This is a genomic window from Cryobacterium sp. TMT3-29-2 (assembly GCF_004564305.1).
GTDB classification, from domain to species: domain Bacteria; phylum Actinomycetota; class Actinomycetes; order Actinomycetales; family Microbacteriaceae; genus Cryobacterium; species Cryobacterium sinapicolor.
This window is the reverse complement of sequence record NZ_SOGK01000127.1, coordinates 1-56,546: the sequence shown is the minus strand read 5'-3', so window position 1 is coordinate 56,546 and position 56,546 is coordinate 1. Positions and strand designations below refer to the sequence as shown.

57 protein-coding genes, 2 tRNA genes, 1 other RNA gene and 2 pseudogenes (1 of these 62 running past the window's edge) are annotated in these 56,546 nt (G+C 66.8%); 38 read left to right on the top strand and 24 right to left on the bottom strand.

Annotated features, from left to right (window positions below; translation table 11 throughout):
- From nadA to E3O67_RS14725, 4 genes are all read right to left on the bottom strand, one after another.
- Positions 1–1,016, bottom strand: partial view of a quinolinate synthase NadA gene (nadA, locus tag E3O67_RS14740; RefSeq protein ID WP_135103025.1) — the 5' portion only. The gene continues 295 nt to the left of window position 1, outside the view; the window shows 1,016 of its 1,311 coding nt (coding positions 1–1,016); it begins with the start codon at positions 1,014–1,016; its stop codon lies off the left edge, out of view.
- Positions 1,017–1,098: 82 nt separating this feature from the next.
- Complete coding sequence (locus E3O67_RS14735; protein WP_134432787.1) at positions 1,099–1,791, bottom strand: NUDIX domain-containing protein; 693 nt, start codon at positions 1,789–1,791, stop codon at positions 1,099–1,101.
- A gap of 125 nt (positions 1,792–1,916) precedes the next feature.
- Positions 1,917–2,672 (bottom strand): polyprenol monophosphomannose synthase, encoded by a 756-nt coding sequence (locus E3O67_RS14730; RefSeq protein WP_134432785.1) that lies wholly within the window; start codon positions 2,670–2,672, stop codon positions 1,917–1,919.
- 4 nt (positions 2,673–2,676) lie between these two features.
- Entirely contained in the window at positions 2,677–4,215 is a 1,539-nt protein-coding gene (locus E3O67_RS14725; RefSeq protein WP_135103024.1) for a glycosyltransferase family 39 protein, read from the bottom strand.
- A gap of 292 nt (positions 4,216–4,507) precedes the next feature.
- Here E3O67_RS14725 and E3O67_RS14720 point away from each other — a divergent pair, with 292 nt between their 5' ends.
- Positions 4,508–5,359, top strand: coding sequence for a carbon-nitrogen hydrolase family protein (locus tag E3O67_RS14720; RefSeq protein WP_135103023.1), 852 nt, complete (start codon positions 4,508–4,510; stop codon positions 5,357–5,359).
- Positions 5,360–5,487: 128 nt separating this feature from the next.
- On the opposite strand, the gene E3O67_RS14715 is transcribed toward E3O67_RS14720, so the two are convergent.
- Complete coding sequence (locus E3O67_RS14715) at positions 5,488–5,892, bottom strand: ATP-dependent DNA ligase (protein WP_241979381.1); 405 nt, start codon at positions 5,890–5,892, stop codon at positions 5,488–5,490.
- A 149-nt stretch (positions 5,893–6,041) separates the two neighbouring features.
- Positions 6,042–7,073: an alpha/beta fold hydrolase gene (locus tag E3O67_RS14710; protein WP_167726674.1), complete on the bottom strand. Its 1,032-nt coding sequence runs from the start codon at positions 7,071–7,073 to the stop codon at positions 6,042–6,044.
- A gap of 163 nt (positions 7,074–7,236) precedes the next feature.
- Between E3O67_RS14710 and E3O67_RS14705 the strand changes: the two genes are divergently transcribed.
- A complete protein-coding gene (locus tag E3O67_RS14705) occupies positions 7,237–8,310 on the top strand; it encodes an alkene reductase (protein WP_135103021.1) in 1,074 nt (357 codons plus the stop codon).
- 213 nt (positions 8,311–8,523) lie between these two features.
- On the opposite strand, the gene E3O67_RS14700 is transcribed toward E3O67_RS14705, so the two are convergent.
- Positions 8,524–9,723 (bottom strand): aminotransferase class I/II-fold pyridoxal phosphate-dependent enzyme, encoded by a 1,200-nt coding sequence (locus E3O67_RS14700; protein ID WP_134432775.1) that lies wholly within the window; start codon positions 9,721–9,723, stop codon positions 8,524–8,526.
- A gap of 87 nt (positions 9,724–9,810) precedes the next feature.
- Between E3O67_RS14700 and E3O67_RS14695 the strand changes: the two genes are divergently transcribed.
- From E3O67_RS14695 to E3O67_RS14665, 7 genes are all read left to right on the top strand, one after another.
- Positions 9,811–10,374 carry a hypothetical protein gene (locus E3O67_RS14695; RefSeq protein ID WP_135103020.1) on the top strand — a complete coding sequence of 188 codons (564 nt, stop codon included), beginning with the start codon at positions 9,811–9,813 and terminating at the stop codon, positions 10,372–10,374.
- A 137-nt stretch (positions 10,375–10,511) separates the two neighbouring features.
- Positions 10,512–11,222 (top strand): hypothetical protein, encoded by a 711-nt coding sequence (locus E3O67_RS14690; RefSeq protein WP_135103019.1) that lies wholly within the window; start codon positions 10,512–10,514, stop codon positions 11,220–11,222.
- Between the two features lie 119 nt (positions 11,223–11,341).
- Positions 11,342–12,904 (top strand): S1C family serine protease, encoded by a 1,563-nt coding sequence (locus E3O67_RS14685; protein WP_135103018.1) that lies wholly within the window; start codon positions 11,342–11,344, stop codon positions 12,902–12,904.
- 134 nt (positions 12,905–13,038) lie between these two features.
- Positions 13,039–14,100, top strand: coding sequence for a glycosyltransferase family 2 protein (locus tag E3O67_RS14680; RefSeq protein WP_241982214.1), 1,062 nt, complete (start codon positions 13,039–13,041; stop codon positions 14,098–14,100).
- On the top strand, positions 14,097–14,909 hold the full coding sequence (locus E3O67_RS14675; protein WP_135103017.1) for a CDP-alcohol phosphatidyltransferase family protein: 813 nt from the start codon (positions 14,097–14,099) through the stop codon (positions 14,907–14,909). The genes E3O67_RS14680 and E3O67_RS14675 overlap by 4 nt, the downstream gene beginning before the upstream one ends.
- Complete coding sequence (locus E3O67_RS14670; protein WP_241982213.1) at positions 14,896–15,795, top strand: glycosyltransferase family 2 protein; 900 nt, start codon at positions 14,896–14,898, stop codon at positions 15,793–15,795. Before E3O67_RS14675 ends, E3O67_RS14670 begins: the two co-directional genes overlap by 14 nt.
- A 73-nt stretch (positions 15,796–15,868) precedes the next feature.
- A complete protein-coding gene (locus E3O67_RS14665) occupies positions 15,869–17,170 on the top strand; it encodes a hypothetical protein (RefSeq protein WP_135103016.1) in 1,302 nt (433 codons plus the stop codon).
- Here the strand turns inward: E3O67_RS14665 and E3O67_RS14660 are convergent.
- Complete coding sequence (locus tag E3O67_RS14660; protein ID WP_241979378.1) at positions 17,167–18,054, bottom strand: hypothetical protein; 888 nt, start codon at positions 18,052–18,054, stop codon at positions 17,167–17,169. The two genes, E3O67_RS14665 and E3O67_RS14660, sit on opposite strands and share 4 nt — an antisense overlap.
- 90 nt (positions 18,055–18,144) lie before the next feature.
- Between E3O67_RS14660 and E3O67_RS17065 the strand changes: the two genes are divergently transcribed.
- Positions 18,145–18,420 (top strand): helix-turn-helix domain-containing protein, encoded by a 276-nt coding sequence (locus tag E3O67_RS17065; RefSeq protein WP_166787053.1) that lies wholly within the window; start codon positions 18,145–18,147, stop codon positions 18,418–18,420.
- A 13-nt stretch (positions 18,421–18,433) separates the two neighbouring features.
- On the opposite strand, the gene E3O67_RS14650 is transcribed toward E3O67_RS17065, so the two are convergent.
- From E3O67_RS14650 to E3O67_RS14640, 3 genes are read right to left on the bottom strand one after another with little or no spacing between them, the layout of a single operon-like run.
- Complete coding sequence (locus E3O67_RS14650) at positions 18,434–19,180, bottom strand: ABC transporter ATP-binding protein (protein ID WP_134432761.1); 747 nt, start codon at positions 19,178–19,180, stop codon at positions 18,434–18,436.
- Positions 19,180–19,980 carry an ABC transporter permease gene (locus tag E3O67_RS14645; RefSeq protein ID WP_241979377.1) on the bottom strand — a complete coding sequence of 267 codons (801 nt, stop codon included), beginning with the start codon at positions 19,978–19,980 and terminating at the stop codon, positions 19,180–19,182. The genes E3O67_RS14650 and E3O67_RS14645 overlap by 1 nt, the downstream gene beginning before the upstream one ends.
- 47 nt (positions 19,981–20,027) lie before the next feature.
- A complete protein-coding gene (locus E3O67_RS14640) occupies positions 20,028–20,720 on the bottom strand; it encodes an NTP transferase domain-containing protein (RefSeq protein WP_134369621.1) in 693 nt (230 codons plus the stop codon).
- 545 nt (positions 20,721–21,265) lie between these two features.
- Here E3O67_RS14640 and E3O67_RS17135 point away from each other — a divergent pair.
- From E3O67_RS17135 to E3O67_RS14625, 3 genes are all read left to right on the top strand, one after another.
- Positions 21,266–22,846 (top strand): ABC transporter ATP-binding protein, encoded by a 1,581-nt coding sequence (locus E3O67_RS17135; RefSeq protein ID WP_241982212.1) that lies wholly within the window; start codon positions 21,266–21,268, stop codon positions 22,844–22,846.
- Positions 22,822–24,396, top strand: a complete 1,575-nt coding sequence (locus tag E3O67_RS14630) for a PAM68 family protein (protein ID WP_241982211.1) — start codon at positions 22,822–22,824, stop codon at positions 24,394–24,396. The genes E3O67_RS17135 and E3O67_RS14630 overlap by 25 nt, the downstream gene beginning before the upstream one ends.
- Positions 24,397–24,584: 188 nt before the next feature.
- Complete coding sequence (locus tag E3O67_RS14625) at positions 24,585–24,875, top strand: DUF3039 domain-containing protein (RefSeq protein WP_134432759.1); 291 nt, start codon at positions 24,585–24,587, stop codon at positions 24,873–24,875.
- 56 nt (positions 24,876–24,931) lie between these two features.
- Here the strand turns inward: E3O67_RS14625 and E3O67_RS14620 are convergent, their stop codons facing one another.
- Positions 24,932–26,254, bottom strand: a complete 1,323-nt coding sequence (locus E3O67_RS14620; protein WP_135103015.1) for a nicotinate phosphoribosyltransferase — start codon at positions 26,252–26,254, stop codon at positions 24,932–24,934.
- Between the two features lie 52 nt (positions 26,255–26,306).
- A complete protein-coding gene (locus E3O67_RS14615; RefSeq protein ID WP_198418989.1) occupies positions 26,307–27,539 on the bottom strand; it encodes a beta-ketoacyl synthase in 1,233 nt (410 codons plus the stop codon).
- 244 nt (positions 27,540–27,783) lie between these two features.
- On the opposite strand from E3O67_RS14615, the gene murI reads away from it, so the two are divergent.
- The 4 genes from murI (at position 27,784) to E3O67_RS14595 (ending at position 30,977) form a co-directional block, all read left to right on the top strand.
- The gene (gene murI, locus E3O67_RS14610; protein WP_134432753.1) at positions 27,784–28,647 is read left to right on the top strand and encodes a glutamate racemase; all 864 of its coding nucleotides are present in this window, start codon (positions 27,784–27,786) and stop codon (positions 28,645–28,647) included.
- Positions 28,644–29,378 carry a ribonuclease PH gene (rph, locus tag E3O67_RS14605; RefSeq protein WP_135103013.1) on the top strand — a complete coding sequence of 245 codons (735 nt, stop codon included), beginning with the start codon at positions 28,644–28,646 and terminating at the stop codon, positions 29,376–29,378. The genes murI and rph overlap by 4 nt, the downstream gene beginning before the upstream one ends.
- A gap of 4 nt (positions 29,379–29,382) precedes the next feature.
- Positions 29,383–29,973: an RdgB/HAM1 family non-canonical purine NTP pyrophosphatase gene (gene rdgB / locus E3O67_RS14600; protein WP_134432749.1), complete on the top strand. Its 591-nt coding sequence runs from the start codon at positions 29,383–29,385 to the stop codon at positions 29,971–29,973.
- Positions 29,974–30,065: 92 nt separating this feature from the next.
- On the top strand, positions 30,066–30,977 hold the full coding sequence (locus E3O67_RS14595) for a cation diffusion facilitator family transporter (protein ID WP_134432747.1): 912 nt from the start codon (positions 30,066–30,068) through the stop codon (positions 30,975–30,977).
- A 66-nt stretch (positions 30,978–31,043) separates the two neighbouring features.
- Here E3O67_RS14595 and E3O67_RS14590 read toward each other — a convergent pair whose 3' ends face one another.
- From E3O67_RS14590 to E3O67_RS14575, 4 genes and pseudogenes are all read right to left on the bottom strand, one after another.
- Positions 31,044–31,754 carry a DedA family protein gene (locus E3O67_RS14590; RefSeq protein ID WP_174776845.1) on the bottom strand — a complete coding sequence of 237 codons (711 nt, stop codon included), beginning with the start codon at positions 31,752–31,754 and terminating at the stop codon, positions 31,044–31,046.
- 187 nt (positions 31,755–31,941) lie between these two features.
- A complete protein-coding gene (locus E3O67_RS14585) occupies positions 31,942–32,616 on the bottom strand; it encodes a DedA family protein (RefSeq protein WP_134432745.1) in 675 nt (224 codons plus the stop codon).
- Position 32,617: 1 nt separating this feature from the next.
- A tRNA-Leu gene (locus E3O67_RS14580) sits at positions 32,618–32,699 on the bottom strand.
- 53 nt (positions 32,700–32,752) lie between these two features.
- Positions 32,753–33,094 (bottom strand): annotated as a pseudogene (locus tag E3O67_RS14575) (LysR substrate-binding domain-containing protein); the annotation flags it as partial.
- 4 nt (positions 33,095–33,098) lie between these two features.
- Here E3O67_RS14575 and E3O67_RS14570 point away from each other — a divergent pair.
- The 9 genes and pseudogenes from E3O67_RS14570 to E3O67_RS14530 form a co-directional block, all read left to right on the top strand.
- Positions 33,099–33,527: pseudogene (locus tag E3O67_RS14570) on the top strand (SDR family oxidoreductase); the annotation flags it as partial.
- Between the two features lie 252 nt (positions 33,528–33,779).
- The gene (locus tag E3O67_RS14565; protein ID WP_135103011.1) at positions 33,780–35,012 is read left to right on the top strand and encodes a CpaF family protein; all 1,233 of its coding nucleotides are present in this window, start codon (positions 33,780–33,782) and stop codon (positions 35,010–35,012) included.
- Positions 35,009–35,866 (top strand): type II secretion system F family protein, encoded by an 858-nt coding sequence (locus E3O67_RS14560; protein ID WP_134432707.1) that lies wholly within the window; start codon positions 35,009–35,011, stop codon positions 35,864–35,866. Before E3O67_RS14565 ends, E3O67_RS14560 begins: the two co-directional genes overlap by 4 nt.
- Positions 35,854–36,801 (top strand): type II secretion system F family protein, encoded by a 948-nt coding sequence (locus E3O67_RS14555; protein ID WP_241982210.1) that lies wholly within the window; start codon positions 35,854–35,856, stop codon positions 36,799–36,801. Before E3O67_RS14560 ends, E3O67_RS14555 begins: the two co-directional genes overlap by 13 nt.
- Before the next feature lie 61 nt (positions 36,802–36,862).
- On the top strand, positions 36,863–37,051 hold the full coding sequence (locus tag E3O67_RS14550; RefSeq protein ID WP_134432705.1) for a hypothetical protein: 189 nt from the start codon (positions 36,863–36,865) through the stop codon (positions 37,049–37,051).
- Positions 37,052–37,087: 36 nt separating this feature from the next.
- Positions 37,088–37,468, top strand: coding sequence for a TadE/TadG family type IV pilus assembly protein (locus E3O67_RS14545; RefSeq protein WP_241979373.1), 381 nt, complete (start codon positions 37,088–37,090; stop codon positions 37,466–37,468).
- Between the two features lie 61 nt (positions 37,469–37,529).
- Positions 37,530–37,937: a hypothetical protein gene (locus E3O67_RS14540; RefSeq protein ID WP_241982209.1), complete on the top strand. Its 408-nt coding sequence runs from the start codon at positions 37,530–37,532 to the stop codon at positions 37,935–37,937.
- A gap of 50 nt (positions 37,938–37,987) precedes the next feature.
- A complete protein-coding gene (locus tag E3O67_RS14535; RefSeq protein WP_241982207.1) occupies positions 37,988–38,458 on the top strand; it encodes a pilus assembly protein TadG-related protein in 471 nt (156 codons plus the stop codon).
- A 43-nt stretch (positions 38,459–38,501) separates the two neighbouring features.
- A complete protein-coding gene (locus E3O67_RS14530) occupies positions 38,502–39,386 on the top strand; it encodes a DMT family transporter (protein WP_241979370.1) in 885 nt (294 codons plus the stop codon).
- Positions 39,387–39,423: 37 nt separating this feature from the next.
- On the opposite strand, the gene E3O67_RS14525 is transcribed toward E3O67_RS14530, so the two are convergent.
- The 3 genes from E3O67_RS14525 to E3O67_RS14515 all read right to left on the bottom strand — a co-directional run bounded on the left by E3O67_RS14525 (position 39,424) and on the right by E3O67_RS14515 (position 41,409).
- Positions 39,424–39,612 carry a hypothetical protein gene (locus E3O67_RS14525; protein WP_135103008.1) on the bottom strand — a complete coding sequence of 63 codons (189 nt, stop codon included), beginning with the start codon at positions 39,610–39,612 and terminating at the stop codon, positions 39,424–39,426.
- Between the two features lie 2 nt (positions 39,613–39,614).
- Positions 39,615–40,070, bottom strand: coding sequence for a nitroreductase family deazaflavin-dependent oxidoreductase (locus E3O67_RS14520; protein WP_135103007.1), 456 nt, complete (start codon positions 40,068–40,070; stop codon positions 39,615–39,617).
- Between the two features lie 73 nt (positions 40,071–40,143).
- Complete coding sequence (locus E3O67_RS14515) at positions 40,144–41,409, bottom strand: MFS transporter (protein WP_135103006.1); 1,266 nt, start codon at positions 41,407–41,409, stop codon at positions 40,144–40,146.
- Between the two features lie 104 nt (positions 41,410–41,513).
- Between E3O67_RS14515 and prfB the strand changes: the two genes are divergently transcribed.
- The 6 genes from prfB to E3O67_RS14485 all read left to right on the top strand — a co-directional run bounded on the left by prfB (position 41,514) and on the right by E3O67_RS14485 (position 47,791).
- Entirely contained in the window at positions 41,514–42,623 is a 1,110-nt protein-coding gene (prfB, locus tag E3O67_RS14510) for a peptide chain release factor 2 (protein ID WP_134424968.1), read from the top strand.
- An 81-nt stretch (positions 42,624–42,704) separates the two neighbouring features.
- Positions 42,705–43,952, top strand: coding sequence for a cell division ATP-binding protein FtsE (gene ftsE / locus E3O67_RS14505; protein WP_135103005.1), 1,248 nt, complete (start codon positions 42,705–42,707; stop codon positions 43,950–43,952).
- Positions 43,949–44,863, top strand: a complete 915-nt coding sequence (gene ftsX, locus E3O67_RS14500) for a permease-like cell division protein FtsX (protein WP_134432689.1) — start codon at positions 43,949–43,951, stop codon at positions 44,861–44,863. The genes ftsE and ftsX overlap by 4 nt, the downstream gene beginning before the upstream one ends.
- A gap of 97 nt (positions 44,864–44,960) precedes the next feature.
- The gene (gene smpB / locus E3O67_RS14495; protein ID WP_134362550.1) at positions 44,961–45,437 is read left to right on the top strand and encodes an SsrA-binding protein SmpB; all 477 of its coding nucleotides are present in this window, start codon (positions 44,961–44,963) and stop codon (positions 45,435–45,437) included.
- Positions 45,438–45,587: 150 nt separating this feature from the next.
- Positions 45,588–45,962, top strand: a transfer-messenger RNA (tmRNA) gene (gene ssrA, locus E3O67_RS14490).
- Positions 45,963–46,066: 104 nt separating this feature from the next.
- A complete protein-coding gene (locus E3O67_RS14485; RefSeq protein ID WP_135103004.1) occupies positions 46,067–47,791 on the top strand; it encodes a SulP family inorganic anion transporter in 1,725 nt (574 codons plus the stop codon).
- 42 nt (positions 47,792–47,833) lie between these two features.
- On the opposite strand, the gene E3O67_RS14480 is transcribed toward E3O67_RS14485, so the two are convergent.
- From E3O67_RS14480 to hisN, 3 genes are all read right to left on the bottom strand, one after another.
- Positions 47,834–48,997 carry a globin domain-containing protein gene (locus tag E3O67_RS14480; RefSeq protein WP_134432683.1) on the bottom strand — a complete coding sequence of 388 codons (1,164 nt, stop codon included), beginning with the start codon at positions 48,995–48,997 and terminating at the stop codon, positions 47,834–47,836.
- Between the two features lie 180 nt (positions 48,998–49,177).
- Positions 49,178–49,738: a hypothetical protein gene (locus E3O67_RS14475; protein ID WP_134432681.1), complete on the bottom strand. Its 561-nt coding sequence runs from the start codon at positions 49,736–49,738 to the stop codon at positions 49,178–49,180.
- A 3-nt stretch (positions 49,739–49,741) separates the two neighbouring features.
- Positions 49,742–50,590, bottom strand: a complete 849-nt coding sequence (gene hisN / locus E3O67_RS14470) for a histidinol-phosphatase (protein WP_135103031.1) — start codon at positions 50,588–50,590, stop codon at positions 49,742–49,744.
- 129 nt (positions 50,591–50,719) lie between these two features.
- Between hisN and E3O67_RS14465 the strand changes: the two genes are divergently transcribed.
- Positions 50,720–50,792 (top strand) — tRNA-Lys (locus E3O67_RS14465).
- 80 nt (positions 50,793–50,872) lie between these two features.
- Here E3O67_RS14465 and E3O67_RS14460 read toward each other — a convergent pair.
- Positions 50,873–52,081: a site-specific integrase gene (locus E3O67_RS14460; protein ID WP_135103003.1), complete on the bottom strand. Its 1,209-nt coding sequence runs from the start codon at positions 52,079–52,081 to the stop codon at positions 50,873–50,875.
- A gap of 208 nt (positions 52,082–52,289) precedes the next feature.
- Here E3O67_RS14460 and E3O67_RS14455 point away from each other — a divergent pair, with 208 nt between their 5' ends.
- From E3O67_RS14455 to E3O67_RS14440, 5 genes are all read left to right on the top strand, one after another.
- On the top strand, positions 52,290–52,493 hold the full coding sequence (locus tag E3O67_RS14455; RefSeq protein ID WP_135103002.1) for an AlpA family transcriptional regulator: 204 nt from the start codon (positions 52,290–52,292) through the stop codon (positions 52,491–52,493).
- 80 nt (positions 52,494–52,573) lie between these two features.
- On the top strand, positions 52,574–53,188 hold the full coding sequence (locus E3O67_RS14450) for a hypothetical protein (protein WP_135103001.1): 615 nt from the start codon (positions 52,574–52,576) through the stop codon (positions 53,186–53,188).
- A gap of 300 nt (positions 53,189–53,488) precedes the next feature.
- Positions 53,489–53,887 carry a hypothetical protein gene (locus E3O67_RS17060; RefSeq protein WP_167726672.1) on the top strand — a complete coding sequence of 133 codons (399 nt, stop codon included), beginning with the start codon at positions 53,489–53,491 and terminating at the stop codon, positions 53,885–53,887.
- A complete protein-coding gene (locus E3O67_RS14445) occupies positions 53,884–55,326 on the top strand; it encodes a relaxase/mobilization nuclease domain-containing protein (RefSeq protein ID WP_167726670.1) in 1,443 nt (480 codons plus the stop codon). The genes E3O67_RS17060 and E3O67_RS14445 overlap by 4 nt, the downstream gene beginning before the upstream one ends.
- 54 nt (positions 55,327–55,380) lie before the next feature.
- Entirely contained in the window at positions 55,381–56,397 is a 1,017-nt protein-coding gene (locus E3O67_RS14440; RefSeq protein ID WP_135102999.1) for a hypothetical protein, read from the top strand.
- Positions 56,398–56,546 lie beyond the last annotated feature (149 nt).

Below are 56,546 nucleotides of genomic sequence, written 5' to 3'. Positions count from 1 at the left end.
GCTGCCTCGATGGCCTTCTTGATGAAGTCGGTCGAGCCGGAGGAATCGGCTGCGTCGACGACGGCCATCGGGCACTCCGGGTGCACGATCACGCGCACGCCCGGGTGCGACTGGCGGGCCGCGGCGATCTGCTCCACCGTGAATCGCCTGTGAACGCTGCAGAACCCGTGCCAGAGCACGACCTGGGCGGTGTCGAGTTCCTCGGCCGTGTTGCCGCCGAGGGGCTTGCGCGGGTCCCACATCGGCATCCGCTCGAGGGGTACCCCCATCGCCTTCGCGGTGTTGCGGCCGAGGTGCTGGTCGGGGAAGAAGAGCACGCGGCGGCCGCGGGCGAAGGCCCACTCCAGCACGGTCTCGGCGTTGGAGGATGTGCAGACGATGCCGCCGTGCTCCCCGCAGAATGCTTTCAGCGCGGCCGAGGAATTCATGTACGTGACCGGGATCACGGGGACGCGGCCGTCGGAGTCGGGCTCGGTGCCGTAGATGTCCTCGAGCTGCTCCCAGCAGTCGGTGACGGAGTCGATGTCGGCCATGTCGGCCATCGAGCAGCCCGCTGCGAGGTTGGGCAGGATGACCGCCTGCTCCGGGGTCGAGAGCAGGTCGGCGGTCTCGGCCATGAAGTGCACGCCGCAGAAGATGATCGCCTCGGCATCCGGGCGGCTTGTGGTGGCCTGCGCCAGCTGGAACGAGTCGCCCACGAAGTCAGCGTGCTGCAAGACCTCGTCGCGCTGGTAGAAGTGCCCGAGAATCACGACCCGGTCACCGAGCGTGGCCTTGGCGGTACGGATGCGGTCGCCGAGTTCCGCCGCCGACGCACGTCGATAGACCTCGGGCAGTTCGCCCTGCCGCGGTGACCCGGTGGGGATGACGTCGCCCATCGACGAGCCTGGGCCGTAACCCGGCGTGCCGGAATCGAACTCCCACGGGGCGGTGAGCAGGTCGGGGCTGCAGGTGCTGCCGGCGGCCGCTCCCGTGCTGATGAGCCGAATGGTCTGGTCGACCGATGCGTTGGTCATGCGGTTACTCCTTGATATTCACACAAAGCGATAGTCAGACAAGCGGTGGTCAGCGCGGACGTGCTGGGAGGGAGGGTCATGCTCAGCCGATGGCCGGCTCGAGCGCCCCCGGAGCGGTGGCGTGGACGGAATCGTTGTAGCGGTAGAGGCGGGGTGGCCGATGCGGCACACCGGCCACGCGCTGGCCCGTGTCGACCACGGTGCCCGACGATTCGATCGTGCGGCGGAAGTTCGCCGGGTCGAGGGCTTTCTGCAGCACGGCCTCGTGCACCGCGCGCAGCTGCGCCAGCGTGAAGATCTCGCCCAGGAACGCGTGCGCGATGCGGGAGTACTCCACCTTGGTGCGCAGGCGCCAGAGGGCGTATTCGACGATGCGGTTGTGGTCGAAGGCGAGCGGCGGCAGGTGGTCGGCCGGGAACCACCGCACGTTCTCATCCTCGACCGCCAGCGCCGCCTCACCGGATTCGACCAGTGCCCAGTAGACGACCGAGACGACCCGGCCGCCAGGGGAGCGCGCCGGATCCCCGAACGTGTAGAGCTGCTCGAGGTACTTGGGGGTCAGGCCCGTGGTCTCGCGCAGCGCGCGCGCGGCCGCTCCGGCCAGCTCCTCGTCGGCCGGCAGTCCGCCGCCAGGCAGCGCCCACTGGCCGAGGTAGGGCTCCCGGGTGCGGCGCACGAGCGGCAGCCACAGGGTGGAAAGCCCGGCTTCAGGATCCGGCCGCAGGGCGAAGATGACCGTCGACACGGCGAGGGCCGCCTCGAGCTGGGTGTTCATTCGCGCTTCCACCGTCATCCACCGCCATCCACTAGGTAAAAGTCATTGTGACTTTAACTGAATGGACCCATCTTATAGTCAGTGTGACCAGAAGTCACGCCCCGTGTGCGGGCGCTGAGAAACGGTCAGTGAACTCGCGGCACGGATGTCGGTGCCGGCGTAGCAGTGCGGCGAGCGTTTTTGCCGGTGAGCCCCCAGATCGTGACCCGGGCCATCGCCTCGGCCACGATCGCACCACTCATTTTCGAGGAGCCGAGGGTGCGCTCCACGAACGTGATCGGCTTCTCGACCACGCTGAGCCCGGCCCGGACGGCGTGCAGCAGCATGTCGATCTGAAAGCAGTAGCCCAGGCTCTCGACGCTGGAGAGGTCCATCCGTTCGAGGGCGTGCGCCGTGTAGACGCGGTAACCGCCGGTCACGTCTCGCTGAGGCAGCCGCAGCAGCACACGCGAGTAGACCGATCCGCCGCGCGACAGCAGACGCCGGTGCCACGGCCAGTTGCGCACACTACCCTCAGGGACCCAGCGGGAGCCCAGTACCACATCCGCGCCCTCGGCTGCCTCGAGCAGGCTCGGCAGTTGCTCCGGCAGATGCGATCCGTCCGCGTCGAGCTGCACCAAACGGTCGTAGCCGCGGGAGAGCCCCCAGGCGAAGGCCTCGAGGTAGGCGGCGCCGAGGCCGCTCTTCCGGGAGCGGTGCAGGGCGTGGACCTGAGAATCGGTGGTGGCCAGCGTGTCGGCCAGCAACCCCGTGCCGTCTGGGGAGGAATCGTCCACGACCAGGATGTCGGCCGCAGGCACGCTCGCTCGCACCCGGGCAACGATCGCCGCGATGTTATCGCGTTCGTTGTAGGTCGGGATGATGATCAGTGTCCGGTCCATGGAACTACCTTGTCATTTCGATGATCTGAGTGCGGTTCAGCATTGTCGATTCGGTGACCGTGAACCCGAGTTGCTGCAAGGTGCGGATGTTGTCGCCCCGGCTATTCTCACCGCTGCCCTGGTTCTGCAGAACCCACACCCGGTCAGTCTCGGTGAGCCGGTCGGTCACCTGTTCCAGCGGCAGGACCACATCCCATAAATCGTTGGTGGTGTCGAACGGCACCGCGAGGGTGACATCCTGAAGGCCCGCGAACGCGTCCGGGTACAGCCGCAGGGCCAGGCGGGGCTTGCGGGAGGGCCGCACGCTCTCGTCGAAGACAACGGCGTCCCCCGACTGCGCGCCGTTCCGCACCACCTCGGCCGCTTGGCGCAGGTCACTGCCGTAGTTCTTGCCGAACTCGCTGCGCTGTTCGAGGTAGGTGGGCAGCATCAGAGCCGTGATGAGGCCCAGGGCCGCAACCTGTGGCCATCGCGGCCGGAGGCAGGCGATTCCCACGGCGATGGCGATCGCGACGGCCGGCGTGCAGATCGACAGGTACCGCAGTGAGTACATCGGCGTGACCAGGTGCGTGCCGATCAGTAAGGCTGCGCTCGGCACGATCATCCAGGCCAGCATGACCCCCAGTGCGGCCTTGGTGTTCGCCGGCGTGGCCCGCCGTCCGCCGACGAAGAAGACCATCACGACCGCGAGCAGGATCAGTCCCCACGCCAGAACGGCCAGGGGAGCATTGCTGAACCACTGGTGCACAGCGGCCGTGAGCACGGGGATCGGCGGGCGCCGACCGATGAAGGCGATCTGATCGCGCTGGTCCAGGCTGGCCGTTATCACGGGGGCAGCCAGGGCGAGCGCGGCGCCGGTGGCGATGGCCCAGGCGCGCATACTCACCCTCACGTCACCCTCCCGCGGGGTCAGCAGCAGCGCCGCGAGCGCCAGCACGGGGACCAGCAGCAGCACATACAGGAAGAAATAGATTCCAAGGGCCAGGAGGCCGGCGTAGCCCGCCCAGAGCGCGAACCGGGTGCCGGCATCCACGGGGCGGCTCCGCACCAGGTGCACCAGCAGAACCGTCAGCCAGACCACGACGGCCGTGGCGACGGCGGCCGAACGGGCTTCAGAGCCCATATAGGTGACCCGGGGGAGCAGCGCGAAAACCAGGGCTGCGAGCACGTCGACCCGGGCGGTGAACAGGGTGCGGGCCAGTACGAAGGTTCCGGCCGTCGCGGCGCCGACGAACAGGGCGCTCAGCCCGCGGGTCGCCAGCTCCGACGAGCCGAAGAGATCGATCCAGACGTGCAGCAGCAGGTAGTAAGCGCCGTGCACCGCGTCGACGTTGTCCAGCAACCGGAACAGCCCCGGCAGGGAACGTTCCGCCGACATGACGCTGGCCGCCTCGTCGCCCCAATACGAGGGCCGCCACGATCCGGCGATCGAGACGAGGAACCCGAGCAGCCCGAGCAGCGCAGCCAGCCCTCCGGTTCGGAGCAGGGGAAGGGTCAGCGTGTCGGGACGGACCAGGCGGGAGAGCAGCGGCGGGGAAGGCACGCATATACGTTAGGCCACCTCGCTGAACCATAGAACCCGGGATCGGTGCCGTTCGCCGTGAACGGATGGCGAGGCCCCGCCCGTTCCACCTTCGGACGAGCACCGTGCCCACTGTTGAACCAATTCGACGGAGATTTTGGGCTTGGGGCCGGTTTTCGGCTGGTTCCGGTCCGTTTTGGCCAAAATCTCCGTCGAATTCGTTCGAGCGCGAGTTGCTCCAGTGCCGCGGATTCCCATTCCACGATCCAGCTGCGACCACGTCCATACGGACTCACTGATCTAGGCTGACGCCATGATCGATCCCCTCGAGACTCGCGGCCCCGGCCCTGCTGCCGGCCCCGCGGCAGCCCTGGGTGTTGCGGTGGCCCAGTTCGCGCCCGGCCGCGAGCCTGCCGTAAACCTTGCCGCCATGCATGCCCTCGCCGAGACGGCCGTCGCCCGCGGGGCCCGGCTGATCGTCTTCCCCGAGTACTCGGCCTTCTTCGAACCGGTGATGGGACCGTCGTTCGTCGCCGCGGCCGAACCTCTGGACGGCCCCTTCGTGCGGGCCCTGGCCGCGCTCGCCGCAGACCTCGGCGTGTACGTCGTGGCCGGCATGCTGGAGTCCACGGACGACCCGAACCGGTTCTCCAATACTCTCGTCGCGGTGGATCCGGCCGGATCACTCGTCGCGAAGTACCGCAAGCTTCACCTCTACGACGCCTTTGGTGAGCGCGAGTCGGACTGGGTGCGGGCCGGGGCCGTGGAGGAACCCGAGACCTTCGATGTGGAGGGGCTGCGGGTGGGATTGCAGACCTGCTACGACATCCGTTTCCCGGAGATGACCCGCCGCCTGGTCGACGCCGGGGCCGAACTGGTCCTGGTGCCGGCCGAGTGGGTGCGGGGACCGCTCAAGGAACAGCACTGGCGCACGCTGTTGACCGCTCGGGCCCTGGAAAACACGGTCTACCTAGCGGCGGCCGACCACGCCCCGCCGGTGGGTGTCGGCAACAGCATGGTGGTCGACCCGATGGGGGTGGAGCTGGTCACGATCGGCGAGACAACGGATGTCGCGGTCGCCTGGGTTCTGCCGGAGCGCCTCAGTGCCGTGCGCGCCCGCAACCCCGCGCTGGTCCTGCGCCGTTTCGCGGTCGTTCCGCGCTGATCCGGGCCCGCCCACGGGCAGAGGCCTGCGGGCTGCGGCCTGCGGGCAGAGGCCTGCGGCCTGCGGCCTGCGGCCTGCGGCCTACAGGCAGAGGCCTGCGGCCTGCGGGTTGCCGGAGTAGGGGCGGCTCAGAGTTCGGTGGCGATGGTGTCCTGCGAGGCGGGCGCCGCGCGCACCGTGAACTTCTGATCGGGGCGGTGACTGCGGTCGGTGCGTTCCGGATGTTCGGGCTCGGACATCGCCCGCTCCTCGCCGGTGGCAACCAAACCCTGGGAGCTGTTCGCGGAACGGGTGAGCTGGGCGAGCCAGAGGGGGTTGATGCTCGGCGGCTGGCCGCCGGAGAACTTGAAATACAACGGGATGGCCGGGTGCAGCCAGGCGGAACTGCGTCCGTTTCCGGCTTCGGCGGCATTGCGCCACGACAGCAGGAAGCTCTCGCCCCGGCGGAGCTTCTGGACGATCACGATCTGAAGGTGCGCCAATATCCGGTCGTCGAACTCGACCGTGACCCTGTCATACGTCAACGAACCCATGGGGAGCCGCTCTCAATCAGTGGAGGCCGTGCCAGACCGGCCACACGGGGGTGACCATTTCTCAGGACTGATCCTCAGTTTGGTCGTAATGAACCCGCTTGACAAGGGAATCGGCCACGCAGCGCGAGCGGCCCGGACTCCCGGACCGCTCACTGCGGGAACACTCCTGGGTCGGACCGGCATCCGTTCGGCAACACGAGCCGGAGAGTCTCATACGGCTTCTCCACGTGCGCGAAGTGCCCGGTGTCCGGCACTGTCACCAGGGCGAAGTCGCGGATGACCGCGCGGAGCCTGGCCGCATCCGTCGCTGCCACGAAAATGTCGGCGTCGCCCTGGGTGGCCCGCACGGGGCACTCGATCCGGGACCAGTATTCGGCGGCGTAGGCGCCGGCCAGGTCGGATGCCACGGCGAACGCCTGCGGGCGCAGTTCGGCCCGGAGGTAGTCGGTGACGCTCGCGTGCAGCAGTTCCGGGCGCCGGAACAGCGGCGCTGCCAGCGCGCGCAGCAGCGTGGTGCGATGGAGCAGGCCGATCAGGCCGTCGCCGGCGCGCCCGGCCCAGGCGAGAGCCCGCAACACCGGCAGTATGGCGCCATATCCCGGCAGCGTGGCGAACCGGGCGACCGGGTGCCGCACGGTGTCGATCACCGAGAAGGTCGTGGCCGAGACGAGTCCGACGAACGCGGTCGACCGTGCCTCGCTCGCGGCGAGTTCGAGGGCCACGAAGCCGCCGAGGGAGTGGCCGATCACTATCCAGGAGCGGTAGCCGAGAGCACGGGCGATCTCGGCCACTATCGCCGCGGTCGCCTCGATCGAGCGGGAGGGACCCTCCTTCGGAAGCGCCGAGTCGCCCCAGCCGGGCAGGTCGGGGATGATCAGGTCGGTGAGTTCCAGGCCGGAGGCGTCGGCCGCGGCCAGCAGCGGCGTCCAGGTCGTCCAGGAGCCCGCGGCCCCGTGGAGAAGGATGGTCGCGGTGTCGCTCCCGGTGCGGCGGCCGTGCCGCACCGAGACCGTCGCCCGGCTCAGGCGCATGGAACTCGTGGTCAGACCGAAGGCGCGGTGATCGGACGAGAGGGGAAACGGGCAGTATCCCGTGCGGTCCGGAGCCTCCCGAATCGGTGCAGCCGGGGCGCTGACACCCCGTGGCGACGTCGTCGACCTGGTCTCGGCGGTGATGCTCATGACACTGGTTCGTTGCCTGGGCCGCTGTGGATTGCCGCACCGTCTCTGCGGAGCGGAATATGCGGGAGTGCAGGGCCGTTGCCGAAAGGGGGAACCTGCTTCCCATGTCCCAGGCAACGCACGCGCCGCCTGACGACAACCAGACCCACAGAAAGAGCTATTCGTGAATCTTTTCTCCCCGTTGTCCCTCGGTGATCTGGAACTGCCCAACCGGCTCGTCATGGCACCGCTGACCCGTGTGCGGTCCGGAGTCGAGGGTGTTCCCGGTCCGCTTGTCGTCGAGCACTACAAGCAGCGAGCATCCCTCGGCCTGATCGTGACCGAGGGCACCTACCCGAGCCACGCCGGCCAGGGCTTTCCCGGCCAGCCGGGTCTGATCACACCCGAGCAGATCGCGGGCTGGACCAATGTCGCCGATGCAGTGCACTCCGCCGGAGGGCGCCTGGTCGCCCAGATCATGCATGCCGGCCGCGTCACCCATGAGGGCACCAACGGCGGCCGCGAAGTCGTCGCCCCGAGTGCCATCGCCATTGCGGGCGAGACCCGCACCTACGAGGGAAAGGCCGCCTACCCGGTGCCGCACGCCCTCACGCCGGATGAGCTCCCCGGCGTGATCGCGGACTTCGTGCAGGCCTCCCGCAACGCCATCGCCGCCGGGCTCGACGGCGTCGAGATCCACTCCGCCAACGGCTACCTCCTGCACGAGTTCCTCTCGACGGCCTCCAACCAGCGCGACGACATCTACGGCGGCTCCCCGCAGAACCGGGCGCGTTTCGTCGTGGAGGTCGTCACCGCGGTGGCCGACGCGATCGGAGCCGGTCGCGTCGGCATCCGGGTCTCCCCGGAGCACAACATCCAGGATGCCCTCGAAACTGATGCCGCCGACCTCCTGGCCACGTACGGCGCACTGGCCGACGCGCTCGCCCCGCTGGGCCTGGCCTACCTGAGCATCCTGCATCGCGAGCCGGCCGGTGAACTGGTGCAGCAGCTGCGCACCCGCTTCGGTGGACCGCTCCTGGTCAACAGTGGTTTCGGTGAAATCACCAGCCGGGACGAAGCGATGGCCATCATCGCCGACGACCTGGCAGACGCGGTCGTCGTCGGCCGTGCCGTGATCGCCAACCCCGACCTGGTGGCTCGCTGGCTCAAGGACCTGCCGTTGAACGCTCCCGACCCGCTCACCTTCTACGGTGCCGGCGCCGAGGGCTACACGGACTACCCGGCCCTGGCACACTAGGCCGGGTAGGCCCCCTTCCCGGCGCGGATGTGTGGCTAACTCCTGAAATTTGCGACGCGTTCGCACCCGACCCGCGCAATCTCGCGGTGACGGAAGCCCAGGTCGGCAGATGACAGGAGTTAGCCACAACAGTTGCCGGCACGTGACCCCGGAGGGCATTGCTGGCCGGCACGGATTCCCCGGGGGCAGGGTGCGGGGGTTGCCGTGCGGCGGCTACCGGGCGGTGATTCCGGCCAGCTGTGCGGCGGCGCGCTCGAGCACGTCCACCCTCTTGCAGTAGGCGAACCGCACCAGTGAGGCGTACTCGGGTCGGTTCGCGGCGGAGCAGAACGCACCGATCGGAACCGCCACCACCCCGGCGAGATCGGGCAGCACCCGGCAGAATTCGGCGCCGTCCGGGTGGCCGAGCGGAGCGGCATCCGCCACGATGAAATACGACCCCTGGGGCCGGCTGACCGTGAATCCAGCCGAGGTCAGCCCGCTCTCGAGCACGTCGCGCTTGGCCAGGAGGTCGGCGGCGATGCCGGTGTAGAAGCTGTCGGGCAGGTCGAGGCCCCGCGCGATCGCCGGCTGGAACGGCGCACCGTTCACATAGGTGAGGAACTGCTTCACGGCGAGGATGGCGGTAACCAGGCTGGCCGGGGCGGTGAGCCAGCCGATCTTCCAGCCGGTGGTGTTGAACGTCTTGCCGCCGGAGGAGATCGTGATCGTGCGATCGCTTGCCCCGAGAATCGTCGCGACCGGCACATGGGGAACACCGAAGGTGAGGTGCTCGTAGACCTCATCGGTCACGATGAGCGCATCGTGGCGGTGCGCGAGGGACACGATGAGGTCCAGGGTCTCACGCGGAAGCACGGTCCCCGTGGGGTTGTGCGGATTGTTCACGATGATCAGCCGGGTGCGGTCGGTGATCGCCGCGCGCAGGTCGTCGGGGTCCGGCTGGAAATCGGGTGCCCGTAGGCGCACCGTGCGATGGATGCCCCCACCCAACGCGATCAGGCCGCCGTACGCATCGTAGAACGGCTCGAGTGTGACGACCTCGTCGCCTGGTTCGAGCAGCGCGAGAATGGTCGCCGCCAGCGCCTCGGTGGCGCCGGCCGTCACCAGGACCTCCGTGTCGGGATCGACGGTCAGGCCGTAGAAGCGGAACTGGTGACGGGCGATGGCCTCCCGCAGTACGGGCAATCCGCGCCCCGGCGGGTACTGGTTCACGCCGTCGGAGATTGCCTGTCGGGCAGCTTCGAGCACCTCGGCGGGGCCGTCCTCGTCGGGGAATCCCTGACCCAGGTTGATGGCGCCGGTGCGCAGGGCAAGGGCACTCATCTCGGCGAAAATGCTCGCCGCGACGGTGCCGTCGGCAGCGAGCAGACCGGCCCCGCGAGCCGTGCGTCGCCAGGCCCCCGCGATCGTCATGGTGTCACCTGCATTCCTCCAAACTACGACATGTGGAAAGTTCGAGCGCGGCCGGGCCGGATGCCCTAGGTTGGCCGGATGCGGACCGTGAAGCGCGACCTCCTCGTACTGGGCTCGCTGCTGCTGCTCGGCATGCTCGCGCTGACCGGTTGCACACCCGAACCGACGCCCCGGGCATCCGAGACGTCGGTGCCGACGGATGCCCCCGTCTTCGCCTCCGACGAGGAGGCTCTCGCTGCGGCCACAGAGGCCTATGCGGCCTATCTCGCCGCTGGCGATGCAGCAGAAAAATCCGGAACATTATCACGTGAACATTTTCTATCCCTGAGCTCCGGAGAAGCTCACGAGAGTGACCTGTCTGCTGCCGCATCATTTGATGAGAAGGGCTGGAAGCAAGTCGGTTCCACCACTTTTGACTCGATGACTATCCAGTCCGCGGAGATCAACGAAGAAGAAAAATGGGAGATAAGGGTCTATGTCTGTCTCGATGTGACGAATAGCGACATCGTTGATTCCTCAGGAGTGCCGGTCTCTCAGCCGGACCGCCCACTACGGATGCCTTTGGAAGTGGCCTTCGTCGGAACTGACAAAAGTAGTGATAACTTCCAGATGACGGAGTCGCGGGTATGGTCCGGTTCAAATTTCTGCTAGTAGCGCTGATGCCTATAATTCTTTCTCTTGCTTCGCCAGTGTACGCAGCCGCGGAGGATCGAGATTGCCCATATCAACTGGCAGTCGCAGGGCTTTGTTCGCCACCAGCAGCGACGGGAAACATCAACAACGGCGGAGTGGATCTTTCTGCGGGGTACGAGACCGGCGGGGGACAGGGTTCCGGTAACGGGGCCGGTAACGGGGCCGGTAACGGGGCCGGTGGCGGAGCGGGATCCGGCGCGCAAGATTCAGGCGGCGACGAAGGAAGCGGGCCGGGTGCGGCACCCGTCGTCGATCCGCTGGCGTTCGTGCGCGACGACTTCACCGTGAACTGCATACCGGGCTCGCCGTGCGATCCGAACCTCGTGGTCCGGGTCAGTGACCTGGTCAACTTCCAGCCTGCGGCGCCGTCCCAGACGATGGAACCGGGCGGCTGGAGCGTCGCCGGATTGCCTTCCAACTTCATCGCGTCGGCATCCGTGCACAGCCGCACCGGTGCGCTGCTCGGATATCCGGCTGAGGTTCGTTTCACCCCGGTCGGCTACCGCTGGACCTACGGCGACGGGGCCCAGGCGAGCACCGATTCTGGCGGCGCCACCTGGGCGGCGCTGGGTCTGCCGGAATTTTCACGCACCGCCACCAGCCACACGTTCGCCAGGCCGGGGAGCTACGCCGTAGTCGTCGCGGTGGTGTACTCAGCCGTGTACCGCTTCGCGGGCCTTGCCTGGCGCCCGGTCGAGGGTACGTTGGCAATTTCGGCCAGCCCGCTCGGCGTGATCGTGGGAGACGCCCAGACGGTGCTCGTCAACCGGGAGTGTACAGCGCATCCGGCTGGGCCGGGCTGCTGACCGAGAGGATCGACCCCGGCCCGAACAAGTCACGGCGTCGTCATTGAATGCTCCCAGCCTGCACATATCATTCGTTCAGGTTCAGGAGTCAAGGTGGGATTGCTTGGAAGGAGCACATCATGACCGACAACCCGCAGGTATCCGGCACCACTCCCGATCCCGACGACGCAGTACCATTCCAGGTGAATGCGGCCGGCGAGGCGTCGGCCCCGGCGCAGCCCGCGGCGGCCGGTTCCTCTCCGACCACCTCCGGTGACGAGCAGTCGACCGAGGTCATCCCCGACACCGTCAACGCCTCCGAGCAGCAGGCGCCGACCCAGCCCAGCGCGGCCCAGCCCACTCTCGCCTCCGCGACGGATGCTTTCGGCCGCCCGGTCGAGGGCGGCGCCACCCCCAATCCTTACGCTCCGAACACCCAGTCGCCGTCCTACGCCCAGCAGAACGGGTACGCCTCCGGCCGGCCCGGCGGCCCGACCAAGCAGCCCCGGCGCTCGGGAAATATCGCCCTGATCGCGGCGCTCGCCATCGGCGCCCTCGTCGGCGGAGCATCCGGTGCCGGTGTCACGGCGTTCGTGCTCACCAACCAGACCAGCGGCGTGCCGGCCAGCCAGGCCGAAGGCCCCAGCACGGTCGTGGTCAACAACACCGACAGCGTCAGCCAGATCACGGCGGTCGCCGCCAAGGCCACCCCCAGCGTGGTCACCATTGACGCGTCCGACGGCAGCTCCGGTGGAACCGGTTCCGGCGTCATCCTCAGCGAAGACGGCTACGTCCTCACGAACACGCACGTCGTCACCCTCGACGGCGCCGCCGCCGACGCCCGCATTCAGGTCACCGCCAGCGACGGCAAGCTCTACTCCGCCACCATCGTCGGTACCGACCCGATCTCCGACCTTGCCGTGATCAAGCTCGAGGGCGTGAGTGGCCTGACGCCGATCAAGTGGGCCGATTCCGGCAAGCTCAACGTCGGCGACAGTGCCATCGCGATCGGCGCACCTCTCGGTTTGTCGAGCAGCGTCACCGACGGCATTGTCAGCGCACTCAACCGCAGCATCTCCATCGCCTCCTCGGCCGCCCCGTCGACACCCGACAACGCCGCGCCCGACGAGGATCAGAGCCCGTTCTTCTTCGACCTTCCCGACCAGAACGGCGACCCCGCGCAGGCTCCGTCCACCGGCAGCATCTCGCTCTCGGTCATCCAGACGGATGCCGCGATCAACCCCGGCAACTCAGGCGGAGCCCTGCTCAACGCCAAGGGTGAGCTGATCGGTATCAACGTCGCCATCGCCAGCGCCGGTGGCGACTCGGCGGCGGCCGGCAGCATCGGTGTTGGCTTCTCCATCCCGTCGAACCTGGCCAAGCGCGTCTCCGACGAACTGATCGCCACCGGCACGGCCAGCCACGGTCTGCTCGGTGCCAGCGTCACCAGTGCGGCCGGCAGCCCCGAGAGCACCACCGTCGGCGCCCTGATCAGCGAGGTATCACCGGGCGGCGCGGCCGAAAAGGCCGGACTCCGAAAAGGAGACATCGTCACCAACCTCAACGACCTGCCCATCACCGACGCCAACGACCTGACCGCCCAGGTTCGTGCTCTCGCCGCCGGCGACACGGCCGACCTCACCTATGTGCGCGACGGCAAGTCCGTCACGGTGTCCGTCACGGTCGGCGAGCTCTCGAGCTGACAACCCGCTCCTTCCAGGGCATGACAGCTGCGCCGCCGGTGATCCACCGGCGGCGCAGCTGTCGTTCGCCTCGCCGGTGCGGGCCCGAAAGACGCGGCTGATAGGCTCTAGCTCCCGTCCAGAAGAATGGAACTATGACCAGCCAGGATCCCTCTTCCGGAGAGAAGTCCCTGCTCGGGGTTTCCTACGTGATGCCGGTGCTGAATGACGTGACACATGTGCGTGCCGCCGTGACCAGCCTGCTCCGCCAGGACTATATGGGGCCCTTCGAAGTCACCCTGGCGCTCGGCCCGAGCATCGACGGCACGACCGAACTGGTCGAGGAGATGGCCGCGGTCGATCCGCGCATCCGCATCGTCGCGAACGAGATCGGTTCCACTCCGGCAGGCCTCAACGCCGCTATCCGAGCGTCGAAGTACCCGTTCGTCATCCGCGTCGACGCCCACTCGGTGCTGCCCCCGGACTATGCCCGCATCGCCGTGGAGACCCTCGAGCGCACCGGCGCCGACAATGTCGGCGGCGTCATGGACGCCCAGGGGGCAAGCCCGTTTCAGAAGGCCGTGGCCCGCGCCTACGGCACGAAGATCGGCCTCGGCGGAACGCCCCTGCACATCGGCGGCCCGGAAGGCCCCGCGGAAACCGTCTACCTGGGCTGCTTCCGTCTGGACAGCATCGTGCGCGTGGGCCTCTTCGACGAGGGCATCAAGCGAGGCCAGGACTGGGAACTCAACCGCCGCCTGCGCGACCAGGGCGGCACCGTCTGGTTCACTCCCCGGCTCCGGGTCGTCTACCGGCCCCGCCCGAGCCTGGCCCGGCTGGCCCGGCAGATGGTGTCCACCGGACTCTGGCGCGGGGAACTCGCCCGCCGGTATCCCGAGGACAACGGCATCCGTTACTTCGCCCCGCCCGTCATGGTCCTGGGTGTCCTGGGCGGAACCCTGGCCGGACTGGCCGGTCTGGTGCAGCTGTTCACCGCAGCGACCCCGTGGATGCTGCTCGGATTCTTGATTCCCGCCGCTTACCTACTCCTCGTCGCCCTGGCCACGGCCCTGGTGACGCGTCCGGACGGTTTTCGTGCCGGGCTGTGGTTTCTCGTAGTCTTGCCCTGCATCCACTTCTGCTGGGGGATCGGCTTCCTGCTCGGCTATCTGAAGTTCACCACCAACATCACGGCCCATACCGGAAGGCACCAATGACGTCAGCGAATCCCGCGGCGACTCGACCCTCCTCAATCGCCGAGTTGCGCCGGGTGGCGCAGCCGCCGGAAGTGCGGCTGCGGGCGAACGCCGAGCACTGGACGGCGTCCCTCTACCTGCGCGACATCTCCCCGTACCTGACCTGGATGCTGCTGAAGACCCGCATCTCGGCGAACGGCGTCACCGGGCTGATGATCCTGGTCGGTTGGTCCACGGCGGCCGCGCTGCTCATTCCCGGCGTCTGGGGCGCCCTGCTCGCGCTCCTGCTCGGGCAGCTGCAGATGCTGGTCGACTGCTCCGACGGTGAGGTCGCCCGCTGGCGCCGGCAGTCCTCCCCGGCCGGGGTGTTCCTCGACAAGGTCGGGCACTACACGACCGAGGCTCTCATCCCGATCGCGTTCGGCATACGATGCGCCTACTACCCGTTCGAGGCCCCGGCCGACTTCCTCTGGACCACACTCGCACTCCTGCTCGCCCTGATCATCGTGCTCAACAAGGCACTCAATGACATGGTGCACGTGGCCCGTGCGAACGCGGGCATGACCAAGCTCGCCGATCGCAAGCACGAGCAGACACCGACGTCGAGCCTGATCGCCCGGGCCCGCAGACTGGCCCGGTTCCTGCCGTTCCACCGGCTGTACCACTCGGTCGAGCTGACGATGCTGATCTTCGTCGCGGCGGTCGTCGGCAGTTTTCTCGGCGAGACGACGGTCGACCGCTTCGTGCTGGCCCTGCTCGTGCCACTGGCATTCCTCTCACTGGTGGGCCACTTCGTGGCTATCATGGCGTCCAAACGTGTCCGGTCCTGACGCGGCACCGCACGGCCTCGCCCTGCCGACCGTGGGGGTCGTGCTGCTCACCCAGGGCACCCGTCCCGACGACCTGGCTCGCGGCATCCGGAGCCTGATGGCCCAGAAGGACGTGCGCCTGGACATCGTCTGCGTGGGCAACGGCTGGCAGCCATCCGACCTTCCCGCGGCGGTGAAGACCCTCGGACTGCCCGAGAACCTGGGCATTCCGGCCGGCCGCAACCGCGGGGTCTCCCGCGTCGCGGGCGAGTTCCTCTTCTTCCTCGACGACGACGCCAGCATCCCGGACCCGCATTTTCTGCGGGATGCCGTCGGCGTGCTGCGGGCTGACCCGACCATCGGCCTCCTGCAGCCCCGCGTGGTCGACCCGGCCGGGATCGCGTCTCCCCGGCGGTGGATTCCGCGCATCCGTAAAGGCGAGGCCACTCACTCCAGCAACGTCTTCTCGGTCTGGGAGGGCGCCGTGCTGCTGCCCCGGGCCGCCTTCGACGCCACCGGAGGCTGGGCCGAGCCGTTCTTCTATGCCCATGAGGGCATCGAGCTGGCCTGGCGGGTTTGGGACCTGGGCCTGCGCGCCTGGTATGCGGGTGACCTGCAAGCCAATCACCCCGTGATCGCGCCGACCCGGCACGCCGACTACTACCGCCTGAATGCGCGCAACAGGGTCTGGCTGGCCCGCCGCAACCTCCCGGTGCCGCTGGTGCCCGTCTACGCCGGGTCCTGGCTCCTGATCCAGATACTGCGCTGGGCCCGCAATCCGAGCGCCCTCCGCGCTTGGCTCGCGGGTTTCCGCGAGGGCTGGACCACTGACCCGGGGGAGCGGCGCCCGCTCAAGGCACGCACGGTGTGGCGGATGACGCTGGCTGGCCGACCACCCATCGTCTAACGATTCCGTCGTCAAGTTCCCCTTCGGGGGTCAGGGGCGCTCGGGTAAGTTGCATGGTCGGTACTCTTGACGGGTGGGTATTCAACGAGACGTGAGGCTTGGGCTCAAGCTGGTCAGGGACGTCACGGCGTCGCGCAAGGCACAGCGGCTGCTGAACGGGCGGCTGTCCAAGCGGGAGCCGCTGCCCCGGAACCACTTCAAGATCGCGGTCTACTTCGCTGACGGCGACGTCAACCTGTACCAGATGCGGCAGTGGTACAAGCCGCTGGCGAAGCTCGCCGAGACCTGGCCCGTCCTGGTGCTGAGCCGCAGCGGGGCAGGTGCCCTGCCGCTGATCGACGAGTCCCCGATCCCGGTGGTCTACGTCCGTCGGGTCGTCGACCTCGAACGGGTGCTGGCGGAGCAGGACATCCGAATCGTGTTCTATGTGAACCAGAACACCCGCAACTTCCAGATGATGCGCTACGGGCGCCGCTGGCACGTTTTCATCAACCACGGTGAGAGCGACAAGATGTACATGGTCACGAACCAGATCAAGGCCTACGACTACGCCTTCGTCGCCGGAGACGCCGCGATCGCCCGCCTCGACAAGGTGCTCTGGGACTACGACTTCGACAAGCGCGCCATCGCGATCGGGCGCCCCCAGGCCGACTATTATTCGGGCGCGACGCCGTTCGCCCGGGACGGGCGCCAGGTCGTCCTCTATGCTCCGACCTGGGAAGGTGACCGGCCGGCTGCCGCATACGGCTCGATCGCGTCCCACGGCGTCGCCCTCGTGACGGCGTTGCTCGCCTCGGGCCGGCACCGGGTGATCTACCGTCCCCACCCGCGCAGCGGAGTGGTGAGCAGCGAATACGGCGCCGCGAACAAGGCCATCATCGCGGCCATCGCGACGGCGAATGCGCGGGATGCGTCGGCCCGCCACATCTACGATGCGAGCCCCGGCCTGGGCTGGCAGCTGTCGGCGGCGGATGTCGCGATCGTCGACATCTCGGCAATGGTCTACGACCGACTGGCCTCGGGTAAGGCACTGATGGTGACCCGTCCTGTCGACCCGGAAGCCCAGATCGACTCGAGCGGTTACCTCTCCGACTGCGAGTGGCTGCACGTCGACCGGGCCGGGAGCATCCTCACGGTGCTCGACGACCTCAGCCATGACAGCGAGGCTCAGGACCGGCTCAACGTCTGGGTCGAGCGCTACTTCGGCGACACCGGCCCCGGGGTCGCCACGAACCGATTCCATGCGGCCGTGGCGCACCTGATGCACGAGTGGGAACGTTTCGACGCCTCCCACCCGCAGGCCGTGAGTCTCGAGGTGGTCGAGCCGGCCATCGACGCTCCGGCGGACGAGATCACCGACGTCGAGAAGCCCTAGCCGGCACGGGGCGGTGTCGGCGGCGCCGGCTCAGGTGCGTCGGGCATCCGTCGCCGAGGTGACAGCCGACCGGGCAGTCCGGTCAGGGACAGGCGGGTGATCCCGGGGATGCGGCGGGCGCGCGTTTGCTGATTGACGATTCGTACCTGCGGGTTCAGCTCCTCGCGGAAACCGATCGGGGGCGGGCCGAACGCGAGCCGGGAGGACCGCACGACCCGCGTGCCCAGGATGTGGTTGCCGGCACCGCCGATGATGGCGCCGACGCCGAACGGCAGGGCCTTTCCGATGAAGCTGGCGCCGCCCTTGGCGACGAACTGCCGGATGAAGCTGCTCTTCAACCGATCGGTCAGCGGTCCCATGATCGCCCGGGGAATGCTGGTGGTGACGAGTTCGCCCCAGTAGGCGGTGCGCGGCACGCCGGAGCCGGAGACCTGGCCGGCCAGCTGGCGCACCAGGTCCGAGCCTTCACGACCGAGCATCATCGTCATCACGAGCGCGCGCGCCCGCTCCGGATCCTCGACCGCGATGCCGTGCACCTCGCTGACCGACTGCGTGAACAGTGCGGTGGCTTCGAGGAACCCGGCCGTCTCCACACCGGAGAGGGCCAGCGTGATACCGGTGCCGACCCCGGGAATGACCGCCGTCGCGCCGACCGCGGCACCGCCGGTGGTGACGGCGGCGAGATAGCGGCGTTCCAAGATCTGGATGACCTCCACGGGCGAGGCCTGCGGAGAACGGTGCCGCACGGAGCGGATGTGAGCGAGCACCGCAGGCCGATGGATCGCCATCACGCGGTCGAAGCCCGTGACGATCCCGGTGGGGAGTTGACCGCCCCGCGGCAGGCCGCCCGTCTCGGAGATGATCGGCTTTGCTTTTCTGGCCATCAGAGTGCCCTCCCTCAGTGTCCCGTTGAGTTTACGTGTCCCGGCTGGGTGCCACTGGCGGAATGGACGGTGCGCGCCTATACACAGAGCATGCCTGAGCCGAAGTCAGAAGCATCCCGAATCCTCGGTGTCCGCTTGCGTCGCCGGCGGCGCCAGCTGGCCCTCAATCAGGAAGCCGTCGCCCACCTGGCCGGCCTGAACGTGTCCAACTACGCGCGCATCGACCGGGGCCTCGGCAACCCCACCTTCCACACCCTGATCCGGCTCGCGACGGTGCTCGGCCTGGAGCCAGGTGACCTGATAACCGGTTTCAATTCCGCTCACCTGCCGCCCTCCCGGGACGGCCGGCCCGACCGGATGCCGTGATCGCTTCGGCCCGTCAGGCCGGCTTGATCCCGTACTGCGAGTTGTAGAGCGCCAGCACTTCGGCGATGGGGGCATCCAGAACCAGCGCACCCTTGTCAAGGTAGAGGCCCCTGGTGCAGAACCGCTTCAGGTCCCGCTCATTGTGGGACACGAAGAACAGTGTGCGCCCGCCGGCCAGGAGCTCCTCGATCCGCCGGTAGCACTTCTCCCGAAACGCCTTGTCGCCGACCGCGAGCACCTCGTCCACGAGGAGGATGGGCTCCTCGAGCCGGGAAATCACGGCGAACGCGATCCGCACCTTCATGCCACTGGACAGGTGCTTGTAGGGAGTGTCGACGAAGTCGGCGATCTCGGCGAAGGCGATGATCTCGTCGAAACGCTCGGCGATCTGCCTCTTCGTCATACCGTGCAGGCCCGCTGTCAGGTAGACGTTCTCGCGTACCGTGAGGTCGTCCACGAAGCCACCCGTGATCTCGATCAGCGGGGCCACGCCCTCGGTCACGCGCACGGTGCCCTCATCGGGCAGCACGACGCCCGTGACCAGCTTCAACAGGGTCGACTTGCCCTGACCGTTGCGACCGACCACGCCGATCGCCTCGCCGCGCTGCACTGTGAACGACACGTTCCGCAGCGCCCAGAACTCGTTGGGTCGGATGCGCCGTCGCCGGGCGGCGAAAAGGTCCTTGAACGAGCGCCGGCCGCGTCGATTGCGGCGGAAACGGATGCCGACACCCTTCAGGGTGATCACCGGTGCCGACACTAGATCTCCTTCAGAACAGCGCGCTCGGTGCGCGTGAAGACAATCAGGCCGACGGCGAGGAAGAGGACCGACATCAGCGCGCTGATCAGCACGAGAGTCCAGTCGAGCTGCTCGGGGAAGAATGCGGCCCGGTACAGGCTGAACAGGCCGCTGAGCGGGTTGAAGCCGGCCCAGAACTGCAGTTCCGTGGGCAGGTCTGCCGTGCCGTAGATGATCGGGGATGCGTAGAAGAGGAACCGGAGGATAAGTTTCACGGCACGCTCGAGGTCACGAAAGAAGACTACGAGGGGAGCCACGATCAGCCCGATCCCCGCGGTCAAGATCGTCTGGATCAGGATGGCGAGGGGGAAGAGCGCCACCCCCGCGCTCAGTTCGGCGCCGGCGATTATCGCGAACAGCAAGAGCACCGGGATGGAGGCCACGAACTCGATGCCCTTGGACAAGACGAGCCGGTTCACCCAAATCGTACGGGGAATGCGGGTGGACCGGATCAGCTTCGCCTCGCGCAGGAACGCGCGGGTGCAGTCGGACACGGTGCCGTTGAACCACATCCACGGCAGCAGCGCCGACAGCAGGAAGACGATGTACGGCTCGTTGCCGACCGTGCGCTGGAAGACTTGGGTGAAGACGAACCAGTAGATCCCGGCCATGACCAGCGGGTCGAGAATCGACCAGAAATAGCCGAGCAGCGAGGTAGAGTAGCGCACCCGTAGGTCCCGCTGTGTGAGCAACCAGAGGGAATGACGGTACCTGGCGAAAGACGTGCGCTGCTCCGGGCGCACCTCCGCATAACTACTCACGCGCTCTATCGTAGGGGCGCGACGCGCGCCCTACGCGAACGGCACCGCTAAACGAAGAGGTTCGCCCGTTCGAGATCCTCGGCGAAGTCGACCTCGACCGCGTAGAAATCGGAGATGTCGAGAGGCTCGACCAGCAGGTTGTTCTTCTCGATCGCGAGCTCGATGCCGCGCTCGAAATAGTCCTGGTCGGCGACCTTCGTCAGATGGTGGAGCAGGACGGCCTTGTACGCGCTGGAAATGTAGTTGATGCCGACGGCCTCGCCCAGTCCGCCCTTGACGGTCTTGGAGAGTTCCTTGATGTAGCCCTCGGCGCTGGTCGTGTACTTGACCTCCTCATCGGACACCTTGGAGGTGTTGACGGTGACGAACGACTGGTCGCGAGCCACCATCGCGGCGGCGCGGTCGAGAATGGCCGGGTCGAAGACGACGTCACCGTTCATCCAGAGCACACCGCCGGTGGTGGACGCCTGGAGAGCGCGCATCAGGCTCTTCGAGGTGTTCGTCTGGTCATACTCTTCGTTGTAGACGAAGGATGCCTGCGGGAACGCTTCGATGATGTGCTCGAGCTTGTATCCGACGACGATGGTCACCTTGGCCTTCTTTCCGAAGGCGTGATCAATGTTGTCGAACTGCTGCTGCATGATCGTTCGACCATCGTTGAGCTCAGTGAGCGGCTTCGGAAGCGAACGACCGAGTCGGCTTCCCATGCCTGCTGCCAAAATGACTACCTGGGTGGTCACGATTGTCTCCTCAAAAAGAATTCGAGTGACCGAGACTCCCTCATATTAGGAACGAGTTTGCCTAGGGTTCACTTGTAAGTTCACGTATAGACACATCGTTATGCCGCTTTCAGAGTACCTTATGCCCTCTGTTGGGGGGAAGGGCAGGCTTCTTTCCGTGTTGAATTCGTGACCCGGGTGCGTGTGGCCGGGCAGCGACTGACTCTGTTTGCCAGTGGCCCCCGAAACCTGCGATGTCAGACGGTCCTTGGTAGGTTAGCGAGGTGACTTCAGCGCCCCCGACATCCGAGCCCGACGATCAGAGGGCAGGCTCTTCCGCGACAGATTCTGCTGAAACACAGGCCACGATGCCGGCTGTTGTGCGCGCGACGCCGGTGCCTAAGGCTCCCGTTCCAAAGCCGCCGCCGCGCACGACGGCTACCCCCCGTGTGGCCGCTGTTCGTCCGAGCGCTGCCCGCGCGACAGCGGCTGCGGAGTCGGATCCGGGTGCCCCCGGCGAGCCCGTTCCAAAGAATCCCGCGCCCAGGGCCGCTCCGAAAAAGCCCGTGACGAGAACGGCCCCGAGGAAGCCGGCTGCAGCCCCGGAGGCTGACCCCGCGGGCACCCTGCCGAGGAACGGGGCCCCGAAGGGCGGCACTGCTCGCCCGCCCGCGGCCCGCACGACAGCCACCACAACATCCGCCCGCACCACATCCGCCCGGGCCACGGCGGCACGCACGGCGGCGGCCAAGTCTGAATCCGTCGAGAAGACCGGTGCGGCCCGGTCCAGCGCGGCGAAGGCCAGCGCAGCGCGGGCTGCAGCGACTCGGGCGGCGACTCTGGCGGCTGCGGCTGCGGCTGCTGCGAACGTGTCCGAACCAGACCCGGTGCTTGTCGACCCGGTGCTTGTCGACCCGGTGCTTGTCGACCCGGTGCTTGTCGAATCTGAGCGTGTCGACCCGGTGCTTGTCGAACCTGAGCGTGTCGAACCGGAGCGTCCGGAGACTGAGCATGCCGAATCCAAGGCTGCGGAACCCGAGTCTGAGCAAACTGAGGCTGAGCAATCTGAGGCTGAGCAATCTGAGGCTGAGCAATCTGAGGCTGACGAAATTGCGTCTGACCCTGCCACGCAGGTTCCGCCGGAGCACTTCCCGGCGGCGGTCGAGTCTGCCGAGCCGGCCATGGCGGAGACATCCGTTGCGGAATCTTCCGAGGAAGAGACGTCCGTGCTGGAGCTCGGCGCAGCCGCATCGGGTCAGCTGTCGGCAGCCGCCGAAACGGAACTGCTACCTCCCGCCGTGTCTGCCGCCACGAAGCGGCCCGGTTTCAAGCGCGTCCCGCGCAAGCGCGCCCCGGTGATCGCGCCGGCCGCGATCGATCCCGACTCTCCGGTGGTGCTCTCGGTCACCGGTCTGCAGAAGAGCTTCGGGCAGACCGTGGCGGTGTCGGGCATCGACCTCGAGGTGCGCGCCGGGTCGTTTTTCGGGATCGTCGGGCCCAACGGCGCCGGTAAGACGACGACGCTCTCCATGGTCACCGGGCTTCTTCGGCCGGATGCGGGCAGCGTCACGGTGAACGGCATCGATGTCTGGGGGAGCCCGATCGCCGCCAAGCGCATCATCGGCGTGCTTCCTGATCGCCTGCGCCTGTTCGACCGCCTGACCGGTGCCCAGCTGCTCTACTACTCGGGTGTGCTCCGAGGCCTCGACGACGTCACCGTGCGGCAACGCGCAGCCGACCTGGCGACCGCCTTCGGCCTCGAAGACGCACTCAACCGCCTCGTTGCCGACTACTCGGCCGGCATGACGAAGAAGATCGCACTCGCCTGCGCGATGATCCATTCGCCGCGACTGCTTGTGCTCGACGAGCCGTTCGAGTCGGTCGACCCGGTCTCCGCCGTCAATGTCACCGAGATCCTGCAGAAATACGTCGCCAGCGGCGGAACGGTCGTGCTGTCGAGCCACGGCATGGACCTGATCCAGCGTGTCTGCGACCATGTCGCCATCATCGTGCAGGGCGCGGTGCTGGCATCCGGCACCATCGATGAGGTCCGTGGTGAGAAGACGCTCGAGGAACGGTTCATCGAGCTGGCCGGCGGACGCAAGGTGGCGGAGGGCATGGAGTGGTTGCACAGTTTCTCGGACTGAAGGTCCGCCTGCTCGCCAATCTGTTCCGGCGCAGTCCCTGGCAGGTCGTCGGTATCGTGATCGGCCTGCTCTACGGCCTCGCGCTGGCCGTCGGCCTCTTCGTGGTGCTCGTGGGGCTCCGCTTCACGGGCGATCCAGTGGCCCTTCGCGACGGCCTGATCGTCGCAGGGTCGCTCGTCGTGGTCGGCTTCCTGCTGTTCCCGCTCGTCTTCGGGATCGATGACACCATGGACCCGCGCAAATTCGCGACCATGGGCATCCCGACCCGGCGGCTGTCGCTCGGCCTCGCGCTGTCCTCGCTGGTGGGGGTGCCTGCGTTCGTGCTCGGGGTCGTGCTGCTCGGCACAGTCGTGACCTGGTCCCGGGGCGTCTTCGAAACGTTGCTCGCCCTCGTCTCCGCAGCCCTGCTGCTGGCCACCTGCATGCTCGCCTCACGGGTGAGCACATCGCTGGCGGCGTTCCTGCTGGCGACGCGTCGTTCCCGGGAGTTCACCGGAATCGTCGGGGTGCTGCTTCTGGTCATGACCGCCCCCATCGTGCTTCTAGCGCTCAACTTCGACTGGGGTCGCTACGGCCTCGACCTGATCGGCGGGTTGGCGGGCATCCTCGGCTGGACGCCCCTCGGCGCGGCCTGGGCCGTACCAGGGGACGCCTCAACCGGGCTCTGGGGTGCGGCAGTGCTCAAGCTGCTGATGGCCGGGACGACGACGTACCTGCTGTGGCTCGCCTGGCAGGGTCTGGTGGCCCGGATGCTCGTCACGCCCGACCGTGAGGCTCCGGCCCGCCACTACGGCGGGCTCGGGTGGTTCGACAGCATGCCACACACCCCGATGGGTGCGATTGCAGCCCGCAGCCTCACGTACTGGCGCCGCGACTCCCGCTACTGGATGTCCGTGATCATCATCCCGGTCATCCCCCTGATCGTCATTCTGCCGCTGTCCTTCGCGGGGGTGCCGATCTCCTACCTCGCGCTGCTGCCGGTGCCGTTGATGAGCGTTTTCCTGGGCTGGACCCTGCACAACGACGTCGCCCTGGACCACACCGCGGTTTGGCTGCATGTGGCCTCCGGCACCCGCGGATTCGAGGATCGGATGGGTCGCCTGGTTCCCGCCCTCTTCGTGGGGATCCCGATGATCGCGGCGGGATCGGCGCTCAGCGTGTCGGTCTACGGGGACTGGGCGGTCATGCCGTCCATCCTCGGGGTGAGCACCAGCATCCTGCTGACCGGGCTGGGACTCTCCAGCTATTCGTCGGCACGCTTCCCCTACCCTGCGACCAAGCCGGGAGACAGCCCGTTCGTCCAGCCACAGGCGTCGGACACCGCGGCCGCGCTGATCCAGTCGTTCACCTTCGCCGGGTCGATCCTGTTGTCACTTCCGGCGCTCGCCTGTGCTCTCCTGGGCGTGTTCGTCGACCCGGTCTGGAACATCCCGGCGCTCGTTCTCGGCGTCGGCATCGGTCTGATCACGCTCGTGGGCGGGGTCTGGCAGGGTTCGCTTGCGTTCGAGCGGCGCGGGCCGGAGATGATCTCCTCGGCCATCCGGGCCTAGTCGATTGCTCCCACGCCCTCGCGGCATCCGTTGCTTCAGTGTGTCCGTTCCGGTCGAGAGTGCCCGCTCCGCCAAGCACTCTCGACCGGAACGGGCACTGTCGCCGGCCGTGATGGCGGCGGGACCAGACTCGGCATCTGCACTAGGCGGGCCTGCCCATGCGTCCGCGGGTTGTTTAGACTGGACGCATGACTGATCACTTTCGCGCGAGCATCGCAGAACCCGGAAACCCCGGAACCGGTGGCGGCACCTCGACGCTCGACCGAGAGCTCGAGGAACTCCTCAACCAGGAACAGATCGAGCCGGGCGACCACGAGCGTTTCTCGCACTACGTTCCCAAGGACAAGATCCTCGAGTCGGCAATCTCCGGCAAGCCGGTGCGCGCCCTCTGCGGCAAGAAATGGCTGCCCGGACGTGACCCGGAGAAGTTTCCGGTCTGCCCGACCTGTAAGGCCATCTACGAAAAGATGAAGGCCTGACCGACCCGTTGACGACTGCCGGTGTGACCTGCCGGTTGATGACTGCCGGTTGATATCTACCGGTACAGGGTCGGGATGACGGGGTCGCCGCGCCCGAGGCGGAAGGCCTCGATCGGTAGTTCCTGCATAACGGATGCGTGGTGCGCGCGGGCACGTGTCGTGCCGGCCGGTCCGAGATGGCGTTCGTCGATCACGCCGTCGGTGATCAGGGGCACCAGCAGAGCGCGGTCCCGACCCGAGGTGGCGGCGGACGGGATGTCAGCGGCCGGATCACCGTCGATCAGGATGACCTCGGCGCGGGCGATCCCCGCGGCGTCAAGCCGTCGCACGGCCCTCTTGCGGCCGCCGACCGACGCCTTCGCGGGCGACGTCTTGGCGACATTCACCCAGTCTCCGGCGCTGTCGCGGTGCGCGACGAGTTTGTAGACCATCCCCGCGGCGGGTGACCCCGATCCGGTCACGACCGAGGTGCCAACGCCGAAGGCGTCCACGGGCGACGCGGACAGTGCGGCGATGGAGAACTCGTCGAGGTCGCTGGTGACCGTGATGTGCGTGTTGACCGCACCAAGGGAGTCGAGCTGGGCGCGGGCTTCCGCGACCATGGTGGGCAGGTCTCCGGAGTCGACCCGGATCGACCCGAGGGCCGGGCCGGCCACCTTGACGGCCAGGTCGATGCCCTTCACGACGTCGAAGGTGTCGACGAGCAGAGTGGTCGCCGGACCGAAGGCGGCGACCTGAGCGCGGAAGGCGTCTTCCTCACTGTCGTGCAGGAGGGTGAAGGAGTGGGCGGCCGTGCCCATCGTCGGAACACCCCAGCTGCGGCCGGCCTCGAGGTTGCTGGTCGAGGCGAAACCGGCAATGTAGGCGGCCCGGGCCGCGGCGACGCCGGAGTACTCGCCCGTGCGGCGCGAACCCATTTCGGCGAGCGGGCGGCCCAGGCTGACCGACACCATCCGTGCGGCCGCGCTGGCGACGGAGCTATCGTAATTGAGCACGCTCAGGATGAGGGTCTCGAGGATTACGCACTCGGCGAAGGTGCCGTCCACCGTGATCAGGGGAGAGCCCGGGAAGTAAGCCTCGCCCTCCTGGTAGCCCCAGATGGTGCCGCGGAACGCGTAGTCGGCGAGCCAGTTGAGGGTGGGCTCGCGCACGACCCTGTTGTCCCGGAGCCAGGTGAGTTCGGCATCCGTGAACCGGAAGGCCCTGATGAGATCGAGCAGGCGTCCGGTACCGGCCACGATGCCGTAGCGGCGGCCGGAGGGGAGGCGCCGGGCGAACGCCTCGAACTGGCACTCCCGACCGGCGGTTCCGCTTTGGATGGCGGCATCCACCATGGTCAGTTCGTACCGGTCGGTGCGGAATGCTGAGGATTCGGTCACCCGGAGAGCTTACCCGCCCCGACCGGTACGCGTTCTTGCCGGGGGAGAGGGCCTACAGCGCCCCGAAGGCGACGATGCAGTTCTGGCCGCCGAAGCCGAACGCGTTCGCCAGGGCGAACTTCACCGGCTTCTCCCGGGCGACCCGCGGCACGTAGTCGAGCGTGCAGTCAGGATCGGGGGTCGTGTAGTTGATCGTGGGCGGGATGATGCCGGTGCGGACCGACAGGGCGCAGAGCAGGCCGGAGAGGGCACCCGCGGCGCCGATCATGTGGCCCGTCATCGACTTGGGGGCGGTGACCGCGATGGAGTCGGCAGCGTTCCCGAGTGCCTGTCGGATGGCCGACGTCTCGGCGCGGTCGTTGGCCTGGGTGGACGTGCCGTGGGCGCAGATCATGTCGATGTCGCTCGGGTTGAGCTTCGACTTGATCAGGGCACGGGTCATGGCCAGGCTGGCGAACTTGCCGGTGGGTTCGGGCGCGACGATGCTGTGGCCGTCGCTGGTGAGGGCTCCCCCCAGCACCTCCGCATAGATCTGTGCGTCGCGGGCGCGGGCGTGGGAGAGGAGTTCCATCACAAAGACGACCGCGCCTTCGCCGAAGACGAGACCGTTGCGGTCGGCGTCGAAGGGGCGGCTGGCCTCGGCGGGGGAATCATTGTTCTTGGACGCCGCGTGCATGGCGTTCAGGCCAGCGAACATGACGGGAGTGATCGCCGCCTCGACACCGCCGGCGATGACGACGTCCGCGTCTCCCATGACGAGCATGGTGCGTGCCTCGAGGAGCGCGTAGGCACCGCTGGCGCAGGCCAGGGCGCTCGCGTTGACCGGTCCGTGGATGCCGAGGTCGATCGCGACCTCGCAGGCGGCCATGTTCAGCAGGGCCGAGGGCACGAAGCGCGGCGGGATGCGCCGGGAGTCGCCGGCGTTGACGAGCTCGGTGGCCTCCTGGATCTCCGCGAAACCGCTGACGGCACTGTTGACGACGACCGCAGTGTCGATGCCTTCCATTGAGGCACCGAAACCGGCATCCGCCACCGCCTCGCGGGCCGCGGCGATTGCGAGCTGCGAAGCGCGTGAGGCGCGCTTGACCTGCTTCACCGTCATGTGATCGCCCGGAACAAAGTTCTTCACCTCACCTGCGAACTGTGTCGGTAGGCCGGATGGATCGAACTGGGTGATCCGGGCCACGCCGCTGCGCCCGCCGATGAGGCCAGACCAGGTGTCGCGCCAATTGTTGCCCAGAGGGGTCAGTGCGCCCAGCCCGGTGATTACGACTCGATCATTCACGGTGATCATCTCCTCAAACGACGAATGTGACGAAAATTCTGGTGCGGCATCCGTCGGTTGGCGGGGGCCATATTCCGAGTGTAGTTACGGCCATATTCCCCGATCGGAACGTGATCGAACCGCTTCGGCGAGACTGGGAATGTGCCGTCAATCTCCCAGAAAAAGGGGCAACACTCGGCCGCGTCGGACCGGACGTCCGGCGCACACGGGTGAGGGACAGGGATTCCGACTAAGCTCGATTGTCGTGACGGATGCACCGATTGGAATCTTCGATTCCGGAGTGGGCGGCCTGACTGTCGCCCGGGCGATCAAGGATCAGCTGCCCAATGAATCGATCCTCTATATCGGAGACACCGCGCATTCCCCGTATGGCCCGAAGAAGATCGCGGATGTGCGCGGCTTCGCCCTTGACGTTCTCGACGACCTGGTCGCCCAAGGCGTGAAAATGCTGGTCATAGCCTGCAACACGGCTTCGGCCGCGATGCTCCGCGATGCCCGAGAGCGCTACAGCGTTCCCGTCGTCGAGGTCATCCAGCCGGCGGTGCGCCGCGCCGTGCGCACCACTCGGAACAACCGCGTCGGCGTGATCGGCACCCTCGGAACGGTCAAGTCGCGCGCCTACGACGACGCGTTCGCCGCGGCCACGGACATCACGCTCCTGACCCAGGCCTGCCCGCGGTTTGTCGAATTCGTCGAGGCGGGAATCACGACGGGCGACGAACTCCTCTCGGTGGCCGAGGGCTACCTCGCTCCTCTGCGGGCCGCGGATGTCGACACTCTCGTTCTCGGCTGCACGCACTACCCGTTCCTGCGCGGGGCCATCTCCTACGTGATGGGGGACACCGTGACCCTCGTCTCCAGCGACACCGAGACGGCCAACGACGTGTACCGGCTGCTCGTGAGCCAGAGCCTGGAACGTACCGTGCAGGCGCCACCCAGCTACCGGTACGAGGCCACCGGCGACAGTGCCGAGGCTTTCCTGCATCTGGCCCACCGATTGATCGGGCCGGAAATCGGCCGTGTCGACCTGGTCGAGACCGGGGCCTTCAATTTGAGCGAGCTTGCCGAGTTCGCCGCATCGCATCCCAACCTCAAGGAGACCCCGTGACCGACACCGTGCGCGTAGACGGACGAACGAACGACCAGCTGCGTCCCGTCACGATCGAGCGCGGGTGGAGCGACCAGGCCGAGGGATCTGCCCTGATCTCGTTCGGGCGCACCAAGGTGCTCTGCACGGCCTCGTTCACCAACGGGGTGCCGCGTTGGATGGCCGGCAAGGGCAAGGGCTGGGTCACCGCCGAGTACTCCATGCTGCCGCGCTCCACCGACTCCCGGATGGACCGCGAATCGGTCAAGGGCCGCATCGGCGGCCGCACGCACGAGATCAGCCGACTGGTGGGACGCAGCCTGCGCGCCGTGGTCGATATGAAGGCCCTGGGTGAGAACACCATTGTGCTGGACTGCGACGTGCTACAGGCCGATGGCGGCACCCGCACCGCGGCGATCACTGGCGCCTACGTGGCCCTCGCCGACGCCCTCGAGTGGGGCCGGGAGAAGAAGTTCCTCAGTCAGAAGGCGCAGCCCCTGACCGACAGCGTCGCAGCGATCTCGGTGGGCATCGTGGGCGGCAAGCCCATGCTCGACCTGGCCTACACGGAGGACTCGCGCGCCGAGACCGACATGAACGTGGTCGTCACCGGCCGTGGCCTCTTCGTGGAGGTGCAGGGTACGGCCGAGGCCGCGCCCTTCGACCGCACGGAACTGAACTCGCTGCTCGACCTGGCGCTGGCCGGGACGATCTCCCTGACCGAGTTCCAGAAGAGCGCGCTGGGGCGTTAGAGCCATGCAGGTCGTTCTCGCCACCCACAACCCGCATAAGGTCGAGGAGCTGCGGCGCATCCTCGCACCGAGGCTCCCCGGCCTCGAGGTGCTGGCCTACGACGGACCCGAGCCGGTCGAAGACGGCGTCACCTTCGCCGAGAACGCTCTGATCAAGGCGCGAGCCGCCGCGGCGCACACCGGTCTGCCGGCCATCGCCGACGACTCCGGCATCTGCGTGGACGTGCTCGGCGGCTCGCCCGGTATCTTCTCGGCCCGGTGGGCCGGGCCCGCTCGGGACTCCGATCGGAACCTGCAGCTGCTGCTCTGGCAGCTGGGCGATGTCGCAGCCGAGCACCGCGGGGGACACTTCGCCTGCGTCGCCGCTTTGGCCATGCCCGACGGCACGGAATGGCACGTGACCGGAGAATGGCCCGGGCAGATCCTGACCCAGCCCAGCGGTGCCGGCGGCTTCGGCTACGACCCGATCTTCCTGCCCGACGGCTACGCGATCTCGGCCGCCGAGCTGACCGCCAACGTGAAGAACGAGCACAGCCACCGGGCGAGGGCGTTCGGCAAACTGATTCCGGTGCTGGAGACGCTGCTGGAAGCCTGAACGGCGCATCCGCCCGCCCTGCTGAGAACGGCACTCATTCCCAACTGGCGGCTGAACTGGCGGCCGGGTGCCGACGGCCATAGCGTGGAGGCATGGGTCACGATCACGCGCACACCTCGCACACGAACCGTGTGCGCCTGTCGGTCGCGATCGGGATCGTCTCCACGGTGCTCGTCGTGGAGGTCGTCGGCGCCTGGCTGACCGGCTCCCTGGCTCTGTTGGCGGACGCCGGGCACATGTTCTCCGACCTCGCAGGCCTGATCATCGCTCTGACGGCCACCGTGGTGGCGGCCCGGCCGGCCACCGACCGGCAGACTTTCGGCTACCAGCGGGCCGAGGTGTTCGGCGCCCTGCTGAACGGGCTCATCCTGGTGGGGGTGGCCATCGCCGTCGTGATCGGCGCCGTCGGCCGGCTGGTCGACGCCGGCGGCAGCGAGGTGCGGGCGGCCCCCATGCTGGCCGTGGCCGTGCTCGGCCTCCTCGCCAACATCACGGCTCTGCTCCTGCTGCGCCCGGCTGCCGGGTCGTCGATCAATATGCGCGGCGCCTACCTCGAGGTGCTCGGCGACACGCTGGGCTCAGTGGCGGTCATCGTGGCGGCCGGGGTCATCCTTCTGACGGGCTTCGTGCAGGCGGATGCGATCGCTTCGCTGGTCATCGCCGGTATGATCGCACCTCGGGCCTACGTGTTGCTGCGCGACGTGGTGCGGGTGCTGAGTGAATCGGTGCCGGCCGACACCGACGTCGCGGAGATCCGGCGGCACCTGCTCGAGACGAGGGGCGTGGTGGCGGTGCACGATGTGCACGTCTGGATGATCACCTCCGGCGCCCACGTCTTCAGCGCCCATGTCGTGGTCGAACCGGCGGTGCTGAGCTCGGGCGGCTCCGGCGCACTGCTCGATGATCTCTCCGCCTGCCTGGCAGACCACTTCGACGTGGACCACTCCACGTTCCAGCTGGAGCCGGCCGAGCATGCCGCGCACGAGGAGAACCGGCACCGGTAGCGGCCCGGGGGTTGATCGGCTCCGGTGTTGAAGAGTTCAGTGTTGAAGAGCCCGGTGTTGAAGAGTTCAGAGGTCGTGCTTGTGGTCGTCGCGCTTGTGCTCGGGGATGTCCTCGAAGGTGTCGGCGTCGAGGGCAAGGCTTCCGGTTTGGACGGTCAGCCCGGCGCGCGTGTCCCGGCGGGCCTTGGACGCGGTCTGCAGATAGTGGAAGACGGTGGGGATCAAGGTGACGACGACCGCGCCGATCAGGATGAGGTCGATGTAGTTCTGCACGAAATCCGCGACGGGCGGTATGTAGCCGAGGAAGAAACCGAAGTAAGTGAGGCCGGTGCCCCAGAGAAGAGCCCCGATCAGGTTGTAGAGCGAGTATTTGCGGTAATCCATGTGGCCGACGCCGGCCGCCACCGGGGCGAAGGTGCGCACGATCGGAACGAAGCGGGCCACGATGACGGCCACGCCACCGAAACGAACGAAGAACGCGTTCGTGCGCTCGACGTTTTTGATGCTGAACAGGCCGGATTCTTTGCGCTCGAACACTCTCGGGCCGAATTTGTGACCGATCAGGTAGCCGACCTCACCGCCGAGGAAGGCCGAGAAGCCGATGGCGAGGGCCACCCACCAGATGTCGATCTGGATGACTCCGGCGAAGGTCAGCAGGCCGGTGATGACCAGCAGGGTGTCCCCGGGAAGGAGGAACCCCACCAGTAGGCCGGTCTCGGCGAAGACGATCGCGCAGACGCCCAAGAGGGCCCAGGGGCCGAAACCGTCGATTAGCATTTCCGGGTCGAGCCAGGGGATGACTGCCATGGGAAGCAGTGCGGTGTCAATCACTAAGAATCTCCTGTGGGCGTCGGTCAGATCGGCCGGGCGGCGGGATCACTGTGCTCTGTTACAGGCTAACGCGGTTTTCCGACAGTGCGCCGTGGGCCTGCCGTGGCCCTTCCGCCCTTCCTGCCTTCTGGGTCTAGGAGGTGGACGGGTCGTCGATGAGCGCGCTGCGGGCATCCAGCCGATTCTGGGCGCGATCGGCGAGTAAAGTGCGCACGCCGAAGATGATCGAGGCAGTGATGAAGACGCCGGCGATGACGTAGGCCGCGTTTTTCACACCGGGGATTGCGGCGGCGTAGTACCCGGTCAGGGTGAGGCCAACGCCCCAGGCCAGGGCGCCGACCAGATTGCTGGTCAGGAACTTGTAGTAGTTCATGCGGCCGACGCCCGCGACCACCGGCACGAAGACCCGGCCCCACGGCATGAACCGGGCGACGACCACCGACCACCAGCCGTATTTACGGTAGAAGGCCTCCGTCTTGGTGATGGCCGTGCGGGTGCGGCGGCCGCCGTGGCGGTCCAGGTAGGAGCGGCCGTAGTGGCGGCCGAGCAGGAATCCGACCTGGTCGCCGAGGAACGCGGCGATGCCGGTGCCGACGGCCAGGACGGCGATGCTCAGGCTCGGCGTGGAGGCGGCCACCAGGCCCGAGCCGAAGAGCAGGGAGTCGCCGGTGATGAACGGGATGAAGACCCCGAGGAACACCGCCGTTCCGGCGAAGACGAGGGCCCAGATGAGCAGGTAGAAAAGCACGACGCCGGTACTCGCCAGCAGTTCGTTCAATTGGCCGTCCAGGGCCGACAGGTGACTCATGTGCGGGAGAGGGGACTTGAACCCCCACGCTCGAAAGCACAGGAACCTAAATCCTGCGTGTCTGCCAATTTCACCACTCCCGCGAGGTGCACTCCCAGTGTACTTCGCGGGAGTGGCCCGCCCGTGAACGTGCCGGTCAGCGGGTGGACGCGGCACCGAGCAGAGACTCCGTGAACGCAGACGTCCCTGCTCGGAGCGCGGCGACCACGGCCGCGACCGCCGGCTGGTGCAGGGATTCCTGACGGAGGACCATCCAGTACGGAAGCAGTTCCTGGAACTGCTCCGGCAACAGGCGCACCAGGTCGGGCTGCTGATCGCCCATGAAACTGGGCAGGAAGCCGATTCCCGCTCCGGCCCGGGTGGCCGGAACGTGCACGAACATGTTGGTGGAACTGAGCGAGGCCCGCATGGATGGGACGAGTCGCCTGGCCGCATCCAAATCGTCGACCAGCAGCATCGCGTCGACGAAATAGACCAGCGGGCTGCTGACCCGGGCCGTGCTGCCGCGCATGTACGACACCGGTTTCGGGCGCGTCATCAATGTCACCTCGGTGCACGGCATCCGTGCATCGCCGTTCAAGAGCGCGTATGTGGCCGCCAGGCACGGCCTTGAGGGACTGTCGAAGGTCACCGCCCTCGAGGGTGGTGAGCACGGGGTGACCAGTAACTGCGTCAGCCCCGGGTATGTGCGCACGCCGCTGGTGGTGGAGAAGCAGATCGCCGACCAGGCGGCGGTGTACGGCATCCCGGATTCGGAGGTGCTCAGCAAGATAATGCTGACCGAGAGCGCCATCAAGCGCCTGGTCGAACCCGACGAGGTCGGGTCGCTCGTGGCGTGGCTGGACGGGGCGGAAGCCGCCATGGTCACGGGCGCCAGCTACACCATGGACGGCGGCTGGTCGGCCCGCTGAGGCCGACGCCGCGCTGTTCCGTGGCTAACTCAGGAGATTCTCCGTGCGCGCGGTCTACTGCCGCACTGGTCCGGGCAGCAGCCGCATGGCCGACTGGAATCTCCTGAGTTGGCCACATTCGTGCGTCGGTTGAGGGACATCCGTTCTCAGGTCTCGGCGGTACCGGCGACGGGCAGGCGCGGAAACGTCGGCCAGCAGGCAGGCTGTGGATAAGTCGGGCGTGGGCCTCGGAAGATGGGCGATCATGCAGGAATGAGCGAAGCCGTGCGCATCATCACCGAGCAGGTCCGAACCCGGGTACGGCGCGACGGCGTGGACCTGGCGTCGAACACCGGGCTCACCGAGCGGTACGTGCGCGACGAGGTGCAGCGCTACGCCGAGCGGGCGCTCGGCAACTCCCTGCCGCTGATCGCCGACGAACGGCAGGCAGCGCGCGAGGTCGTGGCCTCGCTGACCGGGTTCGGGGCGCTGCAGCCGTTCCTCGACGATCCCGGCATCGAGGAGATCTGGATCAACGCGCCGAGCCGGGTGTTCGTGGCCCGCGACGGGGTTCCCGAGCTGACCACGATGGTGCTCACCGAGCGGGAGGTGCGCGACCTGGTCGAACGGATGCTGCAGGCGTCCGGCCGCCGCGTCGACCTCTCCTCCCCGTTCGTCGATGCCTCACTCCCCGACGGCTCCCGGCTTCACGTCGTGATCCCCGACATCACGCGCGAGCATTGGGCCGTTAATATTCGCAAGTTCACCCGGCGCATCCGTGACCTGAACCAGTTGGTCGGGCTCGGGTCGCTCACCCAGCAGTCGTCCGAGTTTCTGCGGATGTGTGTGCTGGCCGGGCAGAACATCCTTGTCTCCGGGGCCACCCAGACCGGCAAGACCACCATGCTCAACGCCCTGCTCTCGGCCACACGCAAGAACGAGCGCATCGTGACGGTGGAGGAGACCTTCGAGCTCGACCTGGCGGCGCGGGACGTCGTGGCCATGCAATGCCGCCAGCCCAGCCTCGAGGGAACCGGGGAGATCACCCTGCGCCGTCTGATCAAGGAATCGCTGCGGATGCGCCCGGACCGCCTGATCGTCGGCGAGGTGCGCGAGGCCGAGAGCCTCGACCTGCTCATCGCCCTGAACAGCGGGCTGCCCGGAATGTGCTCGATCCACGCCAACAGTGCGCGGGATGCGCTCGGCAAGCTGTCGACCCTGCCGCTGCTGGCGGGCCGCAACATCGACTCCTCGTTCGTTCTGCCGACCGTGGCGGGCTGCATCGACATCGTCGTGCACTGCGAGATCGACCGGCACGGGCGGCGCCGGGTGACGGAGATCCTCGCGCCGAGCGGGCAGCTGTCGGGGGCGATGATCGAGGCGAGCCCGATCTTCCTCGCGCAGCGGGGCCTGCTCGAGCCGACCGGGGGCTACCCGACGAAGCTCGCCAAGTTCCACGCGGCGGGGCTCGATCCGGCCATCGTGCTGCGGGCCGGGGCCGCATGACTCTCGCACTCGGAGGACTGCTCGGTGCCGGGCTGCTCCTGCTCGCCGCTCCGTTCCTCTGGCCGCGCACCAGAGGCAGGACCCGGTCCCGCACAACGGGAAGACTGCGGGCGCACCTCGCCCAGGCCGGGCTCGGCAACCTTCCCCTGCCGGCCTTCGTTGCCCTCTCCCTGGTGCTGGGGCTGGCCGTGTCGGCGCTGACCCAGGCCCTCCTGGGCATCGCGGCCCTGTCGATCGGCACCGCGCTCGGTGGGCTGGCCCTGCCGACCCTGATGGTCACCTGGCGAGTGCGCGCCCGGCGGAGGGCGAACCGCGCCGTGTGGCCCGACGTCGTCGATCACCTTGTGTCGGCGGTGCGGTCGGGGCTCGCGCTGCCCGACAGCGTGGGCAGCCTGGCCGGCGCCGGCCCGCTGTCGACCCGGCCCGCCTTCGCCGAATTCGCCCGGGAGTACCAGGCGACCGGCAACTTCGGTTCCGCCGTCGACGGGCTCAAGGTGTCCCTCGCCGACCCGGTGGCCGACCGCATCCTGGAGACGCTTCGGATGGCCCGGGAAGTCGGTGGCAGCGACCTCACTGTCGTGCTGCGCAGCCTCTCCGCCTGGCTTCGCCAGGACGCCGCCATCCGCTCCGAGGTCGAGGCCCGCCAGTCCTGGATCGTCAACGCGGCGCGGCTGGGCGTGGCCGCACCATGGATCGTGCTGCTGCTCCTGGCCTCCCGGCCGGAAGCGGCGGTCGCCTACAACACCTCCGCCGGCGTGGTCGTGATCGTCGGCGGACTCGGGGTATCTGTGGTCGCCTACCGCCTGATGGTGGCGCTGGGGCGGCTGCCCGAGGAACGCCGGTGGTTCAAGTGAGCACCGCGCAGGCCTGGGCGCTGGTCTGCGGCACCGCGCTGGGCCTGGGGCTCTGGTCGCTCGCCAGCCTGGTGCCCCGGCTGAGCCGCCCGCGCCTCGCGCAGCGGCTGGCGCCGTACATCCTCGACGTATCGGCGGAGGCGCGGCTGTTCGTGGGGCGCACGACGGTGCATCCTCTGCCGGTGCTCGGCACCCTGTTCGCGCCCCTGTTCGGGGCCCTCCAACGCGCATTCGGCGCCGTTCTCGGCGGCACGGAGACGATCGAGCGGCGACTGCGACAGTCGGGGTCGGTCCGCAGCACCGACGAGTTCCGGTCGGAGCAAGTGGTTTGGGCGCTCGTGGGCCTGGCCGCCGGAGCCGGGGCGGTCGTGGCGCTGCCCGCGTTCCGGTCGCTGCCGCTGTTCGTGCAGCTCTGCCTGCCGGTGGTCACCGCGGCGGGTGGCGCGTTGGTCCGCGATTGGATGCTCAGCCGCACCGCTACGGCTCGGCTGGCGCGCATGCAGAGCGAATTTCCGACCGTGCTCGAGTTCATGACGCTGTCCTTGTCGGCGGGGGAGGGAATCCTGGACGGGCTCGCCCGGGTCTCGCGCACGAGCACGGGCGAGCTGTCGCGGGAGCTGGCGGGTGTGGTGGCGGATGTGCGCACGGGGGTGCCGCTCGCCGTAGCCCTGCAGTCGCTGTCACGCCGGATGGCTCTGCCCGCGGTGACCCGTCTGGTCGACCAGGTCACGGGTGCGCTCGACCGCGGCACCCCGCTCGCGGAGGTGCTGCGCGCCCAGGCGCAGGACGCTCGCGACGAGGCGAAGCGGGGGCTGATCGAGGTTGCAGGCAAGAAAGAGGTGGCCATGCTGGTGCCGCTCGTGTTCTTGATCCTGCCGATGACTATTTTGTTCGCGATCTTTCCCGGTCTGTTCATCCTGCAGAGCGGGTTCTGAACCACTGCCCTTTGCACCCATCGAGAGAACCACTGTCCCCACAAGAGAAAGTGAGCCCATCATGAAGACACTGCAGAGACGGTTGCGCGACCGGTGGGGCAATGCCGGGGGTGACGAACGCGGCGATGTGCCCGGTTGGGTGCTGATCACCTTGATGACGGCCGGGTTGGTCATGATCATCTGGGGTCTGGCCGGGCCTGCCCTGAGCGGCGTGTTCCAGCAGGCGATCGACCGGGTCAGCGGAATGTGACCGGCTGTGACGCGCACGCGGGGGAGCAAGGCCCGATTGCTCGGTGCTGAAGACGGTTCGGCGGCCGCCGAATTCGTGATGGTTGGGGCGCTGCTGACCGTGCTGACGCTCGGGGTCATGCAGCTGGGGCTGGCGCTGCTCGTGCGCAACACCGTTCTCGACGCCGCCGCCGAGGGCGCACGGTACGCCGCGCTCGCCGACAGTGGGCTGGGCGAGGGGGCGGCCCGCACCCGTGAGCTGATCACGATGTCGATCGGCTCGGCGTATGCGACCGATGTGGAGGCCAGCTATGCGGATTACGGCGGATTCCCGAGCGTGCAGGTGCGCGTCGTGGCGCCGCTGCCATTGCTGGCCCTGTTCGGCGTCGATCGCGGGCTGGAGGTGGTGGGGCATGCGGCCGCCGAGAACCTGCGGTAATCGCAACCAGCGTGGTCGTTGGCGTATGCGCGCGGTGCACAGCGAGCGGGGCTCGGCTTCTTTGGAGTTCATCACGGCCGGGCTGATCCTGCTGGTGCCGCTCGTCTACCTGGTGCTGACGATGGCGGCGCTGCAGGGCGGCGCCCTGGCCGTGGAGGGAGCGGCGCGCCAGGCTGCCCGCGTCTACGTACAGGCGCCCGATGAGGCCGCGGCGAAGGCCCGGGCCGATCGGGCCGTGCAATTCGGGCTCACGGACTATGGCATCGACCCGGCGGGCGCCCAGGTGGAGGTGGCCTGCGAGGACGGCGTGAACGGATGCCTGACCAGGCAGAGCACGGTCACGGTGACCGTGCGCATCCGGGTGGCCTTGCCGCTCCTGCCTGACCTACTCGCGTTGCGCGACTCGGCCAGCGTGCCTCTGCAGGCGCAGGCCACGCAGACGGTGTCGCGATTTTGGCGGGCCGGATGAACGGCGGTGGCGCGGGCTCGGCGGTCACGGGTGCGCTTGCTGGATCACGTGTGGCACGTTTACAGGGGCGGCTGCCGTTTCGGCCCGGCGACGAGGAGGGCTCGACGCTGATCCTGACGATCTTCTATGGTTTCCTGTCCCTGCTGTTGATCCTCGTCGTCGTGGCTGCGACCTCTCTCTACCTGGAGCGGAAACGTCTGCTGACCCTCGCGGACGGCGCAGCGCTCGCCGGGGCCGAAGCGTTCGACCTGGGCGCGATGGCCGTCACGGCCGACGGCTCGGGCGCGGGACTGCGACCTTCCCTGTCGTCTGTCGGCGTGCGGGCGGCCGCGGAGGAGTATCTCGCAGCCGCCCCGCACGGCCGGATGGAGGAAGTGACGGTGAACGGGGCGGCATCCGTTGACGGGGTCAGCGCCACGGTGTCGCTGAGCGCCTACTGGCGTCCGCCGGTGCTGGCCGTACTGCTGCCTTCCGGGGTGCCGCTGGAGGTCACGGCGGTGGCGCGGTCGGTGTTCCGCTAGCGTTGGCGAGACGCGCCTGCCCAGGCGCCGGGGGAGGAGAATCGTGACGGCCAAGCGCGACCGCCTCACCGGTGCCGGCGCTCAGGTCGTCACCGAGGTGAGCATCAACTTCGGCTCGTCATTGGCCGGACTGGCCATTCCGCTGGTCGGCTCGCCCGTCGTGGTGGCGGTGCGGCAGCTGGTGATGGCCGCGACTGTGCTGCCGTTCTATCGGCCGAAACTGGCCGGACTCAGCTGGCGGCGCCTGTGGCCTGCCCTGGCCCTCGGTGTCGTGCTCGCGGTGATGAACCTCACCTTCTACGAGGCCGTCGACCTGCTCGGTCTCGGCATCGCCGCCACGATCGAGTTCCTCGGGCCGTTCGCACTGGCGCTTGCCTCGTCGCGGCGCCTGCTCGACTTCGTCTACGCCACCGCCGCGGCGGGCGGAGTGTTCCTGCTGACCTGGTCTGACGGGGCGCTGAACGTGCTCGGAATTGTCTACGCCCTGACCGCGGCGGCGTCCTGGGCGGCGTACATTCTGCTGACCCGCAAGGTGGCGGTGTCGTTCCCCGGGCTCGAGGGCATCTCCGTGGCCAGCGTCGTGAGCCTGACGCTGCTGGTGCCGTTTGCGCTGCTCACAGTGGACTGGACCACCCTGAACTGGAGTGTGATCGGGCTGCTGCTGGCCATCGGCGTGCTTTCGTCGGCGTTCCCGTACACGCTGGACACCTACATCCTGCGGCGCATCACCCCGCGCCTCTACGCGATCATCACCAGCTTCGGCCCGGTGATCGCGGCCCTGTTCGGCGCGCTGGTGCTGGGGGAGACGTTCCTGTTGCAGCAGCAGATCGCCATCGTTGTGGTGTGCGTGGCGGCCGGCGCGGCAATCGCCAGCCAGCGCGATAAACCGAAGTCTGAACTCGAGATCATCGCGGGCGCGATTCCCTGATCGGGGCGTGATCCCGCGGCGCCCCGGCTCTGAGAACTCAGGTGACCATGACGCCCTGGTGCGCGGCGAGAACGGGTGCGAGGAGGCCGAGCCGGGCGTCGTCGATGGTGGCGCCGCACAGTCCTTCGAGGCCGTGGATGGCGCGGAGGACGCTGCCGTCGGCATCGCGCAGGCCGGCCAGCATGGTGCGGTCAAGCTGCGGTCCACGGGTCTTCGCGCGTGCCACCGCTAGGAGGCGGGGGCTGTGGCGGCAACGGGTTCAAGCACGAACACCGGGATGACCCGGTCGGTCTTCCTCTCGTAGTCGCCGTAGTCGGGGAATGCGGCCACGGCCCGTTCCCACCACGTGGCGCGCTCGGTGCCGGTGACCTCGCGCGCCAGCATGTCCTGGCGAACCGGGCCATCCTGCAGCTCTACGAAGGGGTGGGCCGCCACATTGCCGTACCAAACGGGGTTCCTCGGGCTGCCGCCGAGGGAGGCGATCGCGGCGTAGACACCGTCATGCTCGACGCACATCAGTGGGGTTTTGCGCAACTTGCCCGACTTGGCCCCACGGGTGGTCAACACGATGACGGGCATCCCACGGAGGGTGGTGCCCTCCGTTCCGCCGGAACGTTCATAGAGATCGACCTGGTCGCGCACCCACTTCTGGGTGCCGGGCTCGTATTCTCCGATGAGAGGCATGGAACCATACAACGCCCACGGTCGGACGCCTATTCCCCGGATTCAGTGCGGGCGGTACCGAGCCGACTCAGGGTTACAGGCGCGGGCGGCGGGGCGCGTAACGGGGAATGTAGCGGCCCAGGATCACGGCGCCGAACAGGCCGAACACACCCATCACGCCGCTGGCGATCGAGATGGTGGCGACCGCGGTCAGGCCGGCCACGGCCAGCGGAGCGACCGCGCCACCCAGGTCGGCGGTGAAGCGCCACGCACCCAGGAACGGGGCAGGGCTGGTGTTCTTCGGGGCCAGGTCTGCGCCGAGCGTCATCAGGAGGCCGCTGCCGATGCCATTGGCGAGGGACAGGATCATGGCCACGGCGATGAACCACGCCACGTTGCTGGGCTGGTCGTGTGTGAACGCCAGGATGAGATGCCCGGCACCCAGGCCGATCATCGATGGGATGGCGGTCCACATCCGGCCGAAGCGGTCCATGACCTGGCCACTGACGTAAAAGAGGGCGAAGTCGACAGCGCCGGCGATGCCGATGATCAGCGCGATGTCGGGCACGCTGATGCCGATGCTGACCGCCCAGAGCGGGAGCAGCACCGTGCGGGAGGCGCGCATCGCCCCGATCAGGCCCGCGCCCGTGCCGAGGCGCAGCAGCACCGCCCGGTAGCCCCAGATGGTGCGGAACAGGCCCTGGGATTCCTCGGCCGCGAGCTCCCGGCCGGCCGGAACGACGGAGCCGTCGGGCGCCTTCACCAGTTGCGGGCCTCCGAAGGTGCTCTCGGGATCGGGCAGCAGCAGCAGCATCGCGGCCGCGCCAAGGCAGCAGACCACGAACACCCAGAACACCGACTCGGTGCTGCCGGTGAGGCTGAGCAGGGCGGCTGCGATGAACGGGCCGATGAACCAGCCGGCGCGGAAGATACCGCCGAGGGTCGAGAGCGCACGGGCCCGGTAGGCGAGTGGCACGGAGCTGGTCATGAAAGCGTGCCGGGCCAGGGCGAACACTGCAGTGGTTAAGCCGATCAAGAAGATTCCGATGCCCAGCACGAGGGGGTTGGGGGCGACGATACAGATCAGTACGGCGATGATCGCGAGCAGGGACGCCCAGATCATGGCGTTGCGCTCGCCGATGCGGGAAACCACCCAGCCGCTGGGGATATCCCCGGCCAGTTCGCCCACCATGATCATGGCGGCGATGAACCCGGCTATCGCGAGCGTGGCTCCGAGATCATTGGCCACGATCGGGATCAGCGGGATGATCGCACCCTCCCCGATCGAGAACAGGAGGGTCGGCAAGAACGCGGCGAGTGCGACTGAGCGCATTTGGAACGGACGCTCGGCGTTACTCATGGCTCCTCGATGCTATCCCCGGCCGGGCACAACGACCGTCCGGATGCTCAGCGGGCCCGAGAACGGATGCGGTGACGGGGCGGCCCGGTAGGCTGGGGTCCGACATGATTGAGCTGGAATTCTCGGAGCAGATCGCCGCACTGCGGGCCACGTTTGACGACATCCGGTCGGTGATCGATATCGATCGACTCCGCACCGATATCGCCGACCTGAATGAACAGGCCGGTGCGCCCGACCTGTGGGATGACTCCGACCATGCGCAGAAGGTGACCAGCGAGCTGAGCCACCGCCAGTCGGAGCTGGCCCGCATCGTGAGCATCGAGTCTCGCCTCGACGACCTCGAGGTACTGGTGGAGCTTGCCAACGCCGAGGGTGACCAGGAATCGGCCGACGAGGCCACCGCGGAACTCGCGAGCATCACGAAGGTGCTCGGCGACCTCGAGGTGCACACGCTGCTGAACGGCGAATTCGATGTGCGCCCGGCGGTCATCACCATCCGTTCCGGCGCCGGCGGCGTCGATGCGGCCGACTTCGCCGAGATGCTGCTGCGCATGTACCTGCGCTGGGCCGAGCAGCACAACTATCCCGTGCAGGTGCTCGACGTGGGCTACGCCGAAGAGGCCGGCATCAAGAGCGCGACCATCCAGGTGGATGCGCCGTACGCCTTCGGCACGTTGAGCGTCGAGGCCGGCACCCACCGCCTCGTGCGGATGAGCCCGTTCAACTCCGCCGGCAAGCGCCAGACCTCCTTCGCCGCCGTCGAGGTGGTGCCGTTGATCGAGCAGACCGAGTCGATCGAGGTGCCCGAGAACGATATCCGCGTCGACGTCTTCCGCTCCAGCGGCCCCGGCGGCCAGTCCGTGAACACCACCGACTCCGCCGTGCGCATCACCCACCTGCCCACGGGCACAGTCGTGAGTTGCCAGAACGAGAAGAGCCAGATCCAGAACAGGGCCGCCGCCATGCGCGTGCTGCAGTCCCGGCTCCTGCTGTTGCAGCGCGAACAGGAAGCCGCCACCAAAAAGGAATTGGCCGGGGTCATCACGGCCAGCTGGGGCGACCAGATGCGCAGCTACGTGCTCGCGCCTTACCAGATGGTCAAGGACCTGCGCACCAACTACGAGGTCAACAATCCCAGCCAGGTGTTCGACGGCGACCTCGACGGTTTCATCGCCGCGGGCATCCGCTGGCGCAAGCAGGCACCGCAGGATTAGAGCCTCGATCTGCGACTCCTATCGCCGGTTCGGTATGTCGGAGTAGGAATTATCAGGATGCCTGCTTAGGCTCAAGGGGCCATGATTCGTTTTGACACCATCACCAAGAAGTATCCGGGAACGAACCGACCGGCATTGGACGCCATCAGCGTCGAGGTGCTGCGCGGAGAGTTCGTCTTTCTTGTCGGTGCTTCCGGCTCGGGGAAATCGACCTGCCTCCGCCTCGTGCTGAAGGAAGATCGGCCCACCAGCGGCAGCATTCACGTGCTCGGACAGGACCTGCGGTCGATCTCCAACCGCAAAGTGCCGTACTTCCGCCGCAACATGGGGGTCGTCTTTCAGGACTTTCGCCTGCTGCCGAACAAGAGCGTCTTCGACAACGTCGCCTTCAGCCTGCAGGTGATCGGCAAATCGCGCGGGTTCATCCAGGAAGCCGTGCCCGACACCCTCGAGATGGTCGGATTGGCCGAGAAGGCCCAGCGGCTGCCCCACGAACTCTCCGGCGGTGAGCAGCAGCGCGTGGCCATCGCGCGCGCCATCGTCAACAAGCCGCAGATCCTGCTGGCCGACGAACCCACCGGAAACCTCGACCCCACCACCAGCGCCGGCATCATGGCACTGCTCGAGCGCATCAACGCCGGCGGCACCACCGTGATCATGGCCACCCACGAGGCCGGCATCGTCGACCAGATGCAGCGCCGCGTGATCGAACTCGTCGGCGGTCGGATCGTGCGCGACGAGCGCCAGGGCGGCTACGCCACCGCGGCCATCCCGACCACCACGGCCGGCACCGGCCGTCGCTCGGCCCCGTCGGCGCCCAGCGGAACGTCAGGCATCGCGCGTCCGGCTGCGGCCCCGGCCCCGGCATCGGCGTTCGCCCCGGCTGCGGACGTGCCCGCTTCCGAGGTTCTGCCCGTCGAGCACCCGCCCCTGACCTTCCCCGCGGTGCCCGTGCGCGCCTCTGTGCCGGTTGCAGTGCCGGTCGAGGAGCCCGCCGCAGTGCCGGTTGCAGTGCCGGTCGAGGAGCCCGCCGCAGCATCGTTCTCAGCCGCGGAGAGCCCGGCCGAGCTGCTGCCCCGTGACGACGGATCGCTCCGGGAAGCGAATGCGGAAGCGGAAGCGGACGCGCAAGCAGAAGCAGAAGCAGAAACGGATGCCGTCGACGGCGCTCCCACGACCGACCTCAGCCGGGCCATGACCCGGCCGGCCCTTCCGATCACCCACCACGACGTGCCGGAACAGCTGACCCTGGCCGAGAAGCTCGGGCTGCGTGCGCCGGGCGAGAAACCGGACCAGACCGGCGAACAGAATGTAGGGCCCACCCGATGAGACTCGGACTCGTGCTCTCCGAAGCCGCCAACGGCCTGCGCCGCAACGCCTCCATGGTCGTCTCCGTGGTGCTCGTGACCTTCATCTCGCTGACCTTCGTCGGCGCCGCGATTTTGATGCAGATGCAGATCGGCCAGATGAAGAACTTCTGGTACGACCGTGCCCAGGTGGGCATCTACATGTGCACCGCCATCTCCTCGGGGGAAACGTGCACGGCCGGTGAGGCCACGCCCGAACAGATCGACACGGTCAAGGCGCAGCTCGAATCGCCCACCCTGTCCCCGTTCATCGACAAGTACTACTTCGAGACCCACGACCAGGCCTTCGAGAACTTCAAAAAGCAGTTCGCCGACAACCCGGTTGTCGACTACGTCACCGCGGACCAGCTGAACGAGACCTTCTGGGTCAACCTCGACGACCCCTCACAGTCGGATGTGCTCGTGGAAGGCCTGTCCGGCATCGCCGGAGTGGAGAACGTCGCGGACCAACGCAAGTACCTGGACCAGATCTTCTCCGTGCTCAACGTGGCCAGTTACACCGCGATCGGCATCGCCGCCCTGATGCTCGTGGCGGCGGCGCTGTTGATTGCCACGACCATCCGTCTGTCCGCGTTCTCCAGGCGGCGCGAGCTGGGCATCATGAGGCTGGTCGGGGCATCCAACCGGTTCATTCAAACGCCCTTCATCCTGGAGGGCGTGTTCGCGGCCCTGTTGGGATCGCTGTTGGCGGGAGGTGCCGTGCTCGGCCTCGTGTACTGGTTCGTGCAGGGCTACCTGGGCGCCCGACTCACCAACTTCTCGCTCGTCGGCATGCAAGACGCCCTGGTGGTGGTTCCGATCCTGTTGGTCGTCGGCGCGGTGCTGGCGGCGTTTTCCGCGCAATTCGCCATCACGCGCTATCTGAAGGTCTGACCTACCCTCACCCAGTCCCCTCACCCGCCCCAGTGCGCGCTAGACTGATGGGCTGGTCGGCACCGCGTCGAACCCACACCGAGTTGAGGAGCATGCCGTGCCCAGGGAAATTGGCGAGAAGGTCGTTTCGACCAATCGCAAGGCACGCCACGACTACCTCATCGAGGAGACGTACGAGGCCGGAATGGTGCTCAGCGGCACCGAGGTGAAATCACTCCGGGCCGGCCGGGCCTCGCTCGTGGACGGCTACGCCTTCATCGAGAACGGCGAGATCTGGCTCGACGCCGTGCATATCCAGGAGTACGTCGCCGGCACGTGGACGAACCACCCGCCGCGGCGCAAGCGCAAACTGCTGATGCACAAGCAGGAGATCATCAAGATCAGCCACAAGACCAAAGAGGGCGGCTACACGCTCGTTCCGCTGAGGCTCTATTTCAAGAACGGCAACGCCAAGGTGGAGATCGCGGTCGCCAAGGGCAAGAAAGAGTACGACAAGCGCCAGACGTTGCGCGAGCGTCAAGACAAGCGCGAGTCCGACCGGGCCATCTCCGCCCGTAAGAACCTGGGCGACTAGCCATCCGCCCCCTGCGTGTTGTAAGCTAAAGGGCTGTACGAAACGGTCGATCTGATCGGGATGTGCAGAACTCGATGCAGCAGATTGACAATTCAACAGCGTGTGACAGTAACCCACTCGAATGCCGGCAAGCCGGCAGTGAGTGCACAGGGGGATGATCGGTTTCGACATTGCCTGCGCAATTATGAGAAGCGGGTCGAGGATGCAGGGTTATCTCGTAAACGATCTCTGCAAAACAATAAGTGCCAAATCAAACCGCACTGACTTCGCCCTCGCTGCCTAAGCGAGCGCACTAAGAAGTCCGCCAGACCGGGAATGCTCTCTACCCGGATCCTGACGTCATTTAGAGAGATTGCTCCTACTCTGAGCCGCGGGGTGTAGGGGGACTTAAACGAGGGCTGGGCTCGTCGGATCAGATGCCAGTGGCAAGTTCCGGGGCCGAGTAGAACGATTTCACTGGATACACCCGTAGAAGGCATATGACCACAGCAGTGGACCGGGGTTCAATTCCCCGCATCTCCACCATCGGTTGCTGTCACACGTTGACGAGCGGCAAGGCCCGAACCCTCACGGGGGTTCGGGCCTTTTTGCGCGTGGTTATGGGGGAAGATGGGGCCGGGAGGAACTGCATGGCGGCTGCGTGGGTGAAGAAATGGGTGCCGGGCGTCGACACCGCACTCAACTACCGGCGCGCGTGGCTGCTCCCCGACTTGAGGGCAGGTCTCGTGCTCACCGCCCTGCTCATCCCGGTGGGTATCGGCTACGCCGAGGTGGCGGGCCTCCCACCGGAGACGGGCCTGTACGCCACGATCATTCCCCTCGCGGCCTACGCCGTGTTCGGGCCGTCGCGGGTGCTGGTGCTCGGTCCCGACTCGGCCCTGGCGCCGATCATCGCGGCCGTGATCCTACCGCTCGCACTCGGCGACGACGACCGCGCCGTGGCCCTGGCCGGGCTGCTCGCGATCATGGTCGGCCTGATACTCCTGCTGGGTGGACTCCTGCGTCTCGGGTTCGTGACCGACCTGCTCTCCAAGCCCATCCGGGTCGGCTACCTGAACGCCCTGGGACTGCTGGTGATCGTTTCCCAGCTGCCGGCGCTGCTCGGGTTCTCGATCGAGTCGGGTCCACTGATCGCCGACGTGATCGCCATCGGAAGCGGCATCGCCGGGGGAGAGGTCAACCCCACCGCGTTGCTTTTCGGCCTCGGATCGCTGTTCATCATTGTCGGTCTGTCCTGGGGCAAGTCGAAAATTCCCGGTGTTCTCGTGGCCGTTGTGCTGGCGACCGTGCTGACCGCCGTGCTGGGGCTCCAGAACACCATTCCCGTCGTCGGCGCGATGCCGCAGGGCCTGCCCTCGCCGGCGCTCGGCGGTCTGGTCTGGGCGGATGTTGCGGCACTGGCGCTACCCGCCCTCGGCGTCGCCCTGATTGCGTTCGCCGACACCGCCGTGCTGTCGCGCACGTTCGCCGCGCGCCGGGGCGAGAATGTCGACGGTAGCCAGGAGATGGCGGCGATCGGCCTGTCGAACATCGCGGGCGGCCTGTCCGGCGGCTTCGCCATCTCGGCGTCGTCGTCGCGCACGCCCGTCGCGGAGAGCGCGGGCTCGCGCACGCAGCTCACCGGGGTCGTCGGGGCCATGTTGATCGTGGTGTTCATGCTGCTCGCACCCGGCCTCACCGACTTCCTGCCGTCGGCGAGCATCGCCGCGGTCGTCATCGTCGCCGCGGCGGGGCTGATCGACATGAATGGCCTCATCGCTCTCGTGCGGATGAACAAGGTGGATGCCGCGCTATCGATCGCGTCGATCCTCGGCGTTCTGGTGGTGGGCGTGATCGAGGGCATCGGGGTGGCGATCGCGCTCTCGCTCGGAGCATTCGTGAGCCACGCCTGGCGACCGTACCGGGCTGAGCTCGGACGCATCCATGGGCAGCGCGGGTACCACGACCTGTCCCGGCACCCCGAGGGTGAGCGGTTGCCCGGCATCGTCATCGTGCGCTTCGACGCGCCGCTGTTCTTCGCCAACGGCGGGATCTTCGACGACTACGTGCGTCGCGTCGTCACCGAGGCAGGCAGCGGCGTGCGCACGGTCATCCTGGCGGCCGAGCCGATCACCGACATCGACACGACCGCCCTGGAAGAGCTGCTCGAGCTCGACGATTTCCTCGCGTCACGCGGGGTCACTCTGATCTTCGCCGAGATGAAGGGTCCGGTGAAGGACCACCTGCGCGACTACGGCCTCAGCCGACGGTTCCCGCCGGAGCGGTTCGCGGACACCGTCGGCGAGGCGGTCGACGAGGCCACCGGAACCCTGCGTGGGGACCTCGAGGGCACCGAATGGGACAGCGAACCCTGAGGCCCCGCCGACGCGTTACGTGGGTCGGGTACTGCGCTTGGGTCAGACGCCGGCGAGCCAGAGGTCAGGGCCGAAGATCTCGTAGTGGATGCGGTCGGCCGGCACGCCGGACTCCAGCGCCTGTGAGCGGAGGCTGCGCATGAACGGGAGCGGACCGCAGAGGTAGACCGAGGCATCCTCGGGGATCGTCACATTCTCCAGAGTCATGAAGCCCTCGTGGTGGCCCTCGCTCGGGATTTCCAGCCAGAGTTCCAGCTCGGCGGCTTCGAGCAGTGCGATGTCTTCGCTCATCTGGTCGCGCAGTGCCCAGCGCTCGAGGTTGCTCTCCGCGTGCAGAACGAGTACCTCGCGCTTCGAGCCTGAGTCGACCAAGGAGCGCAGGATCGACGCACTGGGCGTGCAGCCGATTCCGGCCGAGGCCAGGATCAGCGGGCCGGTGCCCTGATCGAGGGTGATGTCGCCGCAGGGCACCGAGAGGATGAGCGTGTCACCGACCTGAACGTCACGGTGCAGCACGGGGGAGACCTCGCCGTCGGCGTCGAGCTTGGTGGTGAAGACGCGGGTCGTTGCCGTGCCGGCCGACAGCGAGTACTGGCGTACCTGGCGGATGCCGTCGGGCATGGTGGCCGTGACACTGACGTACTGGCCCGGCAGGGCGGGCGTCACGGGGGTGTCGTCGGCCGGCTCGAGGGTGAACGTGACAGCGTCGGTGCCGGCTACTTCCTTCTTCACGACGGTCCAGGGGGCGAGCGGCTTGTCGCTGGCGAGGCCGGCGTAAAGGCCCTTCTCCATCTTGATCAGGGCGTGGGCCATCAGCCAGTAGACCTCGGTCCAGGCGCCGGCGATCTCGGCCGTGATGACGTCGCTGAGCTCTTCGGCGATGGCCTCGAAGAGGTACTTGTAGACGATGTCGTACTGCTCGGGCTGGATATCGAGGGAGATGTGCTTGTGGGCGATGCGGGAGAGCATGGCCTCCGGGGTGGTGTCGGGGTTCTGCACCAGGTAGGTCGCGAAGACGGCGATGCTGCCGGCCAGGGCCTGCTGCTGTGAGCCGTTCTTTTGGTTGGAACGGCTGAACAGACCGTCGAACAGTTCGGGGTGAGCGGTCAGCATCCGGCTGTAGAAGTTCTTCGCTATCTCGGGCATGCGCTCGCCTACCAGGGGCAGAGTCGCTTCGATCAAGGGTGTTGACTGGGTGGATAGCATACTGACTCCAAGCAATTGAGGGATTACCTCAAAAGTATCATTTCAAATGCTGAATAACTGGTCCGGGCCTATTACCCCTGATCGGCGCGGCGCGGCGGCGTAGGTGCCTGCGCGGGCTTGCCAACTCACACTCGGGGGCGTCGCCAGGAATATTAGGGCCCGCAGCGAGACGACCGCAGGTCAACGTGCCGCGCCGGCCAGGGTGCCGGTCAGGGCGCCGGCCGGATCGGTGATCAGGCAGGACACCTCGCGGCCGCCAGGGGCGGTCCGGTCGTCGAGGTCGTTCAGGTCATCGACTCCGGCCCAGCTCTGCTCCGTCGGGGTGAGGTAGGCGAAGTCCAGGCTCGACACCCGATACTCGAGCAGCACGAACTCCGCGAACCGCGACCCGCAGCCGGATTCCGCTGCCGCGGTCACGGCGTTGTCGCCGGGGAAGGTTTCTCCTGCGACGGGGAACCGGGCGTACACCTCGAACTCGTGCCGCTCGCTGCAGGGCACGAGTGGAAGGGCCGAGGCGTTCACGTCCAGCCCCTCCACGACTTCGCGTAGGCAGTCTCCGACACGAAGATCGGTCACCTCGGTGACCTCCCCGAGAGCGGATGCCGGCACGGAGGCCACGCTGCGGACGGGGGTCGGCAGCATGTCGCCGATCACGCTGCAACCGGTGAGGCTGCCGGTCAGGACGCAGGCCGCCGCGATCAGCAGGGGCAGGTTTCCGGGGTGCGTGCGCGGCGGGATCATCGGTTAGCGGGCCGACGTGTTCGGGGACGCGGGGGCATCCGTTCTGGTGGTTGTGGTGCCAAGAGCCAGCAGTGTCGGCTCGTGCAGCAGACCGTTGGTGGCCAGCGCGCTGCCGTGCCAGGGACCGGGCCGGCCGTCGGCGGAGGTGAACCGGCCGCCGGCCTCCTGCACGATGGGAGCAAGGGCCGCCATGTCGTAGGGTTGCAAATCGTATTCTGCGACGATGTCGAGGACACCCTCGGCCAGAAGCATGTACGACCACATGTCGCCGTAAGCGCGGGTGCGCCAGACCTGGCGGGACAGCCTGACCAGTTCGTCGAGGTGCCCGGTCTGGTCCCACTGCTGGATGCTGTTGTAGCTAAGTGAGGCGTCGGCCAACTCGGCCACGCCGGAGACCCGCAGCCGCACGGGGCCGGCTCCGGGGGTGCGTTCGTCGGTCATCCAGGCGCCGCCGCCGGTGCGCGCCCACCAGCGCTTGCCGAGAGCTGGGGAGCTGACCATGCCCACCACGGGAACGTTATCGACGGCCAGGGCGATGAGGGTGCCCCAGATCGGGATGCCGCGCAGGAAACCGGCCGTGCCGTCGATCGGGTCGATGATCCACTGCCGCTCGCTGGAGCCCTCGGTGCCGAATTCCTCGCCGAGGATGCCGTCGGTCGGACGCCGCACGGACAGTGCGTCACGGATGGCGCGCTCCACGGCCTGGTCGGCATCCGTCACCGGGGTGCGGTCGGGTTTGGTCGTGACAACGAGGTCCATCGCGGTGAACCGGTCGCGCGAGATCGCATCGGCCAGATCGGCGAGCTCGGTTGCGAGCAGGAGGTCGTCATCGAGGGCGTAGTTCTGGGGCATGGTCACAGACCAAGACTAGTTATTTTAGCGCGACTCACCGGTTTGCGGTTCGATTGGCGCCCGGAGCAATAGGGCTGTTAGTATCTAGAGTCGGTTCGGGTCGCCCCGGGTCGGAGAGTAACGGAATATGCACCTCTAGCTCAATTGGCAGAGCAACTGACTCTTAATCAGTGGGTTCCCGGTTCAAGTCCGGGGGGGTGCACAGAAAGAATGGCCTTTGACCAGGGGTTTCCTGGATCGAAGGTTATTTGACTTTGTGTTGAAAAGTCGCAAATCCAGCGCTTATCCAGTGCTTTCAGTTTCGCTCTGCGTATGCCGGGGACTCGCGGCAAACAGCGTTGCGAGTGTGGCGGTTACATCGGGGGCCTGATCTGGTCGGCCAATGTAGTGACCTTCGGTCACTGCAATGCCTGAGTGTCCCAGGAGGTGGGATGCGTCCTCGATACCATGCTTGCCGTCAACGATTGTAGCGACCGCTCGGCGTAACGCGTGCGGGTGCAGACCAGTAAACGTACCCACGTCCTCTAGCATGGCCCGCAAGGTGCGACGGAAGTTCGCGGACTCCCACCACGTTCCATTACGTGTTGCAAACACGGCATCGGTTTTGCTGGCTGGTGCGTCTACCTTTCGTCGCAGTAGCACCTCGACCACATGGTCCGGCAATGGGATTATGCGCCAGCTCTTTGCGGTCTTTGCCTCGTCTTGCCGGTAAAGCGGCTTTCCTTTGACCCGGATTAGAGTGCCGCTAACAGTCACAGTCGGCTTGGCTCCGAGGTCGGTGTCTGACCAGCGAAGTGCAAGCAGCTCGCCAATTCGCATGCCGGTACCCAGCATGACGTCGACGGCATCCACGAGGTCGAGGTGTCTGCCCCTCACCTGGGTTGCTGACCACTCCGCAATGGCCGCGCGAAGTGCGCGCACATCATCGAGATTCAAGGCCTCTACCTTTGGTCGCTCTCGCCGCGCGAGCTGTACAGCTTTAGCCGGATTGGTTCGCGCTGCGTCGTGTCTTATGGCCATATCGAACATTTGCGAGAGGACGACTTTGCACGCTCGCGCCCCGGCTGGCGTTGTTTCGGCAATCGTTCTCACCAGCGTATCAAGGCGAGATACCACTACCTCGTTGATGGCGAGATTGCCGATGCCTATCTTGGGATCGAGCACAAACCTTTTTACAGAGGAAGAATAGGCCTCGATGGTCTGGGGTTTTCGTGTGCTCGCGCTTAGCTCTTCGAGCCAGAGTGCCGCCAGTTTGTCAATTCGCGTAGATCCGCTGATGGTGCCGCCGGTAGCGGACTCTTTTAGCAACTTCAACTTGGCTTTGAGGCGAGTTTCGGCTTTTCCGGGCGAGCTACCTGAAGCTTCGATTTGACGTGTCTTTCCAGTGATATCCCGATACCGGGCGAAGGCTCGGTAGGAGCCGTTCGGCTCGGGAACATCTTTGCGATTGATCGTTCCCCAGGTGCCAACTTCAAGCTGTGGTCGGGACATTCATGGCTCTCTTTCGTTATGGTCAGCCTATCAAATGACTCTAGAGAAATCCAGCGCAGACCCCGATTCTGACGATGAAATCCTGTGAGTTCGCCTATAGCGTTTTATCCACGTAAACGAGCAATTTTGTAAAAGTAGAGTACCAATACTGTCCGAGAAAACGCAGGTCAGGGACCAGTTCGACTCGGAGGCGTGCCAAGCTCTAGGCATGACATCAATCCTGAAACCCCCCGAAAAAATCCTGGCGAAATGGCTCAGTGCCGAGACACTGGCGGGCGAGCTTTTTGTACCGAAACAGACCATCTATAGATGGCGGCATGAAGGCGCCGGTCCAAAAGCGCACAAGTTCGGCTCGACGGTGCGATTCGCACGTGACGATGTCGACGCCTGGATACAGGATCACGCCGAATAGCTCGTCGGAGCTAGCCCAAGAGAATGCCCAGCATGGGAGTGCCAGGCCTCCCTGGTTGTCTACTAAAGGAAGTTTCCAACATGCTCAGTCCACAACTGCCTCACAAGCGTTTCCTCGTTGTATCGAACCTGCTGCGTCAGCACCACATCGAAGAAGCCTGTAACCGTCCGAACGTTATTCGATTCGCTGGGGCCGTACACGATCATGACGCAGGTGAGACTCACGGGCACGGCATTTTGCAGCTCAGGGGTCCGCGCACGGGCGAAACCGTCGGCGGGTACTTTCCGGTTAGCGTGATCGTCAAACCGTTCATCGGGCGGAAGGGCGACACGCATTCGTTTGCGAGGGGAGTGCGGTATCTCACTCACGAACACACCAATCAGCAGAGCCTAGGAAAGTACCGCTACCCGGATAGCCAGATTTTCGCATCGGAAGGGTACGACTGGCGTGCTGACATCGACGCGTTGGTTGCTCTTGAAGGCCAAACGTGGCAACCGTCCTTGCGTCAGATAAAGCTGGACGTGATGCACGGCAAGCTCACCACGTTCGAAGTACGGGAGCGTTACCCAAACGTATACGTCAGTCACAGGGCCGAGCTGAACAAACTGGCGGAGGACAACAGGGAATATCAGATGCACTTGAGGGCCTTGGTGCAAATGCGCGATAGAGCCGCTGAAGTCGATGCGGGCTCTTAGCCGCGTCACAACTCGGCGGATACGGCGCCAACTTCCGATGGGATCGGGCGCGCTCACGGTCCTGCCCGGCGCGCCGGGCAGGACCGTGAGCGCGCTACGCCGGGGGAGTTCTCGGGTGCGGCAGCATCGGAGACCGAATGAGGCCGCAGGTTGGGTTGGGGGTCGAGGGGGAAGGGCGGAGCTCTCCCCTTCGCAAGCGGCGTTGAGACGGACGAGCGAAGCGATGTCCGACGAAACGCCTGCTTGCGTCCACCAGATCACAGCACCACGCACACTCACTACTCGACAGAAGGCGGACAGGTGACCAGCGCATCGAACCAAGCCAGACCGAATCGACGATCGGCCCGGCTCGACGTGCGGCTCAGCACCGCCGAGCGCGCCGAGATCCAGCAGGCCGCTGCGCGGCACCAGTTCGTCCCATCAGCGTTCGTCCGAAGGGCGGCACTCTCCGCGGCGCGGCACACCGATACAGCCCCGACCGCAGGCACCGGTGCTGCGGTGCAGGGTCTGACAGTGGAGCAGCTCGCGATTCTCGACGCCGCGCGTGTCGAGGTAAAGCGCGTGGGCGTACTACTGAACCAGGAGGTTCGCCTGCATCACCGTGGCGTCATCGACCTGGGAGTGCTCGCTTCGCTCGTCACCAGGGTCGCGCGCGAGCACGACCTGATGGCGACCCTGCTCGGGAGGCAAGAGCCGTGAGCATCACGACTGTCGCACCTGTTTACGATCTCAAGGTCCGCGCTGACTACCTCACAGTCGGTGTCGGTCAGAAGCGCCACGATCACCTGACCGAGGGTACCGATCGGCTCGCGCCGGGGTTCTATTGCGACGCCGCGAGTGTCGAGGAGTTCGTCGTGCTCGGCGACCAGCTTGCCAAGCAGCAGGGTCGCCGAGTGAAGGCGCAATCGTACGTGTTGTCATTCAGCCCGGACGAGCTGGACGTGAACAACGAGGACGACCTGCGGAGGGTCGGCGATCTCGGGTTCCTGCTGGCGAAGAGGATGCACCCTCACTCCCCATGTTTGGTTGTCGTTCATAATGACTCCAAGGGCGGTGCCGGGCACGCGCACGTCACGGTCCTGAATCACGACTACGCGACTGGTAAGGCTTTACGGGACTACCGCGTCCACTGGCAGGTCAAGCGCGCCAACGATGAGCTGATGGCAGACGAGGGCATGCAAGTCCTCGCTCACGAGCCCAAACAGCCGGGGAGCGAGTGGCAGGCGCGGCGCGGCGAGATGCCCGCCTTTGAACAACAGCTTGGAGATGCCCTCACCGATGCCCTCGCCGATGCGTCAAGTACCGACTTCGACGGTTTCATCGCGGCGTGCGCGGCTCGCGACGTAGAGGTCGTCTGGCAGTCTCACGAAGTCAAAAGTAACGGGAGGCGCGGGAAGCAGCAGGGCGACGCCGCTGTCGGCATCACGTACAAGACGCGCGATTTGCCGGGCGAGGACGGCAAGCCGGGCAGGCTCCGACGTCGCAAAGCATCGGCGCTGTCCTCTGACTTCACACACGAGTGCATCACCGCAGCGCTGGATGGCAAGCAGCGCGGAGCAGTAACACTGGTGCCCGCGGTAACTGAGGTTGAATCTGCTCTCGCCACTCAGGCACCTGCGATCGATCTCGCGTCCGAGGTTCTCTCGGTGCTCGGACGATCGGCGGTTGCAAAGCCACAGCTCGCTGGAACACCCGCGCGTGCTGCGGTTTCCCGCCTGCGTGTCCGGTCGATTTTGTTGTCTCGTTTGGAGGGCGTGCTCATGCAGGGCCTGTTCCTGTCCCTGCCGGGCTGGACACGGCGCTGCGCGATGATCGGCATCCGCGCGCTTCAGCACCGCGGTGACCTCGCGTACCAGCTCCAAGGTCACAGCTACCAGTGGGATGCCGCCGACCTGGGCGAGCAGTACACCGCTTCCGCGGTCTCGGAGTTGGCCTCGGAGATCAGCGAGCTGCGCAACGCCGCACCAGCCGACGCCAACGAGTTGCCAATCCCGCAGCTCATGGAACTGCTCGACGAAATCGACGACGATAACACGCGCCTCCCGAGGCGCCGGAAGCGCGAGACACCCGTGAAACTCACGCCTGCGCGCGAGCGGCATTTATCTACGCAACGCGGCGACCGAAGCTACGGCGGATGAACCGCCAACCTGACCACTCGCTCCGCCGGGGCGAAACAGCCGAGAGGATTCTCCATGATGAAGATCACTAACCCCGTCGCTGAGCAGGAGGCCCGCCGTCTGGCCCGCGACTACGAGCAGCACGTGCTTGGCGTGCTGGCCAAGGCGCTGGTCCCTGAGAAGGCGCGACGGCAGTTCCTGCGCGACGCCCATATGAGTCTTACCGAGGCCTGCGGCAGCGTCCGGTTCGCCGGTTCTGAGTACGAGCACGTCGGGTTGACGAATGAAAGTGGCGATTTGCCCAACGACATCACCTGTCGGGCATTGGGTGAGTTCTCGACGATCGGAACCGCCGTCCTCGGGTCCCAGTTCACCCTCGCCGCCATAGTGGAAGCGCAGAGCAAACGGCGTGACGCGTTGGTCACGCGGGCTGGGAAACTCGCCGGTGGGCGCCTACGCCGCTTCAAGAGCCGCCGCAGGCGTCGCGCCGAATGGGCCGACCATCTCGCCGACGCGTTGGACAGCCTCGACAGTCTGCCAGCAACGGGCACCGTCTTCGAGGACACGTTCCGAGCCCTTCTCCACTCTGCGAAGGTTGTGCGGACCAGCGGCGGGTATGCGCTGGCCGATCCCGGTGAAGCAGAAGCGCTCGGCTCGTTCGCCGCCGGCGACGTGGACCAGGAGTGCCTGCCCGAGCAGCTCAAGCGGCGCGCCGCCGACAACGCCGCCGCGCTGCGGGAGCGGTGGGAGACAATCCTCGTCTGGACGTACGAAGCAACTAATGACGAGAGCGGTAATGCTGACGAGGACTTTGAGCTAGGGCCACGCAAGAGGTTTCGAGCCGCTTGCGCAGCGGCGAGAGCAAAGGCCAGACAGGAGACTGCGGAACGAGATGCCAAGCATGGCCGGGCCGAGGAGCAGGAGCGCGAGGAGCGTCGGCGTCGTCAGACGGAACGGCGCGCCCGCGAGCAGGCCGAAGCCGACGAGCGTCGTGTTCGCAGGATCACGCAAATGCGGAGCAATCCTCCCTATGTCGAGTTGGATGAGAACAAGGAGGCTGATAAAAACACGGGCTTGGAGTCGGAACGCTGAGCCGAATAACGGTGCGGTACGGGGCTACCTGGGGCCACCATGGCCCTGACCCCGTCGAGTGGACACCTCACAAGAGAGAATGTTCACTATGGCAAGATCACGTCGGGACTTCACCCCTGAGTACAAAGACGAGGCCGTGAAGCTGGTTT

Bases quoted from the DNA above. Each gene is read 5' to 3' on its own strand.
- E3O67_RS14735 (WP_134432787.1), bottom strand. From the start codon at position 1,791: ATGAACACCCAGCTCGAGGCGGCCCTCGCCGTGTCGACGGTCATCTTC.
- E3O67_RS14730 (WP_134432785.1), bottom strand. From the start codon at position 2,672: ATGGACCGGACACTGATCATCATCCCGACCTACAACGAACGCGATAAC.
- E3O67_RS14720 (WP_135103023.1), top strand. From the start codon at position 4,508: ATGATCGATCCCCTCGAGACTCGCGGCCCCGGCCCTGCTGCCGGCCCC.
- E3O67_RS14715 (WP_241979381.1), bottom strand. From the start codon at position 5,892: ATGGGTTCGTTGACGTATGACAGGGTCACGGTCGAGTTCGACGACCGG.
- E3O67_RS14710 (WP_167726674.1), bottom strand. From the start codon at position 7,073: ATGAGCATCACCGCCGAGACCAGGTCGACGACGTCGCCACGGGGTGTC.
- E3O67_RS14700 (WP_134432775.1), bottom strand. From the start codon at position 9,723: ATGACGATCGCGGGGGCCTGGCGACGCACGGCTCGCGGGGCCGGTCTG.
- E3O67_RS14685 (WP_135103018.1), top strand. From the start codon at position 11,342: ATGACCGACAACCCGCAGGTATCCGGCACCACTCCCGATCCCGACGAC.
- E3O67_RS14680 (WP_241982214.1), top strand. From the start codon at position 13,039: ATGACCAGCCAGGATCCCTCTTCCGGAGAGAAGTCCCTGCTCGGGGTT.
- E3O67_RS14675 (WP_135103017.1), top strand. From the start codon at position 14,097: ATGACGTCAGCGAATCCCGCGGCGACTCGACCCTCCTCAATCGCCGAG.
- E3O67_RS14660 (WP_241979378.1), bottom strand. From the start codon at position 18,054: ATGGCCAGAAAAGCAAAGCCGATCATCTCCGAGACGGGCGGCCTGCCG.
- E3O67_RS17065 (WP_166787053.1), top strand. From the start codon at position 18,145: ATGCCTGAGCCGAAGTCAGAAGCATCCCGAATCCTCGGTGTCCGCTTG.
- E3O67_RS14625 (WP_134432759.1), top strand. From the start codon at position 24,585: ATGACTGATCACTTTCGCGCGAGCATCGCAGAACCCGGAAACCCCGGA.
- rdgB (WP_134432749.1), top strand. From the start codon at position 29,383: ATGCAGGTCGTTCTCGCCACCCACAACCCGCATAAGGTCGAGGAGCTG.
- E3O67_RS14595 (WP_134432747.1), top strand. From the start codon at position 30,066: ATGGGTCACGATCACGCGCACACCTCGCACACGAACCGTGTGCGCCTG.
- E3O67_RS14590 (WP_174776845.1), bottom strand. From the start codon at position 31,754: ATGCTAATCGACGGTTTCGGCCCCTGGGCCCTCTTGGGCGTCTGCGCG.
- E3O67_RS14585 (WP_134432745.1), bottom strand. From the start codon at position 32,616: ATGAGTCACCTGTCGGCCCTGGACGGCCAATTGAACGAACTGCTGGCG.
- E3O67_RS14565 (WP_135103011.1), top strand. From the start codon at position 33,780: ATGAGCGAAGCCGTGCGCATCATCACCGAGCAGGTCCGAACCCGGGTA.
- E3O67_RS14560 (WP_134432707.1), top strand. From the start codon at position 35,009: ATGACTCTCGCACTCGGAGGACTGCTCGGTGCCGGGCTGCTCCTGCTC.
- E3O67_RS14550 (WP_134432705.1), top strand. From the start codon at position 36,863: ATGAAGACACTGCAGAGACGGTTGCGCGACCGGTGGGGCAATGCCGGG.
- E3O67_RS14520 (WP_135103007.1), bottom strand. From the start codon at position 40,070: ATGCCTCTCATCGGAGAATACGAGCCCGGCACCCAGAAGTGGGTGCGC.
- E3O67_RS14515 (WP_135103006.1), bottom strand. From the start codon at position 41,409: ATGAGTAACGCCGAGCGTCCGTTCCAAATGCGCTCAGTCGCACTCGCC.
- prfB (WP_134424968.1), top strand. From the start codon at position 41,514: ATGATTGAGCTGGAATTCTCGGAGCAGATCGCCGCACTGCGGGCCACG.
- ftsE (WP_135103005.1), top strand. From the start codon at position 42,705: ATGATTCGTTTTGACACCATCACCAAGAAGTATCCGGGAACGAACCGA.
- ftsX (WP_134432689.1), top strand. From the start codon at position 43,949: ATGAGACTCGGACTCGTGCTCTCCGAAGCCGCCAACGGCCTGCGCCGC.
- E3O67_RS14485 (WP_135103004.1), top strand. From the start codon at position 46,067: ATGGCGGCTGCGTGGGTGAAGAAATGGGTGCCGGGCGTCGACACCGCA.
- E3O67_RS14480 (WP_134432683.1), bottom strand. From the start codon at position 48,997: ATGCTATCCACCCAGTCAACACCCTTGATCGAAGCGACTCTGCCCCTG.
- E3O67_RS14475 (WP_134432681.1), bottom strand. From the start codon at position 49,738: ATGATCCCGCCGCGCACGCACCCCGGAAACCTGCCCCTGCTGATCGCG.
- hisN (WP_135103031.1), bottom strand. From the start codon at position 50,590: ATGCCCCAGAACTACGCCCTCGATGACGACCTCCTGCTCGCAACCGAG.
- E3O67_RS14460 (WP_135103003.1), bottom strand. From the start codon at position 52,081: ATGTCCCGACCACAGCTTGAAGTTGGCACCTGGGGAACGATCAATCGC.
- E3O67_RS14455 (WP_135103002.1), top strand. From the start codon at position 52,290: ATGACATCAATCCTGAAACCCCCCGAAAAAATCCTGGCGAAATGGCTC.
- E3O67_RS14450 (WP_135103001.1), top strand. From the start codon at position 52,574: ATGCTCAGTCCACAACTGCCTCACAAGCGTTTCCTCGTTGTATCGAAC.
- E3O67_RS14440 (WP_135102999.1), top strand. From the start codon at position 55,381: ATGATGAAGATCACTAACCCCGTCGCTGAGCAGGAGGCCCGCCGTCTG.